Origin of the sequence: Stenotrophomonas forensis, from assembly GCF_028752115.1 — a bacterium.
Lineage (GTDB): Bacteria > Pseudomonadota > Gammaproteobacteria > Xanthomonadales > Xanthomonadaceae > Stenotrophomonas > Stenotrophomonas forensis.
The window spans coordinates 2,489,998-2,547,668 of the sequence record NZ_CP082270.1 but is presented as its reverse complement, the minus strand read 5'-3'; the positions used below and the strand labels follow the sequence as shown (position 1 = coordinate 2,547,668).

General features: G+C 64.5%; 47 protein-coding genes and 1 pseudogene (2 of these 48 only partly in view). 32 read left to right on the top strand and 16 right to left on the bottom strand.

Annotation, left to right across the window (positions count from 1 at the left end; genetic code table 11):
- Together K5L94_RS11970 and K5L94_RS11965 are read right to left on the bottom strand one after the other, a co-directional pair.
- Nucleotides 1-443, bottom strand: the 5' portion of a protein-coding gene (locus tag K5L94_RS11970; protein WP_274510517.1) for an AraC family transcriptional regulator. Its footprint begins 400 nt before the window's first position; only the first 443 of its 843 coding nucleotides appear in the window; its start codon is at nucleotides 441-443; the stop codon falls past the left edge of the window.
- A gap of 45 nt (nucleotides 444-488) precedes the next feature.
- Nucleotides 489-611 carry a hypothetical protein gene (locus tag K5L94_RS11965; RefSeq protein ID WP_274510516.1) on the bottom strand — a complete coding sequence of 41 codons (123 nt, stop codon included), beginning with the start codon at nucleotides 609-611 and terminating at the stop codon, nucleotides 489-491.
- 120 nt (nucleotides 612-731) lie between these two features.
- On the opposite strand from K5L94_RS11965, the gene K5L94_RS11960 reads away from it, so the two are divergent.
- On the top strand, nucleotides 732-1,973 hold the full coding sequence (locus tag K5L94_RS11960; RefSeq protein ID WP_274510515.1) for a serine hydrolase domain-containing protein: 1,242 nt from the start codon (nucleotides 732-734) through the stop codon (nucleotides 1,971-1,973).
- A 12-nt stretch (nucleotides 1,974-1,985) separates the two neighbouring features.
- On the opposite strand, the gene K5L94_RS11955 is transcribed toward K5L94_RS11960, so the two are convergent.
- From K5L94_RS11955 to msuE, 4 genes are all read right to left on the bottom strand, one after another.
- Nucleotides 1,986-3,233, bottom strand: a complete 1,248-nt coding sequence (locus tag K5L94_RS11955) for an arsenic transporter (protein ID WP_274510514.1) — start codon at nucleotides 3,231-3,233, stop codon at nucleotides 1,986-1,988.
- Between the two features lie 132 nt (nucleotides 3,234-3,365).
- Nucleotides 3,366-4,400: a methionine synthase gene (locus K5L94_RS11950; RefSeq protein ID WP_274510513.1), complete on the bottom strand. Its 1,035-nt coding sequence runs from the start codon at nucleotides 4,398-4,400 to the stop codon at nucleotides 3,366-3,368.
- Nucleotides 4,401-4,438: 38 nt separating this feature from the next.
- Entirely contained in the window at nucleotides 4,439-5,416 is a 978-nt protein-coding gene (locus tag K5L94_RS11945) for a DUF1852 domain-containing protein (RefSeq protein WP_053449800.1), read from the bottom strand.
- Nucleotides 5,417-5,473: 57 nt separating this feature from the next.
- Entirely contained in the window at nucleotides 5,474-6,055 is a 582-nt protein-coding gene (gene msuE / locus K5L94_RS11940; protein WP_053449799.1) for an FMN reductase, read from the bottom strand.
- A 175-nt stretch (nucleotides 6,056-6,230) separates the two neighbouring features.
- Here msuE and K5L94_RS11935 point away from each other — a divergent pair, with 175 nt between their 5' ends.
- The 3 genes from K5L94_RS11935 to K5L94_RS11925 all read left to right on the top strand — a co-directional run bounded on the left by K5L94_RS11935 (nucleotide 6,231) and on the right by K5L94_RS11925 (nucleotide 9,603).
- On the top strand, nucleotides 6,231-7,145 hold the full coding sequence (locus tag K5L94_RS11935) for a LysR family transcriptional regulator (protein ID WP_274510512.1): 915 nt from the start codon (nucleotides 6,231-6,233) through the stop codon (nucleotides 7,143-7,145).
- Nucleotides 7,145-8,017 (top strand): methylenetetrahydrofolate reductase, encoded by an 873-nt coding sequence (locus tag K5L94_RS11930; protein WP_274510511.1) that lies wholly within the window; start codon nucleotides 7,145-7,147, stop codon nucleotides 8,015-8,017. Before K5L94_RS11935 ends, K5L94_RS11930 begins: the two co-directional genes overlap by 1 nt.
- An 80-nt stretch (nucleotides 8,018-8,097) precedes the next feature.
- Entirely contained in the window at nucleotides 8,098-9,603 is a 1,506-nt protein-coding gene (locus K5L94_RS11925) for a class A beta-lactamase-related serine hydrolase (protein WP_274510510.1), read from the top strand.
- Between the two features lie 11 nt (nucleotides 9,604-9,614).
- Here the strand turns inward: K5L94_RS11925 and K5L94_RS11920 are convergent, their stop codons facing one another.
- Nucleotides 9,615-9,893: a hypothetical protein gene (locus K5L94_RS11920; protein ID WP_274510509.1), complete on the bottom strand. Its 279-nt coding sequence runs from the start codon at nucleotides 9,891-9,893 to the stop codon at nucleotides 9,615-9,617.
- 190 nt (nucleotides 9,894-10,083) lie between these two features.
- Between K5L94_RS11920 and K5L94_RS11915 the strand changes: the two genes are divergently transcribed.
- Nucleotides 10,084-10,902 carry a S1 family peptidase gene (locus K5L94_RS11915; protein WP_164087494.1) on the top strand — a complete coding sequence of 273 codons (819 nt, stop codon included), beginning with the start codon at nucleotides 10,084-10,086 and terminating at the stop codon, nucleotides 10,900-10,902.
- A gap of 102 nt (nucleotides 10,903-11,004) precedes the next feature.
- Entirely contained in the window at nucleotides 11,005-11,532 is a 528-nt protein-coding gene (locus tag K5L94_RS11910) for a DUF6622 family protein (RefSeq protein WP_053449793.1), read from the top strand.
- A gap of 57 nt (nucleotides 11,533-11,589) precedes the next feature.
- Here K5L94_RS11910 and K5L94_RS11905 read toward each other — a convergent pair whose 3' ends face one another.
- Nucleotides 11,590-12,786 carry an MFS transporter gene (locus K5L94_RS11905; RefSeq protein WP_274510508.1) on the bottom strand — a complete coding sequence of 399 codons (1,197 nt, stop codon included), beginning with the start codon at nucleotides 12,784-12,786 and terminating at the stop codon, nucleotides 11,590-11,592.
- An 89-nt stretch (nucleotides 12,787-12,875) separates the two neighbouring features.
- Here K5L94_RS11905 and K5L94_RS11900 point away from each other — a divergent pair, with 89 nt between their 5' ends.
- The 12 genes from K5L94_RS11900 to K5L94_RS11845 all read left to right on the top strand — a co-directional run bounded on the left by K5L94_RS11900 (nucleotide 12,876) and on the right by K5L94_RS11845 (nucleotide 31,931).
- On the top strand, nucleotides 12,876-13,556 hold the full coding sequence (locus K5L94_RS11900; protein WP_274510507.1) for an ArsR/SmtB family transcription factor: 681 nt from the start codon (nucleotides 12,876-12,878) through the stop codon (nucleotides 13,554-13,556).
- A 188-nt stretch (nucleotides 13,557-13,744) separates the two neighbouring features.
- Nucleotides 13,745-14,236, top strand: coding sequence for an RNA polymerase sigma factor (locus tag K5L94_RS11895; RefSeq protein WP_080374918.1), 492 nt, complete (start codon nucleotides 13,745-13,747; stop codon nucleotides 14,234-14,236).
- A gap of 2 nt (nucleotides 14,237-14,238) precedes the next feature.
- Nucleotides 14,239-15,279 carry a FecR family protein gene (locus tag K5L94_RS11890; protein WP_274510506.1) on the top strand — a complete coding sequence of 347 codons (1,041 nt, stop codon included), beginning with the start codon at nucleotides 14,239-14,241 and terminating at the stop codon, nucleotides 15,277-15,279.
- A gap of 112 nt (nucleotides 15,280-15,391) precedes the next feature.
- On the top strand, nucleotides 15,392-18,460 hold the full coding sequence (locus K5L94_RS11885) for a TonB-dependent receptor (RefSeq protein ID WP_274510505.1): 3,069 nt from the start codon (nucleotides 15,392-15,394) through the stop codon (nucleotides 18,458-18,460).
- A gap of 77 nt (nucleotides 18,461-18,537) precedes the next feature.
- Nucleotides 18,538-19,941 (top strand): CehA/McbA family metallohydrolase domain-containing protein, encoded by a 1,404-nt coding sequence (locus tag K5L94_RS11880; RefSeq protein WP_274510504.1) that lies wholly within the window; start codon nucleotides 18,538-18,540, stop codon nucleotides 19,939-19,941.
- A 151-nt stretch (nucleotides 19,942-20,092) separates the two neighbouring features.
- Nucleotides 20,093-20,812, top strand: coding sequence for an RNA polymerase sigma factor (locus K5L94_RS11875; RefSeq protein ID WP_337999979.1), 720 nt, complete (start codon nucleotides 20,093-20,095; stop codon nucleotides 20,810-20,812).
- Nucleotides 20,809-21,846, top strand: a complete 1,038-nt coding sequence (locus tag K5L94_RS11870; RefSeq protein WP_274510502.1) for a FecR family protein — start codon at nucleotides 20,809-20,811, stop codon at nucleotides 21,844-21,846. Before K5L94_RS11875 ends, K5L94_RS11870 begins: the two co-directional genes overlap by 4 nt.
- A gap of 108 nt (nucleotides 21,847-21,954) precedes the next feature.
- The gene (locus K5L94_RS11865; RefSeq protein ID WP_274510501.1) at nucleotides 21,955-24,411 is read left to right on the top strand and encodes a TonB-dependent siderophore receptor; all 2,457 of its coding nucleotides are present in this window, start codon (nucleotides 21,955-21,957) and stop codon (nucleotides 24,409-24,411) included.
- 46 nt (nucleotides 24,412-24,457) lie between these two features.
- On the top strand, nucleotides 24,458-26,341 hold the full coding sequence (locus tag K5L94_RS11860) for a PepSY-associated TM helix domain-containing protein (protein ID WP_274510500.1): 1,884 nt from the start codon (nucleotides 24,458-24,460) through the stop codon (nucleotides 26,339-26,341).
- A gap of 106 nt (nucleotides 26,342-26,447) precedes the next feature.
- Nucleotides 26,448-29,096 carry an excinuclease ABC subunit UvrA gene (locus K5L94_RS11855; protein WP_274510499.1) on the top strand — a complete coding sequence of 883 codons (2,649 nt, stop codon included), beginning with the start codon at nucleotides 26,448-26,450 and terminating at the stop codon, nucleotides 29,094-29,096.
- Between the two features lie 280 nt (nucleotides 29,097-29,376).
- Nucleotides 29,377-30,417, top strand: coding sequence for an alpha/beta hydrolase (locus K5L94_RS11850; protein ID WP_274510498.1), 1,041 nt, complete (start codon nucleotides 29,377-29,379; stop codon nucleotides 30,415-30,417).
- Between the two features lie 32 nt (nucleotides 30,418-30,449).
- Nucleotides 30,450-31,931: an OprO/OprP family phosphate-selective porin gene (locus K5L94_RS11845; RefSeq protein WP_053449781.1), complete on the top strand. Its 1,482-nt coding sequence runs from the start codon at nucleotides 30,450-30,452 to the stop codon at nucleotides 31,929-31,931.
- A gap of 93 nt (nucleotides 31,932-32,024) precedes the next feature.
- Here the strand turns inward: K5L94_RS11845 and K5L94_RS11840 are convergent.
- Nucleotides 32,025-32,246, bottom strand: a pseudogene (locus K5L94_RS11840) (hypothetical protein); the annotation flags it as partial.
- Between the two features lie 117 nt (nucleotides 32,247-32,363).
- The gene (locus K5L94_RS11835; RefSeq protein WP_187299766.1) at nucleotides 32,364-33,317 is read right to left on the bottom strand and encodes a lipase family protein; all 954 of its coding nucleotides are present in this window, start codon (nucleotides 33,315-33,317) and stop codon (nucleotides 32,364-32,366) included.
- A gap of 381 nt (nucleotides 33,318-33,698) precedes the next feature.
- Here K5L94_RS11835 and K5L94_RS11830 point away from each other — a divergent pair, with 381 nt between their 5' ends.
- The 6 genes from K5L94_RS11830 to K5L94_RS11805 all read left to right on the top strand — a co-directional run bounded on the left by K5L94_RS11830 (nucleotide 33,699) and on the right by K5L94_RS11805 (nucleotide 41,846).
- Nucleotides 33,699-34,817 carry an efflux RND transporter periplasmic adaptor subunit gene (locus tag K5L94_RS11830; protein ID WP_180878404.1) on the top strand — a complete coding sequence of 373 codons (1,119 nt, stop codon included), beginning with the start codon at nucleotides 33,699-33,701 and terminating at the stop codon, nucleotides 34,815-34,817.
- A gap of 41 nt (nucleotides 34,818-34,858) precedes the next feature.
- A complete protein-coding gene (locus K5L94_RS11825; RefSeq protein WP_274510497.1) occupies nucleotides 34,859-37,909 on the top strand; it encodes an efflux RND transporter permease subunit in 3,051 nt (1,016 codons plus the stop codon).
- Nucleotides 37,906-38,895 carry an aspartyl/asparaginyl beta-hydroxylase domain-containing protein gene (locus tag K5L94_RS11820; RefSeq protein WP_274510496.1) on the top strand — a complete coding sequence of 330 codons (990 nt, stop codon included), beginning with the start codon at nucleotides 37,906-37,908 and terminating at the stop codon, nucleotides 38,893-38,895. Before K5L94_RS11825 ends, K5L94_RS11820 begins: the two co-directional genes overlap by 4 nt.
- Nucleotides 38,896-38,906: 11 nt before the next feature.
- Complete coding sequence (locus tag K5L94_RS11815; RefSeq protein WP_053451305.1) at nucleotides 38,907-39,587, top strand: response regulator transcription factor; 681 nt, start codon at nucleotides 38,907-38,909, stop codon at nucleotides 39,585-39,587.
- 109 nt (nucleotides 39,588-39,696) lie between these two features.
- Nucleotides 39,697-40,902, top strand: a complete 1,206-nt coding sequence (locus K5L94_RS11810; protein WP_274510495.1) for a sensor histidine kinase — start codon at nucleotides 39,697-39,699, stop codon at nucleotides 40,900-40,902.
- Between the two features lie 146 nt (nucleotides 40,903-41,048).
- Complete coding sequence (locus K5L94_RS11805; protein WP_274510494.1) at nucleotides 41,049-41,846, top strand: MipA/OmpV family protein; 798 nt, start codon at nucleotides 41,049-41,051, stop codon at nucleotides 41,844-41,846.
- Between the two features lie 250 nt (nucleotides 41,847-42,096).
- Here the strand turns inward: K5L94_RS11805 and K5L94_RS11800 are convergent, their stop codons facing one another.
- A complete protein-coding gene (locus K5L94_RS11800; protein WP_274510493.1) occupies nucleotides 42,097-44,073 on the bottom strand; it encodes a TonB-dependent receptor plug domain-containing protein in 1,977 nt (658 codons plus the stop codon).
- A gap of 72 nt (nucleotides 44,074-44,145) precedes the next feature.
- Nucleotides 44,146-44,556 (bottom strand): MerR family transcriptional regulator, encoded by a 411-nt coding sequence (locus tag K5L94_RS11795; protein WP_274510492.1) that lies wholly within the window; start codon nucleotides 44,554-44,556, stop codon nucleotides 44,146-44,148.
- 160 nt (nucleotides 44,557-44,716) lie between these two features.
- On the opposite strand from K5L94_RS11795, the gene K5L94_RS11790 reads away from it, so the two are divergent.
- Nucleotides 44,717-45,271, top strand: coding sequence for a cation efflux transmembrane domain-containing protein (locus K5L94_RS11790; protein WP_274510491.1), 555 nt, complete (start codon nucleotides 44,717-44,719; stop codon nucleotides 45,269-45,271).
- A gap of 44 nt (nucleotides 45,272-45,315) precedes the next feature.
- Here the strand turns inward: K5L94_RS11790 and K5L94_RS11785 are convergent, their stop codons facing one another.
- Nucleotides 45,316-46,269 carry an alpha/beta fold hydrolase gene (locus K5L94_RS11785; RefSeq protein WP_274510490.1) on the bottom strand — a complete coding sequence of 318 codons (954 nt, stop codon included), beginning with the start codon at nucleotides 46,267-46,269 and terminating at the stop codon, nucleotides 45,316-45,318.
- A gap of 168 nt (nucleotides 46,270-46,437) precedes the next feature.
- On the opposite strand from K5L94_RS11785, the gene K5L94_RS11780 reads away from it, so the two are divergent.
- The 3 genes from K5L94_RS11780 to K5L94_RS11770 all read left to right on the top strand — a co-directional run bounded on the left by K5L94_RS11780 (nucleotide 46,438) and on the right by K5L94_RS11770 (nucleotide 48,783).
- Nucleotides 46,438-47,007, top strand: coding sequence for a TetR/AcrR family transcriptional regulator (locus K5L94_RS11780; protein WP_274510489.1), 570 nt, complete (start codon nucleotides 46,438-46,440; stop codon nucleotides 47,005-47,007).
- A gap of 61 nt (nucleotides 47,008-47,068) precedes the next feature.
- The gene (locus K5L94_RS11775) at nucleotides 47,069-47,545 is read left to right on the top strand and encodes a nuclear transport factor 2 family protein (protein ID WP_274510488.1); all 477 of its coding nucleotides are present in this window, start codon (nucleotides 47,069-47,071) and stop codon (nucleotides 47,543-47,545) included.
- A gap of 140 nt (nucleotides 47,546-47,685) precedes the next feature.
- On the top strand, nucleotides 47,686-48,783 hold the full coding sequence (locus tag K5L94_RS11770) for a hypothetical protein (protein ID WP_274510487.1): 1,098 nt from the start codon (nucleotides 47,686-47,688) through the stop codon (nucleotides 48,781-48,783).
- 52 nt (nucleotides 48,784-48,835) lie between these two features.
- On the opposite strand, the gene K5L94_RS11765 is transcribed toward K5L94_RS11770, so the two are convergent.
- Complete coding sequence (locus K5L94_RS11765; protein WP_274510486.1) at nucleotides 48,836-49,288, bottom strand: hypothetical protein; 453 nt, start codon at nucleotides 49,286-49,288, stop codon at nucleotides 48,836-48,838.
- Nucleotides 49,289-49,306: 18 nt separating this feature from the next.
- Complete coding sequence (locus K5L94_RS11760; protein WP_274510485.1) at nucleotides 49,307-49,663, bottom strand: hypothetical protein; 357 nt, start codon at nucleotides 49,661-49,663, stop codon at nucleotides 49,307-49,309.
- Between the two features lie 578 nt (nucleotides 49,664-50,241).
- Between K5L94_RS11760 and K5L94_RS11755 the strand changes: the two genes are divergently transcribed.
- The 4 genes from K5L94_RS11755 (at nucleotide 50,242) to K5L94_RS11740 (ending at nucleotide 53,785) form a co-directional block, all read left to right on the top strand.
- Nucleotides 50,242-50,958 (top strand): hypothetical protein, encoded by a 717-nt coding sequence (locus K5L94_RS11755; RefSeq protein WP_274510484.1) that lies wholly within the window; start codon nucleotides 50,242-50,244, stop codon nucleotides 50,956-50,958.
- A gap of 132 nt (nucleotides 50,959-51,090) precedes the next feature.
- The gene (locus K5L94_RS11750; RefSeq protein WP_274510483.1) at nucleotides 51,091-51,534 is read left to right on the top strand and encodes a hypothetical protein; all 444 of its coding nucleotides are present in this window, start codon (nucleotides 51,091-51,093) and stop codon (nucleotides 51,532-51,534) included.
- Nucleotides 51,535-51,577: 43 nt separating this feature from the next.
- Entirely contained in the window at nucleotides 51,578-53,173 is a 1,596-nt protein-coding gene (locus K5L94_RS11745; RefSeq protein ID WP_274510482.1) for a hypothetical protein, read from the top strand.
- Nucleotides 53,174-53,275: 102 nt separating this feature from the next.
- The gene (locus tag K5L94_RS11740; RefSeq protein WP_274510481.1) at nucleotides 53,276-53,785 is read left to right on the top strand and encodes a hypothetical protein; all 510 of its coding nucleotides are present in this window, start codon (nucleotides 53,276-53,278) and stop codon (nucleotides 53,783-53,785) included.
- A gap of 425 nt (nucleotides 53,786-54,210) precedes the next feature.
- Here the strand turns inward: K5L94_RS11740 and K5L94_RS11735 are convergent, their stop codons facing one another.
- On the bottom strand, nucleotides 54,211-57,671 hold the 3' portion of the coding sequence (locus K5L94_RS11735) for a hypothetical protein (RefSeq protein ID WP_274510480.1). 355 nt of this gene lie beyond the right edge of the window; 3,461 of the gene's 3,816 nt are visible here — the last part of the coding sequence; its start codon lies off the right edge, out of view — the gene reads right to left on this strand; it ends in the stop codon at nucleotides 54,211-54,213.

Sequence of the window (57,671 nt, the reverse complement as noted above, 5' to 3'; positions counted from 1 at the left end):
ATGAGTTCGTCCAGGAGCACCGCCATCAGCCGCGCTTGTGCGCTGCCGTGCTCGTACTGTTGGGGGTGATCTGCCACGCGTTCGAGCAGGGCGTGCATGAACGGGGTGATCGCCATCGTGCAGCACTGCGTGGGCAAACCCGGTACCGCTCCGGGTTCAACGAACACGACGAATCCATGCGGCCTTCCACTGCTGCTGGCCCGATGGGTCAGCCCGCCCGGAATCCACACCGCCCCCTGCGGTGGGACCACCCATAGGCCGGCATGGGTTTCCAGCGTGATCAACCCACGCGTAGCGACCATGACCTGTGCCTTCCGGTGTTCATGGAAAGGCATTTCCCAGGCATCGGGAATGGGTTCCAGTCCAAGCACCATCACCGGCACGTCGATCCGATCGGGGTAGTCCGGACCGACCTCGTCCTGCCCTGCAAGCGAAATCGTCACTTCGTTACCCGCCCGGTGCGCGTCGGGCCGGCCCTGTAGTGGCGTTCAGGCCTCGTCACGTGCCTGCTCCGGTTCGCGCCTGTGCCAGACGCAGATGAAACCCATCAGGACGTGGACGATGGGCGGGTCAGCACAGGGGGCGGCGACGGCCGCGGTGGTATCGTTCATGTGGGCATCCTCTGTCGTCGAGGATGGGAAGCGTATTCGGCGGCCGGAGCGGGGTCATTCGACAGTTCCGCCAGGTAATTCATCAATCCGGCCAAAGCCGTGCAGGCGCCCGGCGGGTGCATGCGTGCGCGCCAATCCGCTATGTTGGGCGCTCTTTCCGCACCCTTGAAGCGCCAACAACGCATGGAAGCTCCATTGAAGACGATCCGGTACAGGCCCTTGCTGCCGGTCTTGCTGATGTCCAGCGTGCTCCTGCTGGCCGGGTGCGGGGGCCAGAAGCCCGCGGCGGATCTTCAGGCGGATATCGATGAAGTGGCGCAGACCCTGGTCGAGCGGCCCTTGCTGCACTCGGCCTCCATCGCGGTGGTACACAGGGGCAGGAGTTTCATCGGACATCGCGGCCAGATGGTGGCCGGCAGCCCAGGCGCACCGACCGATGCAACGATCTACGAGATCGGCTCGCTGAGCAAGACGCTGGCAGGCACGCTGATGGCCGACGCGGTGCTGGAGGGCAAGCTCAGCCTGGATGACGACGTCCGCACGTTCCTGCAGGGCAACTACCCGAACCTGCAATACCAGGGGGAGCCCATCCGGGTCCGCCACCTGCTGTCGCACACCAGTGGGCTGCCGAACATGCTGCCCGAGCGCGCAAACACGGTGCTGGAAGACTTCACCGATCACCGCACGCCCGCCGAGCTCAATGCGCTGTACGCGCACTACGGAAAGCCGGATTTCCTCAGGGATCTGCACGCCGTACGGATCCCGCGCGCGCCCGGCAAGGAGTACGCATACTCCAGCGCCGGGACCGAACTGACCGCGCACATCCTGGAGGTGATCCACCAGCGTGACTACCAGTCACTGCTGCGTGGCTTCTTCAGCGACGCCGCCGCGATGACCGGCCTCAGGATCAGGCTGGACGATGCCGATGCTTCGCGGCTGGCGGTCGGCTACCACAGTGACAATCCGGTACCGACCACGCCGATGCCGCCGTTGCCGTGGGGTGCTTCCGGCGGTGTGAAGGCAACTGTCCCCGAGATGGTGAAGTACCTTCAGTTCCAGCTGGCCAATGGGCCAGTGGTAAAGGAATCACATCGCGCTCTGGCCCGGTTCGACGATGAGTTCAGCGTCGGCTACTTCTGGAACATCGTCGCTGGCGATCGCCAGAAGGGCGTCTACTACGCCCACCATGGCGGCGTCCCCCGATCGCAATGCTACATCTACATCATGCCGAAGCATGACCTGGGTATCTTCGTCATCACCAACCAGAGCGGCGACCAGACCGCGCGTGCCATGGAAGCGGCGATCGATACGCTTGTCGGAAAAGTGGTCGCACGCGAAGCGTTACCGCCTCGGGCAGGGTGAGGCAGCGCACGGCTACAGCAGCAGCAAGGCGCCGATCAGCGCGGGCGGCATCACCAGCGCACCAACGCGCAGGAAGTCGAGCGCGCTGACATGCTCGCCTTCGCGGCGCAGCGCCACCAGCCACAGCATCGTGGCCAACGAGCCGGTCACCGACAGGTTGGGGCCCAGGTCCACGCCCACCAGCAGCGCGGCCCGGGTCTGTGCCGGCAGATCGGCCATCTGGCCCAGCGAGCCGGCTGCCAACCCCACTGGAAGATTGTTGGCCACGTTGCTCAGCAGCGCGGCGGCGCCCCCGGCCAGCCAGCTGGCCTGCCCGGGCGACGCCTGTGCCAGGGCCTGCAATGCGCTGGCCGTGCTCTGGATGGCGCCGGTCTGTGCGACAGCCTCCACCAGCACGAACAGGCCAGCCACCAGCGGCAGTACGCCCCACGACACGTGGCGCAGCATCGGCAGCGGGCTGCGGCGCTGCCGGATCGCCACCACGGCGACGCTGAGCCCGCCGGCACAGAACGTGGCCAGGCCCAGCGGGCCGTTGAGCGCCGAGGTCACCAGCAGCACGCTGCCGGTGAACAGGACGCCCAGCGCGCTGAGTCGGCCGCCGTCGGTCAGCGGCCGATGCTCTGGTGCCGCCACCAGCGGTTGGGCGATCTCGTGCCGGTGGACCCAGCGCAGCACCAGGTAGGTGGCGCCGATCGCAGCCAGCGAAGGCAGTGCGAACTGCGCCAGCCACTGCAGCAGCGGCGGCATGTGCTGGCCGTACACCACCAGATTGGCCGGATTGGAAATGGGCAGCACGAAGCTGGCCGCATTGGCGATGAACGCGCAGACGAACAGGTAGGGCAGCGGGTTGGCACGCGCCGCCCTGCAGGCGGCGTACACCGCAGGCGTCAGCACCACGGCCGTGGCATCGTTGGAGAGAAACACGGTTACCAGCGTGCCGACCAGGAACACCAGGTCGAACAGGCGCCGCCCCGAGCCGCCGGCATGACGAACGGCATAGAGCGCCAGCCAGTCGAACAGGCCTTCGCGACGGGCAAGCTCGGCCAGCACCATCATCCCGACCAGGAACAGATAGACATCACGGCCCTCGGCCACCGCACCCCAGGTCATGTCCAGCGATACCGCACCCAGCAGCGGCAGCAATGCGGCAGCCCCCAGCGCCCACACGTATTCCGGAATGCGGAACGGACGGAACAGCAGGCCGACCGTGGCCACAGCCACAGCCGCCCAGATCAACAAAGGTGAGTAGGAAGCGGGCATCGGGCGGGGGATCTCGGCTGCGCCGGCACGCTACCAACAGCAGCACGCCCGCTGCACCCACAGCAGTTCGGAGGGAGGCGGCATCATACCCTGCGAACTGTGTTGCAGCGGGCAACCACGCCCGGGCCGGGGTCAGGCCGAGAGTTCCTCGCGCACGATCCTCGCTCCTTCGCTGAGCGCGCGCAGCTTGCCGCGTGCCACGTCGCGCGGTAGCGGTGCCATGCCACAGTTGGTGCTCGGGTACAGCTTGTCGGCATCGACGAACTGCAGCGCCCTGCGCAGGGTGCTGGCCACTTCCTCAGCCGTTTCCACCGTGCTGGAGGCCACGTCGATGGCGCCGACCATCACCTTCTTGCCGCGCACCAGTTCGATCAGGTCGATCGGCACGTGCGAGTTGTGGCATTCCAGCGAGATGATGTCCAGGCTGGACGTCTGCAGCTTCGGGAACGATTCCTCGTACTGGCGCCACTCCGAGCCCAGCGTCTGCTTCCAGTCGGTGTTGGCCTTGATGCCGTAGCCGTAGCAGATGTGCACGGCGGTTTCGCACTTCAGTCCTTCAACCGCCCGTTCCAGCGCGGCCACGCCCCAGTCGTTCACTTCGTCGAAGAACACATTGAAGGCCGGCTCGTCGAACTGGATGATGTCCACGCCGGCAGCCTCCAGCTCCCTCGCTTCCTCATTGAGGAGCTTCGCGAACTCCCACGCCAGCTTCTCGCGGCTCTTGTAGTGCGCGTCGTACAGCGTGTCGATCATGGTCATCGGGCCGGGCAGGGCCCACTTGATCGGCTGCGAGGTCTGCCGCCGCAGGAACTTCGCATCCTCCACGAACACCGGCTTCGGGCGGCTGACCGCGCCGACCACGGTGGGCACGCTGGCATCGTAGCGGTTGCGGATGCGCACGGTCTCGCGCTTCTCGAAATCGACGCCGCTGAGGTGCTCGATGAACGTGGTCACGAAGTGCTGCCGGGTCTGCTCACCGTCGCTGACGATATCGATGCCGGCATGCTGCTGTTCCTGCAGGGACAGGCGCAGCGCGTCCTGCTTGCCTTCGGTCAGGGCGTCGTCCTGCAGCTTCCAGGGCGACCAGAGCTTCTCGGGCTCTGCCAGCCAGGAGGGCTTGGGCAGGCTGCCGGCGGTGGAGGTGGGGAGCAGTTTCTTCGTCGACATTGCGTGTTGTTTCCTGGGGGCGAGTGGAAATCGATGGATCAGCGGGCAGCCCACTGCTCAAGCACGGCGCGGTACGGCTTGATGAAGTGCTCTTCGGTGAACCGGCCCTGCTTGACCGCCAGCTGGCTGCGCTCTTCGCGGTCGTAGACGATGCGGGTGGAGGAATAGTCCTGGTGCTTCAGGCTGGGCTGGTAGACCTTGCCGGCCACCGAGTTGGCGTTGTAGATCTCCGGGCGGTAGATCTTCTGGAACGCTTCCATGGTGCTGATGGTGCCGATCAGCTCCAGGTTCGAGTAGTCGCCCAGCAGGTCGCCGCGGAAGTAGAACGCCAGCGGCGCGACGCTGCCCGGCGGCATGAAGTAGCGCACCTGCAGCCCCATCTTGTCGAAGTACTGGTCGGTGGGGGAGAACTCGCCCTGCCGATACTCCACGCCCAGGATCGGGTGGTGGTTCTCGGTGCGGTGATAGGTCTTGCTGCTGGACACGCTGATGCAGATCACCGGCGCCTTGCTGAAGTTGGCGCGGTAGGCGTCCGACGCCAGGAAGTGCCTGAACAGCTTGCCGTGCAGGTCGCCGAAGCCGTCCGGAATGCCGAAGGTGGCCTTGCCCTCGTTGCTGGCCGGCAGCACCACGCTGAAGTCGTAGTCGCGCACATAGGACGAGAAGTTATTGCCGACGATGCCTTCGGTGCGCATGCCGGTCTGCGTGTCAACGATGGTTGGCCGCAGCACTTCGATCAGCGGGAACGGATCACTGCCATCGCCGCCGTCGATGTGCATCTCCACCGAGATGATGTCCAATTCGACCGCGTAACGGTCGGCATTGGGGTTGTCCCAGTGGGCCAGGTCGTTGAAGCGGTTGTTGATCATGCTGATCGTGTTGCGAAGGTTCTCCTGCCGCGACGCGCCACGGGCCAGGTTGGCGAAATTGGTGGTGATGCGCGTGCCGTCAGCGGGCTGGTAGTCTTCGTTGAAGGGGATGCGCGTGATGCTGAAGGTAAAGCTGTCGGTCGTCATGGGTGGCGTTCCGGGTTGCGGGGTCACATCCGAATGCAGGATTGCGGCATTCGGCATTCAAAGGGCTGCTGCGATCTCGGCGGTGGCCGGTGCGGCGCGGTGGGACAGGGCAAGCAGGGGCATCGCCCGCTGCACCGCCAGCCGCGCCCGCTGGATCAGCGCCTCGTTGTGCACGCGGCCATCGGCGAAATCGCGGTCGGTGGCATAGACACCCAGTGGCAGGGTGCGGGCCTGGAAGAAGCTGAAGAGCGGCCGCAGCTGGTGGTCGATCACCAGCGCGTGGCGTTCGCTGCCGCCAGTGGCGGCCAGCAGGATGGGGGTATCGACCAGCGCGTCCTGGTGGATGAAGTCGAAAAAGTGCTTGAACAGCCCCGTGTAGGAGCCGCGGTAGACCGGCGTGGCCACCACCAGCACGTCGGCCTGCTCGACCGCGGCCAGCTGCCGCTCCACCGCCTCGGGCAGCTGCGATCGCCACAGCGCGCCAGCCAGCTGCGGCGCCAGCTCGCCCAGCTCGATCAGGTGCGGTTCGCAGGCAACGTCTTCGCCGATCAGGTCCAGCAGGTGCTCGGCCAGGGTTGCAGCCCGCGAGGGGCGCTGCAGTCCGCCAGAGACGGCGACGATACGGAGGGGGCGGGTCATCGGTTTGCTTTCAGCTGGGGAGGGGCTGCTTCGGGCGGTCTGCGCGGACGCAGTCCTGCGGGCCGGCGGGGTGACCGGGCGTACAGGCAACCGAAGGCATGAGCCGATGCTAGCCATGCCCTTCCATGACGTAAAATGGTATTACTTCACCAATCCATGAGCGGGATTCATCATCATGCTGGAGCGTATCCACCTCAGCATCGTGCAGCAGGTCGAGCAGCAGGGCTCGTTGACCGCCGCTGCCGGCGTCCTCAACCTGACCCAGTCGGCGCTCAGCCACAGCATGAAGAAGCTGGAGCAGCAGCTCGGCACCGATGTCTGGTTGCGCGAAGGCCGCAGCCTGCGCCTGACCCAGGCCGGGCAGTACCTGCTGGCGGTGGCCAATCGCGTGCTGCCGCAGCTGGACCTGGCCGAGGAGCGATTGGGCCAGTTCGCGCAGGGCGAGCGCGGCGCGCTGCGCATCGGCATGGAATGCCACCCCTGCTACCAGTGGCTGCTGAAGATCGTCTCGCCCTACCTGGCCGCGTGGCCGGACGTGGACGTGGACGTCAAGCAGAAGTTCCAGTTCGGCGGCATCGGCGCGCTGTTCGGCTACGAGATCGACCTGCTGGTCACGCCCGATCCGCTGCTCAAGCCCGGCCTGAAGTTCGTGCCCGTGTTCGACTACGAGCAGGTGCTGGTGGTGGCCAGCAGCCACGCCTTGGCCAAGGTAGACCACGTAAAGCCGCGCCAGCTCGGCCAGGAAGTGCTGATCAGCTACCCGGTGCCGTTCGAGCGGCTGGACATCTACAACCAGTTCCTGCTGCCGGCCGGCATCACGCCGCGTCGCCACAAGACCATTGAAACCACCGACATCATGATGCAGATGGTGGCCAGCGGGCGCGGCGTCGCCGCCATGCCGCGCTGGCTGGTGGAAGAGTACGCCGCGCGCATGGACGTGGTGCCGGTGCGACTGGGCGCGAAGGGCATACCCAAGCAGATCTACCTGGGGGCACGCGAGGCGGACACCGCCATCGACTACCTGCAGGCCTTCGTCGAACTGGCCCGCAACAGCACGCCCATCGCCGGCAACGTGCGCGGGGGCGGGTGATGTCCGCACGTGCGCCTGCCCGGGCAGCGGCTTTCATCAACAGGTATTCACTGGAGGTCAGTGCGAAGGCCCTGCCTGCGTTGCGCGCCGAAGCAGATCGCATCGCGCCGGGCACGACCATTTCCATTCCGTACCTGGCAAGCGAAGACGACAACGCGCGTCTGGCAGCGGCACGCATCGTGCGCCAGCTGGGTTTCGAGCCGATGCCACATCTGTCGGCGCGCCGCATCGAGTCGCGGGCTGCGCTTGAGCGTTTCATGCAGCGTGCCGCCAGTGAGGCCGGGGTGGAACGATGCCTGTTGATCGCCGGCGATCTGGCGGCGCCGGCCGGGCCGTTCGCCGACAGTGCCGCGATCATCGACACCGGCATTCTCGAAGGCGCCGGCATCAAGGTGGTCGCCATCGGCGGGCACCCGGAAGGCCATCCGGTGATGGGCAGTGGCGAACGCTGGCAGGTGCTTGAACGCAAGTGCCAGGCCATCGAAGCACGGCGCATGGCGCCGCTGATCATCACCCAGTTCGCCTTTGATGCCGACATCGTCCTGGCCTGGCTGGATGATCTGCGCTCCCGCGGCATCCGCGTTCCGGTGCTGGTGGGCGTGCCAGGGCCGGCCAGCATCACGCGGCTGGCGCGCTACGCCGCGATGTGTGGCGTGGGAGCCAGTGCCTCGATGCTGGCGCGGTACGGCATCTCGATCGGCCGGTTGCTGGGAACGGCCGGGCCGGAGGTGTTTGTCGACCACCTCGTGCGGGGGCTGACCGACGCCCATGGCGCGGTCAGTCCGCACTTCTTTCCGTTTGGCGGCATCGCACCGTCGCTGGCGTGGATCGAGCGCTATCGGCAGCGCGCACTGGCGTCCAGCCCATCATAGGCCATCAGTCATGGCGGCCGGGACGCGTTCGCGGCAGCCCGGCACCGCTACACTGCGGCATCGACTCGTGAGGTAGGTAGATGCCCAGCGCCATCCTGCAGTTCTCCATGGAGTGGAAGCGGTCAGTGCTGAGGATGGTTTCCGCAGCGGCGGGTTCGCTGGTGTTGCTGGCCGGCATCGCCGGGCAGGCGAGGGCGGCCGCTGGCCCGGCCGAGATCGCGCAGCTGGTGGACAGTTATGCAGCGAATCGTGATTTCAACGGCGTCGTGCTTGTCGCCCAGCACGGGCGCATCCTGTATCGGGGCGCCCATGGACTGGCCAACCGCGAATGGCAGGTGCCGAACGTCGAGGATGGTGTTTTCCGCATCGGCTCGCTGAGCAAGCCGATCACCGCCATCCTGGTGATGCAGCTGGTGCAGGAAAACACATTACGGCTGGACGGCACGCTGGGCGAGTACCTGCCCGCGCTCTATGCCGGCACGCCTGCGGCTGCGGTCACGGTGGCGCAGCTGTTGAATCACACGTCCGGCATTGCCGACCTGCCGCGCAGTTACGAAGACCCGTGGTGGCAGACGCAGGCCCGGCTCTCGCTGGCGCCCGATGACTTCGCCAAAGCGTGGATTCCCGGCACGCTGCAGAGCGCGCCGGGGGCCGAGTGGCGCTACAACAACAATGGCTATTTCCTGCTCGGGCTGATCATCGAGAAGGCAACGGGTGCCAGCTACGAGGCCAACCTGCAGCGCCGGATCCTGGGCAAGGCCGGCATGACCAACAGCGGGCTGTACAGCACCAGCGCACTCATCCCGCGCCTGGCGACCGGCTACCAGACCCGGCCGGACTTCAGCCTGGCCCGCCCGATGCCCATCGATCCGAGCGTCTCGTTCTCGGCCGCCGGCCTGTACTCCACCGTTGACGATCTGCTGCGGCTGGACCAGGCCCTGCAGGATGATTCGCTGCTGAGCGCGCCTTCGCGGCAGGCCATGTGGACCAACCATCGCTCGGGCTATGGCTACGGCTGGGAAGTGGAGAACTGGCCCTTGCCTGCAGGTGGCAGCTACCCGGTGGAATCGCATACAGGCAGCGTTCCGGGCTACCAGACCTACTGGCTCCGCGCCGGGCAGGACCAGTCGGTGGTGATCGTGCTGGACAACTATTGGCAGGGCGAAACCGCAGCGAGTCTCGGCAAGGAACTGATGGGCGTGCTGCACGGCATGCCGGTTACCCTGGCCCGGAAGAATCTGGGCACCCTGCTGGTGCCGGCCGCACTGTCAGCGGGTGTGCCGGGCATGACCCGCGCCTACGAGGCACTGGGGCCTTCGGCCAGCCAGTACGACACCTCCGAGAAGGCGCTGAACTCGCTGGGCTATCGCCTGTTGAGGATGAAGCGCGTGCCGGAATCAGTGGCCGTGTTCCAGTGGAATGCCCGCGCGCACCCGCAATCGGCGAATGTGCATGACAGCCTGGGCGAAGCCTACCGGGCCAATGGCCAGCGCAAGCAGGCGATCAACAGCTACCGCACGGCGGCGGCGCTGGCACCCAATGATGCGCGCCTGCGCGCCGTATTGAAGGAGCTGGAACAGGAGTAGGGCCTGGCCCTTCAGCCCGGCAGTTCGCACTTCATCCGGCCGTCCACATAGTAGGGCTTGGGTACGTTGGGGTTCTCGCTGGTCTTCTCGAACACCACTTCGAACGAGGCGGCATCGGGCGAGCCCTTGCGGTCGGCACACGCATCCTGCAGTTTCTTCTTCACCGCCGTGATGCCGGCTTCGCGGTTGGCGCCGTCGGCGCTGTTGGTCAGGTTCACGGTCTCGGCCGAGGCCAGCGGGCTCAGGGCGAGCAGGCTGCCGGTCAGCAGCAGGGTGTGCAGCTTGGTCATGGGTCGCGCCTCGTGGGTTTGCATGAAGCTCCAGCATAGGGCCGGGCCGTTAACGGCATGTGGCCGGAGCCTCTTCGAAGGCGGTTTTCACTGCGTTCGTCGTTGAACGTGGAGGTCCGGTCGCAGGCACTGACTTTGCGGGAAGTGTTCGGCTAGGCTGCTGCAACTGAACGCAACGACAAAGGTCCACATGATTCGCTGGCTGCTCCTCGCGTTCGCCGCCCTGCCATCCGTTGCCGGGGCCGTCGTGATCCGGCACGATGTGGACGATGCCCGATACCGGATCGATGGATCCGAATTTCCAGCCCTGGCCGACATGCCGGGCGAGGGGCAGGGCGTTCTGATCGCGCCGCGATGGGTGCTGACTGCAGCGCATGCCGCACCGATGGAAGGAATGGGGCAGGCGATCGCCATCAATGGAACCGACTACGGCGTGGAGCGGGTGATACTGCACCCCGGCTACAGGAAGATGCCCGATGCGCTGGGCAAGGAGGCGCTGGCGACGGGCAGCCCCGCGAAGATCCACGCGTTCCTGGCCGGATCGGATGACATTGCGTTGATCCGGCTCGCAGCGCCGGTGAACGATGTGCCACCCGTGGCGCTCTATCGCGGCAATGCCGAGGTCACGCAGGCCGCCACCCTGATAGGCAAGGGCGCCACAGGCAATGGTGCGGTTGGGCTGGTGCCGGGAGGATCGCATCGAACCGCCTTGCGGCGCGCATGCAACGCCATTACCGGCGGCAACGATCGCTATCTCTGGTATCGGTTCGATGCGCCGCCGCAGGGCCTGCCGCTCGAGGGGGTGCTCGGCAACGGCGACAGCGGTGGACCGTTGCTGGTCGAGGATCATGGAACCTGGCAGTTGGTCGGCTTGGGCTCCTGGATCAGCGCCGTTCCCGAGCATGCTCTCGAGGCGGGCTTTTACGGCCAGGTGGTGCACAACGTTCGGGTGTCGCGGTATGTGGATTGGATCGAGAGCGTCCTCGTCTCATTCCGTTCCCCCAAGTAACCCTCGATGGCTGACAGCTGTCACTGGCCGCAACTGGGCTGGAAGCGAATAGTGAGCACCAAGGCGGAGACGCTCCGCCACCATTCAGCCGAGGGACGACCCATGAACATGCTCCAGCACCTTGTGTCGCAGACGCCTACCTGGGTCTGGCTGCTTCTGGCCTTCCTGGTCACGCGCGGTATTGCCGCCATGAAGCCGGGCGAAACGTCCCTGCAGAAGCTGGCCGTGGTGCCTGTGCTGTTCACCGTATGGGGTGCCTGGTCGATCAGCCACCGCTACGGGATGTCCCTGAGTACCTGGGCTGAGTGGCTGGCCGGCATCGGCTCGGGCGCGGCGCTGGGGTGGCTGCTGCTGGGCCACGTGAAGCTGACGTTCGACAGCGCCACCGGGAAGCTCTGGCGCAATGCGGACTACAGCGTGTTGCCGCTGCTGCTGGTCACGTTCCTGGTGAAGTACGGCTTCGAAGTCGCCTTTGCGATCTCGCCCGCATTGACCAACCATGCCGGCGCCAGCGCGGCGTACCTGCTGCTGTCGGGTGGATTCACCGGCCTGTTCATTGGCAAGTACTGCCGCTACCTGGCTTCGTTGCGGCTGGACGCGGCGGGCAAGGGGCTGGGGATCGCGGGCTGAGTTCCGCTCGAGCGTGACGCGTCACAGTAATAGCCCTCTGCCGACGCAACGCCGCATCTACACACCCGATGCCAGGGCGGCGCGCCGCCCTTTGCGCCCAAGCCAGGCCAGTGCCGCCGCCGCGGCCAGCAGCCACGGAATCAGCATCAGGTTCATGCGCTGCCAGCCAAGCGCATCCAACAGGCCTCCTGCACCAAACGAACAGCCCAGACCGACAACGAAGATGGTCATGTCGTTGATCGCCTGTGCCCGGGCGCGCTCGGCCTGCGTGTAGGTCGTGGTGAGCAGTGCCGTGCCTCCCACGTACATGAAGTTCCAGCCCACGCCGAGCATGACCAGTGCCGTCGCAAAGGAGCCGAATCCAGTGCCGGTGGTCGTCATCAGTACATGCCCGACGAAGATCACCGCACCGGCCAGCATGATGCGGACAGCGCCAAAACGAGCGATCAGCGATCCGGTAAGGAACGAGGGCAGGAACATGCCCAGCACATGGAGCTGGATCACCGTTGCGGCACTGCCAAGGGCGTGATGGTGGTGGACCATGGCAATGGGCGTCGCCGTCATCGCCAGGATCATGATTCCATAGCCGGTCGCAGCGCCGAACAGCGCCACCAGGTACGCGGGATGGAACACGATCTGCTGCCATGGGCGCCCGGCGGGCTCACCCGGCTCGGTTTTCGAGGTGGCCGGCATTCGCAATCCCGCCAGCACCCCGGTCGCCACCAGCGAGACCACGGCGAGGATGATGAAGGAGCCTTGATATTCCGCCTGCAACAACGGGCCGCCCAGGCGGGCCAGCGATGGCCCGACCAGCGCCGCAATGATGCCGCCCGCCATCACCAGCGAAATCGCCCGGGGGCGGAATGCTTCGTCTGCCACCTCGCTGGCGGCGAAACGATAGAACTGCGCGAAGGCCTGGTATGCGCCCACCAGCAGCGTGCCGGCAGCCAGCAAGGCCATCGAATGCCGGGCGATTCCCAGCGCAGCAATGCCGCCGCCGGCCAGGCCCAACAGCGAGCCGCAGATGAATCCGACCCGCCGCCCGGCCCTGGCCATCCACATGGCGGCGGGGAAGGTGGTCAATGCCGTTCCCAGGAACATGGTCGCGATGGGGAGGGTGGCCCACTGCGGGGCAGCGGCGAGGTGAGCACCCGCCAGCCCGCCGACGGTCATGACGATCACCGAGACAATCTGCAACAGCGCCTGGGCGCTGGCCAGCAGGAACACCTGCCGATGCATGGGGTTGCCGGGCATGGGGACGGTTCTTGGATAGGATGGGTGCCGTGACGCGGGTTCAGCCAGTGACTGGACTTACATTCAATCAATATGCAGAATGTTTGAGTATGGACAAGGCAAAGTCAATCCCCCAGCCCAGGCAGGCGATCTATCACGCCCTGGCTGACGTCGCCCAGGCGATCGGCCATGTCCACCGGCTGGAGCTGCTGGAGGCGATTTCGCAGGGGCCGCGCAGCGTCGAGGCGCTGGCAGAAGCGACCGGGTTGAGCGTGGCCAATACCTCGCGGCACCTGCAGTTGCTGCGGCGGGCCCGGCTGGTGGAGCCCGATCGCCAAGGCAAGCGTATCTATTACAGCCTGTCCGGCGAGGCCGAGGTCGTTGCGCTGCTGCGGGCGCTGGGCTGCTTCGGCGAGCGCAATGTTGCCGAAGTGCAGGGTGTCATGCGGGATTTCTTCGATCAGCGCGACGCCCTTGAACCCGTATCGCGCGAAGCGCTGCTGGAGCGCCTGGTGACGGATGGAGTGACCCTTCTGGATGTTCGGCCTTCGTCGGAGTACGCCCTGGGCCATCTTCCCGGTGCCTTGAACGTTCCCGCCTCGGAACTGGAGGCGGCATTGATCAACCTGCCCAAGGACAGGGAGATCGTGGCCTACTGCCGAGGCCCGTATTGCGTGATGTCCTTCGAGGTCGTGGAAAAACTGAGGGCGCTGGGCTTCACTGTGCGGCGCCTGGAGGATGGCTTTCCCGAATGGAAAGCGGCCGGTTTCGAAGTGATTACCGGGCCGTAGGATGCCAGTCACGGCGTAGAGGGGCCAGCCTGGATGCCGCCGATACGTAGCCGGGTGGGAGAAGGAGCATCTCCATGGCCAACGTGAAGTCGTCATGAAGGCGTCACACCGCGCCCGTACCTTGCGGCGCACTTCAGGGGGCAGGGGCGACGCAGGTGGCCGAACAGGCAAGACGGCGCCTGGCGCGCATGTTCGAAGAGCACGCGCCGCTATTGCGTGGCTTCTTCGTGCGACGCGGTGCGCGGCAGGACGCCGAAGACCTGGTGCAGGAAACCTATCTGCGCCTGCTGCGTGCGCATGAAGGCAAGGGCGAGCCGATCGCCAACCCCGAAGCGTACCTGTTCACCGTCGCGCAGAATCTGGCGCGCGAGCAGGCCGCGCGCCGGCGCTGGTCGACCCTGTCCATCGAAGAGATCGAAGGCCCGGGCCAAAACCTGGCCAGCGGGGAATGCGTGGAAGACGCCGCCGAACGGGAGCAGCGCCGCCAACGGCTGCAGACGTTGCTGGAGACCCTGCCCGAACACACCCGGGCGGTGCTGGTCATGCAGTACCGCGATGGTCTGAGCTACAAGCAGATCGCCGAACGCATGGGCGTGTCAGCGCATATGGTGAAGAAGCATGTGGTGCGCGGGCTTTCGGTGTGCCGCCGGGCGCTGGCCGAACCGGCAGGGAGGTCGTGAGCGTGGCCACTGAACATCCATCGGCGCTGACCCTGGCCGCCGCGCAGTGGCACGCGCTGCAGCGCGAAGGCGACCTCAGCCCTTCGCAGCAGCACGCCTTCATGCAGTGGCTGCTGGTTTCCCCCGAACACCTGCGCGAGTACATGGCCATCAGCGAGGTGGCCGGTGCACTGGCCGATGCGCTGCGCGACATGCCGGATGACGTCGACGCACTGTTGAAGGCTCCCGCGCCGACGCGCAATGATCACAACGTCGTGCGGTTGTCGCCACGCGCGGTCACTGCATCGAACCAGCGCCGGGCCCGGCCCACACCCGGCTTGCCGCGCATCGCGGCAGCAGCGGCGCTGATGCTCGCTGTAGGCGTAGGCGCCACCGCTGCTTGGCCGCGCACCGGGCACTATGTGGCCGCACATGGCATGCCGCGGCAGGTAACGCTGCCAGACAGCACCGTCGTGCGCCTGGACGCTGAAAGCGAAATTTCGGTGCGCATGACCCTGCTGGGGCGGCGCGTCGAGCTTGAACGTGGCCAAGCCAGCTTTGTCGTAGCCAAGGACCGGCGCCCGTTCGCAGTACATGCTGCTGGCCTGCAGGTGACGGACATCGGCACCACGTTCGATGTTTCCCTGCTGCGCGAGCAGGCCCGCATCGGGGTCAGCGAAGGGCGCGTGCACGTCCGCGGCGATGGTGGCCGCGGACGCATGCTAGCCGACCTGGGCGCCGGGCAGGCCGCACAGGTCGACTACCGTGACCAGCGCGTGCGCATCCGCGAGGAGGATGCCGCCAGCATGACGGCATGGTGGACGGGGCGGGTGCTGTTCCGCGACGAGGCGCTGCGCGACGTGGCCGACCGCTTCAACCGGCGCAACGCGCTGCGCCTGCACGTGAGTGATGACGCTGGTGCGCTGCGCCTGACCGGCAACCTGCGCGCGGATGACGTGGCGTCGCTGCGCGCGTTCCTCGACCAGCAACCGACGCTGGTCACGCAGGTGGCACCGGACGGAATCCATGTACGGTTGCGCGCTGGAGCGCCGCAGGCGCTGTAAGAAAAAATTCATCGAATAAGTGGTGCCCGATCGGCGCGCTGCGCCCTCGTAGATGGGGAATGCAGGAACACACCTGTTCCGCGACCACCGCCATTCCCTACTGGACCCTACGATGCGCCGCACCCTGTTCCTTTCCATTGCCCTTGCACTGCAGATCACCGCCACGGCCGGCGCCAACGCCGCAGAACCGGCACGCGTCGCCAGCGAAGCGATCGCCTCGCAGCCGCTGGATGGGGCGCTCAACGCGCTGTCGCGCCAGACTGGCCTGCAGTTCGTCTACAACGCGCAGAATGCGGGCAATCCGCGCACGCCGGGCGTACCGGCCGGCCTGAGCGCGGACGCAGCGCTGACCCGCCTGCTGGCCGGCACCGGCCTGCGCTACCGCTATCTCAATGCCACCACGGTGACCATCGAAGCACAGGACGCCAGCGCGCCGGCCGCCACCTCCGCGCTGGCAGCACCCGAGGCGGCAGTGGGCGCAGTTGCGGCAACGGCACCGGCCGGCGCTGCGAGTTCCGATGCGCAGGCGGCCAACCTTGAAACCATCCAGGTCACCGGCAGCTACAGCCGCAGCCTGGAGAAGGCCGTGGACATCAAGCGCGCCACGGTGGGCTTTTCGGATTCGATCGTTGCGACCGACGTGGCCGATTTTCCCGAACAGAATCTCGCTGAAGCCCTGCAGCGCATGCCCGGCGTGACCATCGAGCGCAACAAGGGCCTGGGCACCAAGGTCAATGTGCGTGGCCTGCCTTCGGAGTACACCCACGTTTCGATCAACGATCTGGCGACCGCCTCGGGCAGTGGCGGTCGCGATGTAGAGTTCGACATGTTCGCCTCGGAGATCATCCAGCAGGTGACCGTGCAGAAGTCGCCCACCGCCGTCGACGAAGAGGGCGGCATTGCCGGCTCGGTGAAGATTTCCACGGCTCGCCCGTTCGACTACAACGAACGCAAGCTGGTGTTCTCCGCCGAAGGCGCGCACAACAGCATCTCGGAGGAGGTGGACCCGCGTTTTGCCTTCCTTGCCGCCGATACCTGGGGTGACTGGGGCGCGCTGGTCTCGTACTCGCAGTCCAAGCGCACCAACCGCACCGACTCCACCTCGGGCATCAACTTCCGGCCGTCCTCGCGCTTCCTCACCGCCTCGGGCACCCGCGGTACCCAGGCGCAGGCCGTGCTGCTGCGCGATGCGGGCGTCAACATCACCAATCGCAATGATGCCGAGCAGACCAACCGGGTCGTGTTCCAGGACAAGGTGGGTGATCGCGTCTACCTCAACGAACAGGACAAGTGGGGCGCCACAGGGTCGCTGCAGTACAAGCCCAGCAACAACTTCAGCCTGACCTTCGACGCGATGGTCGGCGGCTATGACAGCACCGAAGATGAGTACGACGCTGCCGCCTATTCGGCGTCCAGCCGCAGTACGTTCGACACCATCCATGCCTACGATGCCACTACGCTGTCCGAGTACGGCATGGTGGTGCTGCGTGATGTGTCCTACACCGCCACCCAGCACGAGATGCTGAGCAAGGAGCGGATCAACAAGACCGACTACAGCCAGTACAGCATGGCGATGGACTGGAAGGGCGACCGCTGGTACGTGGATGCGCTGGTGGGCTACTCCGGCGCGGAGAAGACCTCGGATTTCTCCAACCTCAAGCACGTGGCCTATGCGCCGTCGCGCACCCGCTGGACCGGCAGCAGCGGTGAGACCATCCCGACCGCCGCCGCCGGCAGCTTCGACATGTACAACGACCCGAGCCGGTACCTGTTCGAGGCCTACGAGACCACGCTGGAGAAGGTGAAGGATGACAAGTACGCCGCCCAGGTCAATGTCACGCGCCTGCTGGACATGGCCTTCCTGCCCGCGCTGCACACGGTCCGGTTCGGTGCACGCTATACCGACCGCTCCAAGGAGCGCCAGTACGGCGAGCTGAAGATCACCGGGCCGAGCGCGGGCAGCAGCGCCTGGGTCAACACCCGCACGATGGCCGACAGCCCGCTGCAGTACATCGACGACATCGTTCCCGGTGGCAGCTATTCCAACAACGGGCTGGCCTGGCAGCAGATCTCCAACGACTACGCACGCAGCGCGTTCCGCTACACGGGCTTCCAGACCCCGTTCGATCCTGGCCAGTTCTACCAGGTGGACGAGAAGGTGATGAGCTTCTACGCGATGGCCGACTTCGCCTTCGATATCGGCAGCGTGCCGTTCACCGTCAATGCGGGTGCGCGCTACGTGGATACCAAGGTCGATTCGTTCGGCTATCACCCGATCCAGCTGCCCAACGGCAGCACCGGCTACACCGACACCCCGGTGTCGAAGGACGGCAGCTATGACGACCTGCTGCCCAGCTTCAACATGACCGCCGAGCTGTCGCACGGCCTGCTGCTGCGCGCGGCGGCGTCCAAGGTGATGATGCGCCCGGCGCTGGCCGACATCGCCTACAAGCGCACCGCCAGCTGGGGCTCCTACCGTTTCACCGATGGCAATCCTGAGCTGAAGCCCACCTATGCCAAGCAGTGGGAGATCGGCCTGGAGAAGTACCTGGACAACGGCGCGCTGTTCGCCGCCAGCTACTTCCGCAAGAACATCGATGGCGTGGTGATCAACTCCCTGACCGGCGTGGTGCAGGATGTGGCGGTATACAACGCCAACGGCAGCCTCAATGGCATCTACGATTTCGACGTCTACCAGCCGGTGAATGCCAAGGGTTCCTACCAGGTCGATGGCGTTGAACTGGTGGCGCAGCTGCCGCTGAACATGTTCACGCCGTGGCTGGACGGGTTTGGCATCAATGCCAACTACACCATGCTGGACAGCTCGCTGGCCGGCGAATCCAGCCTGGGCATCCGCACCCCGATGCCGGGGCTGTCGGAGAAGACCTGGAACCTCACCGCCTACTATGAGAATTCGCGCTTCGACGCGCGCGTGTCCTACAACCACAAGGGCGCCTACGTCGAATCGATCGGCTACAACCTGTACCCGATCTGGCGCGATGCCTATGGCCAGATGGATGTGTCGATCGGCTACCGCATCACCGACAACATCAAGATCAGCCTGAAGGGCATCAACCTCACCAACGAGCGGACCAGCGGTTACACCATGGACCCGTCCTTCCCGACCATGGATGAGACCTCGGGCCGTCGCATCAGCCTGGGCCTGCGCGCGGACTTCTAAGCAGGCATCCACGCACCGGCAGCGTGCGGACCCGCAAGGGTCCGTGCGTCGTCCGCGCGCTTTTCAGAGGTGAACCCATGAAGAACCTTGTAATGCTGGCGCTGTTCGCAGCGGCGGCCCCGGCATTGTCCGCCCCGGCGGCGGCAAGGCCGGCAGACGACGCTGGCCGCCAATGGCTGGCCGGTGACCACCACGTGCACAGCGAATGGAGCGTGGACTGGGACCGCCGCACCACGCCGCCCACGCCGGTGCGTGGTGGCGACTCGCCGTACAGCCGCAGCCACAACGCGGCACAGGCCAGGGCCTTCGGCCTACGCTGGATGGTCCACACCGACCACGGTGGCCCCGGCCACTCCGCGGTCACCCGCGACCACGCCTATCCGGCGCTGCTGCAGGCGCGTACCGACGTCCCTGAGGTGATCCAGTTCAATGGCATGGAATTCGATGTGCCGGCCGGCGAGCACGCCTCGCTGATCATCGCGCCGGGCCCGCAGGAGCGGGAGCAGCTGGTCATCGCCGAGCGGGACTTCAGCCGCAGCGAGCCACTGCACGGCAGCCGCGATAGCGAACAGCAGATGCAGGCAGCGCTGGCCTACCTGCGCGGGCTGGTCCCTGCGCCGCTGATGTTCATCAACCATCCTTCGCGTACCGCGACCGGCATCGGTGAGTGGGGCGAGGTAACGCCGGACGAGCTGCGCGGCTGGCATGCAGCCGCACCCCAGGTACTGGTGGGCATGGAGGGCGCCCCCGGGCACCAGGCCATCCGCAGCGAACGCGGGCTGTACCGTAACGCGGCCGCGCCGACACTGGGCGGCTACGACCAGATGACCGCGCAGGTCGGTGGCATCTGGGACCAGATGCTGGCTGATGGCATCCGCTTCTGGATTACCGCCAACTCCGACTCGCATGTGAACCTGCGCGATGGCGGACGTGATTACGACCCGGGCGAGTACAGCAAGACGTACGCATGGGCGCGGCCGGAGGCCGAAGACATCCTGGATGCCCTGCGCAACGGCCGCATGTTCACCGTCACCGGCGACCTGATCGACGCCCTGCAGCTGCGGGTAGCCGCGGGCGACTCCAGCGCCGGAATGGGCGGCACGCTGGTGCTGCCGGCAGTGCAGACGATGCAGCTGGAGGTGCGGGCACGGCAGCCGGCGCGCGCCAACGCGAGCGGACAGCACCCGGCGCTGGAGCGCATCGAGCTGATCGTGGGCAGCAGGGATGAGGGCGGTGCGCTGCAGATGCAGCGGCGCGGATTCGACACGGCAACCTGGCAGCGTGACGGCGACTGGATCGTGGCGCGCTGGTCAGTGCCGGTGCCGCCGCGCGGTGGCTTCGTGCGGGTGCGGGGCAACAGCACCGGTGCGGTGGATGCACTGGCGGACGCGCCCGGCGAGGATCCGTGGGCGGATCTGTGGTTCTATTCCAACCCCGTCTTCGTCAGGGTTGCCGAAGGTGCTGGCCCGTCGCGCGAGTGATGTAGCACCGGCGCGCCTTTCGCGAGGGGGCGCGGGCAGGGCGGGGGAGTTCCAATTGCAAATGACTCTCACTACACTTGCAGGTCTCCACCCCTCTGTCGCCTAGTGCGGCCCATCCGCCGGCTATCCAAGTGAATGTCCCGCCCTACCTGTGCAGACCGCAGGCATCTGTCCTGAGGACGCCGTGTCCGCGCTAGGCCGGGGCACGGGCGGGGCCGCGAACCACAGTGCATCAGCAGAGGCCGGCCTGGCCGAGAGCGGCTCATCCACGGGCGGGAGTCTGCTTTCCAAAGCCTATGCCCGTTGGCGGGCGCCCATCCTCCGCGGCCTTGCGCGTGTCAGAGGCGGAGACGCTGAGGACGCCCTGCACGACGGCGCAGTCAAATGGATTGCGGCAAACCCTTCGCTGGCGTCCAGCGATCAGCAGGGGGCCTACCTTCGCCGGACGGTAATGAACACCGTGGCCGATGAGTACCGCGAGCGCAGCGCAGGCCGCCGCGTGCAGACCGTGCCCCTGGCAGATGCCGAGGATGCCGGCCATCCCATGGCCAGCGATGAATCACAGTGCCCGTTGCAGCTCACCGCACAGCGCCAGCGCCTGCAACGTCTGGCAGATGCGATGGCCGAACTGCCCGAGCGCCAACGCGAAGCCTTCGTGCTCTGCCGCTTCGATGGCCTGACCCAGGAAGAGGTGGCCGCCCGCATGCAGATCTCCCGGCGCATGGTGGTCAAGCACCTGTCGCGCGCGGTTGCTTACTGCCAAGTGCGGGTACGCTATGCGTCGCTGGAACAGATGCAGGAACTGCATCGGTCCGGCGGGGCAGGCGAGGAGTTGGCGCCTGCCATTGATGCCGATCTTCCCTGCCGATGACCGATCTCCCTTCTGCCGCAGGTTCTGACCCGTTTGCCCTGCACGAGGCGGCGGCCACGTGGCTGCTGCGACGGCAGGATGTGGACTGGCGCCCGGAGGACGAGGCGGCCCTGCAGCACTGGCTCGCCGAAAGCGAAGCGCACCAGCAGGCGTTCACCGACGTGGCCACGACCTGGCACGACCTCGGCCAGCTGCCGCGCCCCGCATTGGCTTCGGACACTCAGGCCGCGCGTGCGCCAGCGGCACCTGCCGCCCTGCGACCGGACGGCCTGACGCGCCGCGCGCGGTCGCGACGCCTTCCTCGCGTGGCGACCGCTGCGGCGGTGGCGCTCCTGGCCCTGGGTTGCGTCGGCTATGGGTGGTACACCACGCCCAGCTACGTACAGGACGTGAGCACCGCCGCTGGCGAGATCCGTGATCTGCAACTGCCCGACGGCTCACGGATTTCGCTCAACGCGCGCAGCACGCTGGCCGTGCATTTCTATCGCTCTCGCCGCGAAGTAGTGCTCAGCCAGGGCGAGGCGTTCTTCGAGGTCGCCCCGGCGGCCGAGCGGCCCTTCACCGTCGATGCCCAGCGCAGCCGGGTGACCGTGGTCGGCACCGCCTTCAACGTGCGTAACGGGCCGGGCGAAGTGCTGGTCAAGGTGCTGCATGGGCACGTGCGGGTACAGCCGGACCGCACCGAAGGCACCGCGCCGGTCAGCCTGTACGCCGAACAGGGCCTGGCCGTTACCACTGCCACAGCCACGTATCGTCCCATCTCTGCCAGTGCAGACAGCATCGGCGGTTGGCGCAACGGGCGCTTGGTGTTCCGGCGCACCCCGCTGGACGAAGTGGCACAGGAAGTCGCGCAGTATCTGGGCCACCCGGTCACGCTGGGCCAGCCGGGGCTGAGATTCCTGCCGGTTTCCGGCTACGCCGCCACCGACGCCCCGGCCAGCTTCGTGGAGGCGCTGCCGGATCTGTTGCCTGTGCGGGTGACCCGCACGGCGCAGGGCGGCTATCGCATCGACGAGCGGCCTGTGACGCGCTGACGCCGCAGGAAGAAATTGTTCCAGCACGGGTTCCCACTCCATCGCTGTTTTCCGTTTACCCCAGTGAGGCCAGTGGTGGCCAAGCATGATGGAGCGGTAATGGGGTACATGAAGATCAAGCGCGCGCTTGTCGCCCGCGCGTTCTCTACCGGGGTACAGGCCACGCGGCTGCCGCTGCTGGCCGTGTGCATTTCCAGCGCACTGGCCGCGCCGGCCATCGCACAGGCGCAGCCGGCGGCGCGCATGCCGTTCAATATTCCGGCCCAACCGCTGGACGCGGCACTGCGCCGCTTCTCCGAACAGTCGCGGCAGCAGGTGTTGTTCAGTGAATCGGCGGTGGCCGGCCGCCGCGCGCCGGCCGTGACAGGCAGCTACACGCCGCAGGAAGCACTGGCGCGCCTGCTGGAGGGCAGTGGGGTGCGTGTCAACGCCACCCGCCCCGGCGTGTTCACGCTGGCGCAGGACGCAGCATCACCTGCGCGCAGCAAGGATGCCCAGACCACCCTGCAGACGGTGAATGTGACCGCCAATGGCCCAGGCGATGGCTCCTACATGACACGTGAGCTGAGCCTGGGCAAGCTGGGGCAGAGCATCCGCCAGACCCCGCAATCGGTCAGCGTGATCACCCGCCAGCAGCTGGACGACCGCAACCTCACCACACTGGACGAGGCACTGGCGCAGACCACGGGCGTGACCAAGACCGCCCGCAACTTCGGCAACCACAAGTTCTCGATCCGCAGCTTCACCGTGGACGACAGCAACTATCTGGTCGATGGCGTGGCCGGCATCGTCTATGCCCCGGTGGGCTGGCTGCCGATCGACACCGCCGTGCTGGAGCGGGTTGAAGTGCTGCGCGGTGCCGGTGGCATGATGCTCGGCGCGGCCGACCCCAGCGGGGCGATCAACATGGTGCGCAAGCGCCCGCGCGACCAGACCCACCTGGATCTGGCGGCCACGCTGGGCTCGTGGGACAACTATCGCCTCGAGGTCGACGGTGGCGGCCCGCTCAATGCCGCTGGCACGGTACGTGGCCGACTCGTCGCCGCCTACCAGGACCGCGACTACTTCCAGCGCGGCACCTCATCGAAGACGCCGGTGGCCTACGGCGTGATCGATGCCGACCTGGGCCAGGACACCACGCTCACCTTCGGCCTGCGACATCAGGCCAGTGACACCGACGGCTACTGGCTGTTCGGCCTGCCGCGCTACACCGATGGCGGGGCGCTGGACATCAAGCGTTCCACCTCGCTCATCCAGGACTGGAACCGCCAGGAAGGCTCCGTTGACGAAGCCTTCGCCGAAGCGGAACACCGCTTCAACGAGCGCTGGAAGGCGCGCCTGTCGGTGAACCGCACCGAATCGGACCTGGACCAGCGCGTTGCGGTTCCGGTGGGCGGGGTGGACCGGGCCACCGGCATCGGTTCGCGCTTCTATGACATCTACTTCAACCGATCGCGCGTGCGCAGCGATGGTATCGACCTGCACACCACCGGCAGTTTCGACGCCTTCGGCCGCACCCACCAGCTGCTGCTGGGGGCGATGTGGTCGCGCCAGCGTACCCGCCAGAGCTCGGCGGATCTGGCCATCGACGTGCCGATCGATGTCTACGCACCGGACCACAGCGCCATTGCACAGCCACTGCAACCCGCGTGGGACTGGTCGGAAAACGCGCGTGCGCAACAAAGCGGCCTGTACAGCAACCTGCGCCTGCAGCTGGCAGAACCGCTGCACCTCACGCTGGGTGGCCGGCTGAGCTGGGTGAAGTACCAGTCCAACGATGGCTTCACCGGCGCCAAGAGCCGCGACTACGAACAGAAGCACGAATTCACCCCGTACGCCGGCCTCGTCTACGACCTGGGCCCGCAGTGGTCGGTCTACGCCAGCTACGCCGATACCTTCCAGCCGCAGAGCTCCTACGTCACATCATCCGGTGCGGTGCTCGATCCCGCCATCGGCGCCAACTACGAGCTGGGCGTGAAGGGCGAACTGAACGATGGGCGCCTGAACGTCTCCGCTGCGGTGTTTTCCATCCGCAAGACCGGCAACGCCGTGGTGGACGCCTCCGACCCGGGCAGCTGCCCCGGCTCGCTGGCCTCGTCCGATTGCTACCGCAATGGTGGAAAGCTGCGCAGCAAGGGCTTTGAACTCGAAGCCAGCGGCGAACTGGCACCCGGCTGGCAGATGATGGCGGGCTATACCCACGTCACCAGCCGCGACGATGAAGGCGCCACCATCAGCGCCGAAACGCCGCGCCATCTGCTGCGCCTGTCGACGTCGTACCAGCTGCCCGGTCGGTGGAATGCGTTCTCCGTGGGCGGTGGCGTCTCTGCACAGAGCAGCTATTCCTATCCAGCCTACGACGACCCGGACTGGCGCATGGGTGCGGCGGGACGCGCGGTGTGGGACCTGCGTGCCGGCTACCGGATCAATCCGCGCTGGAGCGTGGGCGTCAACGTGGCCAATCTGTTCGACACGCGCTATTACGCGATGATCAGCCAGATCCGCCGCGGCAACTTCTTTGGCGAACCCCGCAACGTGATGCTGACGCTGCGCGGCGCGCTGTGATCCTCCGCAACCGGCGGGACGAGGGCATGCCCGCCACGGGGATGGCATGAAGGCGGGCTTCCGGCAGAGCATGTCGTGGCTGCACACCTGGTGCGGCCTCACCTGCGGCTGGCTGTTGTGCGCGATCTTCCTCACCGGCACGCTCAGCGTGTTCCGCGAGCCGATCACGCGATGGATGGAGGCCGGCCCGGTGCCGGCCTCCCCGCAGGAAATGGATGCAGGTGCGCAGGCAGCGCGAGCGCAGCAGTGGTTGGCTGCAAACGCCGCCGATGCCCGGGCATGGCAGATCCGTTGGCCTGCCCAGCACGGCTGGCCGCTGCAGCTCTCATGGGAGGATGACGGCGGCAGCGCGCACGAACGCTGGGTAGAGGCCGGCACCGGCATGCCCCAACCACCACCTCGCCTTCGGGAAACCGAAGGCGGGCGCCACTTCATGTCCTTCCATTACACCCTGCACGGCGGCATGGCCGGCTACTGGCTGGTCGGCTGGATCACCGCCTGCATGCTGCTGGCGCTGGTGTCCGGCGTGGTGGTGCACAAGCGCATCTTCAAGGACTTCTTCACCTTCCGCCCGGGCAAGGGGCAGCGCAGCTGGCTGGACGCGCACAACCTGAGTGCCGTTCTGACCCTGCCGTTCCTGTTCATGATCGGCTACACCGGGTTGACCTTCTTCTACAGCAGCTATCTGCCGTGGCCGGTGCAGGCAGCCTATGGCGATGCCGATGACGCCTATGCGCGCTATGAAGCCGAACTGGCACCTGCGCGACCTGTCCCGGCCGGCATCCTGGTTGCGGGCGCGCAGCTGCCGAACCTGCCGGACCTGCTTGCGCGGGCGCAGGCCATCAGCGGTCAGCCGCCGGCACTGGTGATGATCCAGGCGCCCGGCACCGTGCACAGCGTGGTGGAAGTGGAGGGCCGCAAGACAGCGGGGGACGCCGGCAGGCACCTGTTGAGCGAGGCCAGCCGGGTGACCTTCGATGCGGCCAGCGGCAGGATCCTGCAGCAGCATGCAGCGCATCCGCAGCAACTGGGTGCCGTGCAGGTACACGAAACCATCGAAGCACTGCACAAGGCCGATTTCGGTGGCTGGCCGATGAAGTGGCTGTACTTCATCAGCGGCCTGCTGGGCACGGCGATGATCGCCATCGGCACGCTGCTGTTCTCCATCAAGCGGCGCAAGCGCAGCGAGCAGGAGTTCGGCGCCGCCACGGCAGGCATCTACCGTTGCGTGGAGGCGTTCAACGTGGCATCGCTGGCCGGGGTGGCACTGGCAAGCATCGTCTACCTGCACGGCAATCGGTTGCTGCCACTGGAAATGAGCGATCGCAGCGCGTGGGAGATACGCATTTTCCTTTTAACCTGCGCGGCCTCGGTGCTGCATGCACTGTGGCGTCCACCGCGCCTGGCCTGGATCGAGCAGTTGTGGCTGGCCGCCGCGCTGTGCCTGGCACTGCCGCTGGTGAATCTGGCAACCACCGGGCAGGGGCTGCTGATGTACCTGCAGCGCGGCGCATGGCAGCAGGCCGGCGTGGAGCTGGTCGCCCTGGCCTTCGGGTTGATGCTGGCAAGAATGGCCCTGATGCTGCAGCGCCGCTGGCCACAGACGCACGAGGCCGCGCGCAGTGGCAAGCCCGCACCCGGGCAGGGCGCGGCCCATCGCTGGCAGGTAGCGAGCCGGGTGCTGGCTGCCTCGGTGGGGGGCTACGTGTTCACCGCGCTTACCGCCACGGCACTGGCGCTGTTGCTGCCCTCGCTGGTGAATGTACGCACGTCCGTTTCGGTCCTGACCAGTTCGCTGCTGGGGTTCGTGCTGTTGATCGCCGTCGCCGTGGGCATCTTCAATACCCGTAGTGTGGGGAAGGCGTGGCTGGTCGTGGCGGCAGGGAGCGCCCTGATGGGGGCGTTGGTAGCGATGCTGCGGCCGGGGTGAGGGGGGGGCACGGCTCGCCCATCACCCACATTCACCCCGCAGCAGCGAAAATGCATCCCTGGGCGCGCCCTGAAGCGCGCCACTCACTGCCTGCAGGATCGTAACGATGTCCAACACCCCCTTTGGCGAGTCGTCATGCGCTGCCGCCGCCAGCGGTTGCGTCGAGGTGCGTGGTGCACGCGAGCACAACCTCAAGAACGTCGACGTCTCCATTCCGCGCAATGCACTGGTGGTGTTCTCCGGGGTCTCGGGCTCGGGCAAGTCATCGCTGGCCTTCGGCACCGTGTTCGCTGAAGCGCAGCGGCGCTACTTCGAGTCGGTGGCGCCGTATGCACGGCGCCTGATCGACCAGGTGGGCGTGCCCGATGTGGATGCCATCGACGGCCTGCCGCCGGCAGTGGCCCTGCAGCAGCAACGCGGTGCCAGCAATGCGCGTTCATCGGTGGGCAGCGTGACCACGCTGTCCAGCCTGGTGCGCATGATGTACTCGCGCGCCGGGGCCTACCCGGCCCATCAGCCCATGCTGTACGCCGAAGACTTCTCGCCCAACATGCCGCAGGGCGCCTGCAGCACCTGCCACGGCCTGGGGCATGTCTACGAAGTGACCGAAGCGCTGATGGTGCCGGACCCGTCGCTGACGATCCGTGAGCGCGCCATCGCATCCTGGCCGCCGGCCTGGCATGGCCAGAACCTGCGCGACATCCTGGTCACGCTGGGCTACGACATCGACGTGCCGTGGAAGAAGCTGCCGAAGAAGGCCCGCGACTGGATCCTGTTCACCGAGGAAACGCCCAGCGTGCCGGTCTACGCCGGGTTCACCCCTGCAGAGACCCGCGCCGCGCTCAAGCGCAAGCTCGAACCCAGCTACATGGGCACCTATACCGGCGCGCGCCGCTACGTGCTGCACACCTTTGCCAACACCCAGAGCGCGCTGATGCGCAAACGCGTGTCGCGCTACATGGAAGGCAAGCTGTGCCCGGCCTGCCACGGAAAGCGCCTGAAGCCGGAGGCGCTGTCGGTCACCTTTGCCGGTGTGGATATCGGCGAGTTCATGCGGCTGCCACTGGATCAATTGGCCGACCTGCTGGAGCCGGTGGCGCAAGGCGACTTCAGCGCGCACAGCAAGGGCGCTCGCACCCGCAGGAGTGCGACACCCCGCGATCGCGCGCGTCGGGCCGCGAGTGGCCAAGCGACCCATGAGGGCGCCCCCGACGTGCGGCTGACTTCGGCTCTGTCCGAAGAGAAGCGCCTGGCCGCACAACGGCTGGCAGGCGGAGTCATGGCGCGGGTACGCCAGCTGCGTGAACTGGGCTTGGGCTATCTCTCGCTGGATCGCGCCACGCCCACGCTGTCGGCCGGCGAACTGCAACGCCTGCGGTTGGCCACGCAGCTCAGCTCGTTGCTGTTCGGCGTGCTGTACGTGCTTGATGAGCCCTCGGCGGGCCTGCATCCCGCCGACAGCCAGGCGCTGTACGACGCGCTGGACCGGCTGCGCGACGGCGGCAACTCGGTGTTCGTGGTTGAACACGATCTGGAGCTGATGCGCCGCGCGCAGTGGCTGGTGGATGTGGGCCCGGAGGCCGGCGAGCACGGCGGACGGGTCCTTTACAGTGGCGAGCCCGACGGCCTGCGCCACGTCCAGGACTCGCGCACGGCCCGGTATCTTTTCGACCAGGTGCCTGCGCCCGCCAGCCGTCAGCGCAGCGCCGGCAACTGGCTGCAGCTGCAAGGCATCCATCGGCACAACCTGCAGGGTGTGGACGCACAAGTGCCCCTGGGGTTGCTGACCGCCGTCACCGGCATTTCCGGCTCGGGCAAGTCCAGCCTGATGGCCCAGGCGCTGCCGGAGCTGATGCTGTTGCACCTGGGGCACGAGCCGGCGGACGAGGGCGTGGACGCCGAGCCCACCGACGGGCCGAGCGTGATTGAAGCAACGCGAGGCCGACTGGCCGGCGATGTGGATGCCATCCAACGCGTCGTGCAGGTCGACCAGAAGCCCATCGGGCGCACGCCGCGCTCCAATCTGGCCACCTATACCGGCCTGTTCGATCACGTGCGCAAGCTGTTCGCCGCAACACCGGCCGCGCGCCGCCGCCGTTTCGACGCCGGCCGTTTCTCGTTCAACGTGGCCAAGGGCCGATGCGAAACCTGCGAAGGCGAAGGGTTTGTCAGCGTCGAACTGCTGTTCATGCCCAGCGTCTATGCGCCGTGCCCGACCTGCCATGGCGCCCGCTACAACGAAGCCACGCTGAAGGTGCAGTGGAATGACCGCAACATCGCCGAAGTCCTGCAGATGACGGTGGACCAGGCGCGTGCGTTCTTCAGCGAAGAGGATGCCATTGCCCGCCCACTGCAGTTGCTGCAGGAAATCGGCCTGGGCTACCTGAGGCTTGGCCAGCCGGCCACCGAGCTTTCAGGTGGCGAAGCCCAGCGCATCAAGCTGGCCACAGAGCTGCAGCGCAGCCAGCGCGGGCGCACACTGTACGTACTGGATGAACCCACCACCGGCCTGCATGCCTCCGACGCGGACCGGCTGCTGGTGCAGCTGCAACGGCTGGTGGATGCCGGCAATACCGTGGTGATGATCGAGCACGACATGCGCGCGGTCGCGCAGGCGGACTGGGTGATTGATGTAGGCCCCGGCGCTGGCGGGGCAGGGGGCACCATCGTGGCGAAGGGAACACCGCAGCAGGTGGCGCGGGCCAAAGGCAGCAGGACGGCGCCATTCCTTGCGCGCGAGCTGGCTCTTCTGTAGAGCCGAGCCATGCTCGGCTGACCCTCGAGCCAGTCGCTTCCCATGGAAGCAGCGCCTCCTGCAGCAAAGCCGGTTGCTGGAGCGGGGAGGGGCGGGAAAACAAGAACGCCTGGCGAAGCGTGTAATGGCGAATCCTCTGGTGACGCTCCAGCCAGAAGCATCCACTTTGATGTTGCAGCGCACACAGAAAAGCACGGCCCAGCTAGTCCCATCCGGCTATAGGACGCCAGCGCGACTCGACGCACACTTCGCCCCGTAAAGGCCGACGGGAGGGCGTGATATGAGTCTGCATGTGGGGAAGCTGCGTGGGTTGGCGGTGCTTCTGTTCCTGCTGAATCCCTTGCTTGCCGGTGCGGTGCCGGCAGCGCCGCCTGCCTCGGCACCCGAGGTGATTCCGCTCTGGCCGCAGGACCACTGGCAGCAACGCGCGCGTGGCCCGGAACGGATCGGCGCCGAAGGCAGCGCGAAGGGCGCGGTCTCGGGAGTCAGTAACGCGCGCATGGAGATCTACCGACCGCTGAAACCGAACGGAACAGCCGTGGTGATTTTCGGCGGTGGCGGCTACTTCCGCATCCAGATTGGCAGCGCCGCCAAGCCGACGGCGCAGTGGCTGCAATCGCTGGGCGTCACGGCCGCCGTGGTGTACTACCGGCTGCCTGCCGATGGGTGGGCGCCGGTTTCGCCCTTCCAGGATGGCCAGCGCGCCATGCGGCTGCTGCGCGCGCAGGCCGCAAGCCTGGGGGTCGATCCGGAGCGCATCGGCGCATTGGGCTTTTCCGCCGGCGGCAATCTGGCCGGTATCGTCGCCACGCGCTTCGATGCCCCGTTGTATCCGCCGGTGGATGCAGCCGACCAGCTGTCAGCGCGCCCGGACTTCCTTGGCATGATCTATCCGGTCGTCTCAATGCGCCCGCCGCTGGACCACACCCGGTCGAAGCGGGAACTGGCCAGCCAGGATGACGCACAGCAGGCCTATTCGGTCGAACAACACGTCCGCAAGGACATGCCGCCGGTGTTCCTGGCCCAGGCCGTGGACGATCGTACCGTGGATGTCGGCCACAGCGTGGCGATGTACCAGGCCACGCATGCGGCGGGCATTCCGGTGGAGCTGCATCTGTTCGAAGCCGGAGGCCACAGCTGGGGGTTGGGCAAGCCCGGGACATTGGTGGCGCAGTGGCCGCGGCTTTTCGCCAACTGGGCACGCAGCCACGGCTACCTCGGGCCGCCGCCTGTGCGGCTGCCGCCGCACGATGCCAGCGCGATACCCGCCGCTGCTGCTCAGCCACCTCGCTCGCTGGACGATGATGGCGCGGGCGACTGAGCCGCACACTGTATTTCATTCGGGAGAACTGCATGAACTCACTGAAGCGTGCCGCGCTTGGCGCGGCTGCCGGCGGCTGCCTGTTGCTGGCTTCCCCCTCTGTGCTGGCCGCGGCTGGCGATACCGAAGCCGGATTGCGTGCGCAGGTGCAGCAGCAGGCAAAGCAACTGCGCGATCAGGCATCCCTGCTGGAGCAGCTGAGCGCACGACTGGCTGCACTGGAGGGGGCCTCTCAAAGTACCGGCGTGGCACCCGGCAGCGATGCGGGCCTCGATGCACAGGTGGCTGCGGCCATCGCTGACACCCGCCAGGACGACATGGCCATTCTGCAGGCGCAGGTGGCACAGCTCGCCGCAACCGGTGGAGGCGGTGACGGCAATGTGCGCTGGCGCAAGGGTGGACCTGAGTTCCGCAGCAGTGATGGCCAGTTCACCTTCCACCCGCGCGGCCGGGTGATGGTCGATTTCAGCAGTACCCACGGTTCCGCATTCGACGCACGCAACATCAACGGCACCGATCTGGCCAGCGGCCGCCTCGGTGCCGAAGGTCGGATGGGACCACTGGGTTACAAGATCGATGCGGACTTTGCGGGCAACGATGTCTCGCTGAAGGACACCTATCTGTCCTGGGACACGCGGCTGGGTGGCCTGCCAACGGAAATCTACGTGGGCAACAAGCTCAAGGACCGTGGGATCGATGGTGGCACCAGCGGCGTCAATACACCATTCATGCAGCGCAATGCGGTGGCGTCGGTCGGTGCCCAGCAGAGCGGGTACTACGGGCTGGGCGTCACCACCAAGGTGATCGGTGATGGCTGGCACGCCAGCGCGGCGGTGACCGGTGACGATATCGGCAATGACAGCACGGCCAGCGACACCATTGCGTATTTGCTGCGCGCGCACTGGAACCCATTGCGTGGCCAGGCAGGCTTCGTGCATCTGGGAGGCTGGTACTGGTACGAGGATCTCGGCCAGGATGTCGGCAGCATCAACAAGACCTCTCCGATCGCGCTGGGCTGGAACGGCAACGTGCGCGTGTCGGCCAGCTCCATCGCCAACGTCACCGACAACCGCGCCTGGGGGCTTGAGCTGGGCGGAGTGTACGGCCCGGTGTGGGCCTTCGCCGAGCACACCACCCGCACCATCGCGTCACGCACGGTCGACTCGGTCGACCAGCGGGCGACATCGGTCTACGCAGGCTGGCTGATCACCGGCGAGCGCCCCGGGTTCAGCAGCCGCTCTGGGGTCTGGGGTACCACGCGCGTATTGCGTCCGGTACAGGAGGGTGGCGTTGGCGCCTTCGAGCTGGCCGCGCGCTATGACCGCTACGACTTTCTCGATGCGGCCCGGGGCGGCGAGGGCACGGCATGGACGCTCGGGGTGAACTGGTACCTCAACAACTGGTCGCGCCTGATGTTGAACTACGTTCACTGGAAGACCGACAACAAGGTTGGCAACGCCCAGGGGCCTGACTCCGGCAATACCGTGGGCGTGCGAGCGCAGGTTTCGTTCTGACCCGGGGTGGCGCTGGTGCATCCAGCGCATCTGTAGAGTCGAGCCATGCTCGACTAACGCATGCCACATCGCGTACCTGCGCCAGGCGAGGAAACCGGCCAGCGAGCAGTGGGTGTCAGCCAGGGCGATGCGTCGGCCGGACATCAGGTGGCGCTCTGGCCAAGGTTGGCCATCGGAGGTGGCGCCCGACCCGATGCTGCGCAGCAGGGCAGTGCGGGCGTTCCGGTCCAGAGCGGGGCCGTTCGCGGGCACTTCCAGGATCGGTTGCGGGGCAGGGGAGTAGCGCTTGGTCGTGGCGGCGCTGCTTGCGGGCAGGCAGAAGCCGCCACCGATAAAGGTCGCGGGCGGTGCAAGGCTCGAAATCCGGTGTGCAATCATCCCGGCGCGGCGGTTTACAAGTAGAGAACCACCGCGTGAAGGCCCAGAAAGAAATCAAGGAGCTGACTTCGACTTCCTCACATGAGCATTGGTTAGTCGTGGGTGCCACGTCAGATCCGACTCAGCCTTAGCCGCACCTGCCGCGCGTCCCATTTCCTTGCGATAGCTTTCCACGCTATGAGACTTGGCCCCAGACACGAGAAAAGCCGCCCAACGAACGAAACCGCCAAACAAACCACTAAAGTGATCTGGTTCTGAATATGCGCTGCCGTCGGTACTGATCTGCCGGAGATGGTCCGCGTAGCCGAGAAACTTTGGCGGTACGGTAGGCACTCCATCGCCAGCACGACGAACCTGCATCGGCAGTTGCCGATAGCCTGAAGCAAGCGCAGACAGATTGCAGTACCGCGGCGCTCCCATGAGACAGACCGCCGATCTTGGCCATTCAAGGATCAAAGCGCTGATAGCGGCGACAGCACCACCTAGCGAGTGACCACTAAAGACGACATTGTCAAACGAACCTCTCCCCATTTCGAAGAGCTTCCCATCAATCTGTTGGGATATCCGGATGGCTTCCATCGCAAAGCCTTCATGAAACCGATCACTCCGCCCGGCCCATCGAGATAGACTGATCCTGGATGAGCGCAGGTTGATTGACCAATCGAACAGAAATTGTGTACCGCGAAAGCCCAAGAACAGCGTTCGATGAACGCGCACTCCGACTACGATGACCCCGGGGCTGGTCACGATGAACGTATCCGACTCGGGGATTTCTACTTGGTTGACCAACTTCAGCACGTTCGGTCGGCTTCCCGACTGCACCAGATCCTGGTAACTCTCGCAAGGGATCAGAAGGGCGCGCTTGCTGTCATCGAGCTCCGCTTCCGGAACGTGGTAGTACGCGAGTTCGGCAAAGAGCGCGCCCAGGTAGCGTACGACTGGATCCTCAACTCGAACTTGACCCTGCAGTCTTGATAGCAGGGCACTGACCTCACTGAGTGCACACATCGCAGCTCCCGATTGAATCATTCAATGGCGCAGAGAGAATTTTTACTGTTCAAGCGCCGCGCTAGCGGAAGCCCACATCAACCACAACGGTAGCGGGCGATGGAATATTACCCCGCAACCGTCAGCGCGTAGAAGCAGGAGGAGATCTGGACCGCCCATCGGGGTTGGGCGAGCAATCACGATGATCTTCGCAAGTGATCTCACAGGCTTGGTGCCCCGCTGATCGCTCGCGGCACCGTTGCGCCCAATCTCGCTGTCCTGCATCCACGACATTTGAACGACACGCGCCGGCCATCCTCGTCGCTGACGCTTCACCATGCCGGTGAGGAGCGCCCGGTGTCGGCCTGACCGCTCAACGGGCAGGCTCGAGGACGCCCAGCCATGAAACGCAACCGATTCGCCCTCGCAACGGGGCTGTGTTTGGCCGCAGCAACTGTTGCCACCGCCTGGGTGCGCATTGCCGAGGACGATGCAGCGCCCGTCCCTGCGCCTGCCCCCGTAATCTCCGTGCATCTGGTGCGGCCGCTGCACACTCCGCTGCAAGTACACGCGCCAGCTACTGGCAGCGTTGCTGCGTGGGAAGAAGCCAGCATTGGTGCAGAGGCTAACGGGTTGCGCCTTACCGATGTGAAGGTGAATGTCGGCGACACAGTACAACGCGGCCAGCTACTGGCGAGCTTCAATCCTGGCCTGATTGAGGCCGAGCTGGGCGAGGCGGCTGCAGCGGTAGCACTGGCTGCTGCAGAGTCGAGCCAGGCTGCCGCCAACCTGCAGCGGGCTCAAGTGCTGGATGCCTCCGGCGCTATTGCCCGGCAGCAGCTTAATCAGTACCAGGCCACGGCGCTCACTACACGCGCGCGCCTGGATTCAGCGCGGGCGGTAGTGCAGAGGGCCCGCCTACGGCTACTGCAGACTCGGGTACTGGCACCCAGCGACGGGATCATCAGTGCCCGCACAGCCACCGTGGGCGCGGTGGTGCCAGCAGGCCAGGAACTGTTCCGCTTGATCCGGGATGGGCGCCTGGAGTGGCGTGCAGTGGTGGCATCGGAAGATCTGCTCGCCATGCGGCCCGGCCAGACGGTGAACATCAGCATACCGGGAGCCGGATCTCTGGAAGGGCGCGTACGTGCGCTCGGGCCGGTGATTGACGTCGCCACGCGCAGCGGGCTGGTCTACGTGGATCTTCCTGCCGGCGCGCCATTGCGTGCGGGCGCATTCGTGCAGGGATACATCGCGGTCGGCGAGGAGGGCATGTTCACACTTCCCCAAGCTGCGGTGCTGCTCCGCGATGGCTTCAATTACGTAATGCAGGTAGGGCAGGACGGCAGGGTACTCACTCGCCGTGTTGAGGTGGGCCGCCGCAGCGCGGACCGGGTGGAAGTTGTATCAGGCCTTGAACCGTCTGATGCGGTGGTGGCCTCTGGTCTTGGTTTCCTCAATGACGGCGACTTCGTGCGGGTTATCAGCGTACCTGCTTCAGGTAAGGCCTCGCACTCATGAACCTCAACGTGTCTGGCTGGTCGATCCGCAATCCGGTGGCAGTGACGCTGCTGTTCGTTGCGCTTGCGTTGGTCGGTGCCTTCGGCTTTGCGGCGATGAAGGTACAGAATTTCCCGGATATCGACTTTCCCATCATCACCATCACCGCAACGCTACCTGGCGCCTCACCAGCACAACTGGAAAACGACGTTGCACGCAGGATCGAGGATGCTCTGGCCAATCGGCAGGGCATAAAGCACATCAAGACGACGCTGGCCGACAGCGTGGCCACCATCAGCGCTGAGTTCCACATCGGCAAACCTGTACAAGAGGCAATGGATGACGTACGCGACGCGGTGGCCGGTGTCCGCGCGGATCTGCCCGCCGAACTTCGAGACCCGGTTATCCAGAAGGCGGAACTGGCCAGCCAGCCGGTGGTGACCTATGCGCTGAGCTCGACCACATTGGACATGCAGGCGCTGTCCTGGTTCGTGGACAACCAGGTAAGCAAGCGGCTGCTAGGCAAGGCGGGCGTAGGTGCAGTATCGCGCGTTGGCGGCGTGGACCGCGAAGTTCGGGTGGCGTTGAGCCCCGGCCGACTGCTGGCGTTGAATGCCACCGCTGCCGATGTTTCCCATCAGTTGCGTCAGCTGCAGCTGGAGGCCTCCGGTGGGCGGGTGGCTCTCGGGCGTGCAGAGATGTCAGTTCGCACTGTCGCCACCGTGGATTCCGCCGAGCGCATCGCCGACATGAATCTCACCCTGACCGACGGCCGCCGCATACGGCTGGGCGAGGTGGCGGAGGTAAGCGATACCGTGGCCGAGCCTCGTACGGCTGCGTTGATGGATGGCCGCCCGGCAGTTTCGTTCAATGTGCTGCGCTCGCGCGGCGCGAGCGAGCTGGAGGTGGCCAGAGCAGCGCAGTCCGTTATTGCCGACCTGCAGGAGAGCTACCCGCAGATTCACTTCGAACAGGCGGTGGACTACGCCGGGCCCGTGGCGGAGAACTACCGCGGCTCGATGATGCTGCTGCTGGAAGGTGCGGTGCTGGCGGTGGTGGTGGTGCTCAGCTTCCTGCGCAACTGGCGTGCGACCTTCATTGCCGCGATTGCCTTGCCACTATCGGCCGTTCCGACGTTCGCGGTGATGCATCTGATGGGCTTCTCGCTCAACACGGTGTCATTGCTGTCGCTGTCACTTGTCGTCGGCGTGCTGGTCGATGATGCGATCGTGGAGATCGAGAACATCGAGCGCCACCTCCTGATGGGCAAGACGCCCCTGCGCGCAGCCGGCGAAGCCGCCAACGAGATCGGCATGGCGGTGATCGCCACCACCCTCACGCTGGTGGCGGTCTTCCTGCCTACCTCGTTGATGGGGGGCGTCGTCGGCCAGTACTTCCTGCAGTTTGGATGGACCGCAGCGGTAGCGGTCCTGTTCTCCCTGCTGGTGGCGCGGATGCTCACCCCGACCATGGCCGCCTTCCTGCTCAGGGCGTCGGCGAAGCGGCACAAGGAGCCGCGCTGGGTACTGCGCTATCTGCAGTGGGTACGAGCCTGCATGCATCGGCCGGTGTTGACCCTGGCCAGTGCGGTGGCGATGGTTGCGCTGGGCATGCTGGTGGCCGCGCAGCTGCCGGGCGAGTTCATGCCGCCAGATGACGGCAACCAGGTACAGATCAGCCTGGCCCTACCCCCGGGAAGCGCCCTGGCAGACACCCTTGGGCTGGCCGAGAGCGCCCGCGAGATCGCCGTGCGCAGCCCGATGGTGGCCTCGGTGCACACCTCAATAGGCGGGGGTAGCGGCGGCTCCGGAGACCCGGGCGAAACTGCACCCACGGCAAGCGTAGCCACGGCCGTACTCACCGCCAACCTGGTGGCGCGCAGTGAGCGCAATGGCCTTACCCGTTCAATCATCGAAGGGCAGCTACGCACGGAACTGCAGCAACTGGCGGGCGCGCGCGTCAGCGTGGGCAGCGACAGCGAAGGACTCGAACTGGTTCTGAGCGCCGACGACGGCGATCGGTTGGCCGATCATGCGCGCCTCGTTGAGCGGGAACTGCGAGGCATACCCGGCATCGGTGCCGTGGTGTCTTCCGCTGCACTGGTGCGGCCGGAACTGGTGGTGCGTCCCGACTTCGCACGCGCTGCCGACCTGGGAGTCACCTCCCGCGCGATCGCCGATACCCTGCGCGTGGCCACGCTGGGTGACTATGTCCAGGACCTGGCCAAACTGAACCTGAGCGAGCGGCAGGTTCCGGTGCTAGTGAGGCTGGCCGACAGCGGCCGCAACGACCTGGAAACGCTGCGCCGATTGCCTGTCCCCGGGGTCCGCGGTCCGGTGCCCTTGGAGAGCGTGGCAGACCTGGCGCTGCTGTCCGGCCCCGCCGAGCTGACCCGTTACGACCGGCAGAGAAACATCAGCCTGAAGGTCGCGCTCAATGGACTGCCACTGGGCGATGTCGAACGTGCGGCAATGGCATTGCCGAGCCTGTCGCGGCTGCCGCACGGCATCACCATGGCGCCCGCGGGTGATGCCGAAGCCATGAGCGAACTGCTGGCGGGCTTCGGAATGGCAATGGCTGCCGGGGTAATGTGCGTTTACATGGTGCTGGTACTGCTGCTGAAGGACTTTGCGCAGCCGCTGACGGTACTTGTAGCGCTGTGCCTGTCAATACCAGGGGCGTTCGTGGCGCTGCTGCTGACTGGGCAGAGCCTGTCGATGCCTTCGATGATCGGCTTGATCATGCTGATGGGCATCACCACCAAGAACGCGATCCTGCTGGTGGACTACATCGTGATCGCGCGCCGCGAGTTGGGCATGAATCGCCGCCGCGCAGTGGTGGATGCCTGCCGCAAGCGCGTGCGACCGATCGTGATGACCACCATTGCGATGGGCGCGGGCATGTTGCCGGTGGCGCTGGGCCTGGGGGCTGATCCGAGTTTCCGCGCACCGATGGCGATTGTGGTGATCGGCGGCCTGCTGACATCGACGGTGCTGTGCCTGTTGATCATCCCGGTGGCCTACTGCGCGATGGACGACCTGGTCGGAGGTCTGCGCAGGCGAACGCGTCCTGTCGCCGCTGGTACAGCTGGTTCGTTGGGAGTATCAGCATGATTGTCATGATGATCGTGATGGCCGGAATGTTGATCTACATCTCGGCGTGCATCCTGTATCTCTACCGCTTCCGTGGACAGCAGCGATACCAGGGGTTTTCGCAGTACCTGCGCAAAAGCTGGCCAGTGTTCGCACCGCTCAACTGCCTGCTGTACATGGCCACGGCACGCGAGGCGCGGCAACCGGTACTGAAACCGCATTACATTGAGGGCATCGAGCGGCTGCGCCGCAACTGGCGAAGGATCCGCGACGAAGCAATGGAACTGCATGCGTCCGGCGCGTTCGAAGCGGCGTCGGCACCGGGGTCGGCCGGGCATCATGATCTTGGTTTCCGTACGTTCTACAAGCGCGGCTGGCGCAAGTTCTATCTCAAGTGGTACGCCGATCCACACCGCTCGGCAGAGCGCCTGTGCCCGGCCACGGTGCGGCTGCTGGAGGGCATACCAGGGATTCGTGCCGCGATGTTCTCGGTGCTGCCTGCGGGCGCGGAGCTGAGCATGCATTCCGATCCACTTGCCTGCTCCCTGCGTTATCACCTGGGACTGGATACGCCAGGCACGGCGGACTGCTACATCTGCGTGGACGGCCACTTCATAACCTGGCGCAATGGCGGAGACTTTGTTTTCGACGAGACCTACCCGCACTTCGCACGCAACGACAGCACCACGAATCGGGTGATCCTGATGTGTGATGTGGAGCGTCCGATGAACCTGCTGGGGCGTGCCTTCAACCGCCTCTATGCCAGACTCGCCTGGGCGATGACGGTGCCCAATACACCCGAAGACCGGCAGGGGCCGATCAGCTGGCTGTTCGCCCGTCTGGCGCCCCTCCGCGAGGTCGGGGTGGCGCTCAAGCATCGGCATCGCCTGGTGTATACGCTATTGAAGTACCTGCTCAACGCCAGCCTGCTGCTGTTTCTCTTCGCAGCGATCATTGGCGTGATAGGGTTTCTCTTGAGGCTGTTCGGCCTACTGGGGATGTCATGAACAGGGAATCGCTGTCCATCCTGATAATCGAAGACAACGCGCAGCTTGCGGCGAACCTTTACGATTTCCTGGAAGCCTGCGGACACACCCTGGACGCCGCACCCGACGGTCTTTCTGGCCTGCACCTGGCCTCGTCCAAGGACTATGACGCGATTGTCCTGGACTGGAATCTGCCCCGCCTGGACGGGCTGACCGTGTTGCGGCGCCTGCGCGGCGAGGCAAAGAAACACGTACCGGTGATCATGCTGACCGCCCGCGACCAGGTGGCTGACAAGATTGATGGATTCGAGGCAGGGCTGGACGACTACCTTGTGAAACCGGTGGCGCTACCGGAGATCGAGGTCCGGCTGCGTTCGCTGGTGGCGCGCCGCCGCCATGCCGGCGCCACCGACAACGTGCTGCGGGTGGGCGACCTGGCCTTCGACCTTGGCACCCTGCAGGCGCACCGGGCCGGCAGGAAAATCAGCCTGACCCGTACCGGCCGCCGCCTTCTGGAGCTGTTGATGCGCGAGAGCCCGCAGGTGGTAACCCGGGCAAAGCTGGAGCGCGTGGCCTGGGGCGAGGTGGCGCCAGGGACCGATCTGCTGCGCTCACATATGTACGTGTTGCGCCGCGCCCTTGAACAGAATGAAGAAGCGCCGTTGCTGCATACCGTAGCCGGGTCGGGCTACAGGTTGAGCCCAGGTGAATAGTCCTCCGCGCCTGCGTGGGGTTCACTGGTGGACCAGCGTTGCCCTGATCCTGCTCGGTCTACTGGTATTGCTAGCCATCGCAGTACAGAGCTTCAGCGGCCAACTGTTGATGGAAGATCGCTACTGGGAAGATCTGACCCGCGCGATCTCCGACGACCATGCAGAACGGGTCCGCAGCGGCCACGAAGACGCACTGCCCAGCGAAGGACTGGTGCGCTCCTGGTACCTGCGCGAAGGCGTCGTTCCGTCCGGCTTGCCGCGCCAGCTGGCCCACCTTCCGCCGGGCATCTACACGTCCGAAGCGTCGCTCTTTGGCGATGCGGTGAACCTGGATAGTGGGGAGACCTACCATGCCGTGGTGGCTGGCCTGCCACATGGCAGGCTGGTAACCGTAGTGAACATCGAGCCGCTTGAGCAGCAGCAGAATCATTACGCGCGCCTCAGCCTGCTTTGGATCCTGTGCTTTGCTGCGGTCATTGGTGGCTTCATCGTCTGGCTGCATGCCAACCTCGTGCGCCCGGTGCGCGACCTCGCTGCCCGCATGCAGGCCATCGATCCAAGCGATGCCAGCGCACGCCTGCCCACAGACTATCCGCGAGAAGAAATACAGGTGATCGCGCAGGCCAGCAATGCCCACCTGGAACGCGTGGCTCAATTCATACAACGTGAGCGCAGCCTGTTGGACCAGGCCAGTCACGAATTCCGCACTCCCATTGCGGTGATTGCCGGGGCGGCTGATGTCCTGCGGCAGCTTCCACTGCCAGCTGCCTCGCAGCCAGCGCTGGCACGCATCGAGTACGCGGTGGAGGACCTGTCTGAAACGATGGTCGCGTTGCTCTACCTGGCCCGTGAGGCCGGACCGGGCGTTGAAGACGCGGAGATAACCGCACTGCATGACTTCCTGCCACGCCTGGTGCTCGATCATGAATACCTGCTTCGCGGCAAGGACGCCCAGCTCCGCCTTGGCGCGCTGGAGCCAACCTTCGTCGCGGCGCCAGAGGCGATGGTGCGCATTGCGGTAAGCAACCTGATCCGCAACGCGATCGAGAACACCGATGTGGGATTCGTAGAGATCGTGCTTTCGCAGGGCAGGGTGGCTGTGATCGATTCGGGCAGTGGCTTCGACCCGGTGGAAGCCGCGCGACGCTACCGGGACAGCCTTCGTCAACCGGCTCCGATACGGGGCCAGGGACTGGGACTGTTCCTGATTGGGCGCATCTGCGAGCGCTTCCGCTGGACACTGGGGATCGACTCAGGCACCCGCGGCACCCGCGCTACCCTGGATGTGTCAGCCAGCGTAGTCGAGGTGCCCTGATCGTACAGCGGCTAGTAATGCGCTGAGCTCCACCCACGACATTGCGGCGACATCGCCACTTCATTCTCACCTGGAACCGGCCGCGTGCATTCAGCGCGGCCTCTCCCGCAACAGCGGGCTCTCTTCCTGGTGAGGTCTGGCGTCCCATGATCAAGTTTCTCTGTCCCGTATTGGCCTGCAGTCTGTCGTTCACGGCGTTGGCGCAGGAGGGCCCCGGTGGCGGTCCCGATGACCAAGGCCCCCCACGCTGGGGGCTGGGCCTGGCAGCCGTGGTAACAGACAGCCCCTATGCCGGTGAAGGCACCCGCGTGATGCCGATCCCGCTGGTGAGCTACCACGGCGAGCGGTTCTACTTCGAAGGGCTGGGCGCCGGCTGGGTGTTCCTCAAGAACGATTCTTTTGAACTGGCCGCTGTAGCCAAAGGGCGCATGGATGGGTTTGATGTAAAGGACCTGGGCCGCAGCGAGCTGGCACGCAACGGGGTGGACTACCGCTTGCTGGACGATCGCGACATGGGCCTGGACCTGGGTGCCAAGGTCAAGTGGTCCGGCCGTGGCGGCGAACTTGAGGCCGAACTGCTGGCCGATGCCACCGACACCAGCGGCGGTCAGGAGTTCTCGCTGCAGTACGGCTACGGCTTTGATGTGGGCAAGGCCCGGCTCACCCCGAATGCGGGCGTTACGTGGCAGTCCAAGGACATGGCCAACTATTACTACGGCACATTGAAGGAAGAGGTGGCGCGCGGCGTGGTCGACTACAAGCCCGGCGCGGTAACCATCCCGCACGTGGGCGTGAGCTACTTCAGGCCGCTGGGCGAGAAATGGATGCTGATGGGCTTTGCGCAGTACAAATTCCTGCCGGACAAGATCACCGACAGCCCCTTGATCGAACGCGATACCAGCGGGAGTGCAACGCTGTTCATCGGGTTCTCCCGCGGGTTCTGAGCGCCGAGCGTGCCATGCTGGCAGGGGCGTCGCGATGGCATTCGCAAGTCCGTAGCCGTCGGATTCTGGACCTCGGCCTTGGGATGTCTATCGGCCCAGGGCGGATCCGATCTGGGCCGATATCGGACATTGGCAGGCGAATGGGGCAGGGAAGCAGTCCAGCTCTAGGATCAGGGATGTTTATCGAGGGTAGGGCGAGTGTCCGCTTCTGCCCGGAGGCGGACATCGCCCTTCCGCGTTGGACCACGCCCTAGAACTTCATCCTCACACCGCCGTTCACCACAAACCCTTCCAGCGGCGCCCATGCGTCCACGGTCCACTGGCCATCGTCGGCGCGACGAGGCCGCAGCATCGGGTTGTAACCGCTCTGGCGGACGTTGAGGATGTTTTCCAGGTTGAGGAACAGGCTGACTCTGCCAAGCACCATTTCACCCAGCGCACCCACTTCCAGGTACGGCCGGCTGCGTCGACGCCAGGGGCTGTCATCCAGCGCCTGGATGCCGGTGTAGTAGGCTTCGAGCCCCACGCGGCCACGATCATGCTGCTCCCACATGGCAACCAGTCCTGCGCTGTGCCGGGGCGTGAGCGAGACCGGGCGGCGGCCAGCGCCTTCCGCACCGGGTTCGCGCGCGTCGGTGTAGACATAGCTGCCGGTCACCGTGACGTCCTGCCAGCGGTAGCGCAGCAGCAGTTCACTGCCACGCGTGCGGGTGACACCCGCCACATTGATCAGCTGCACACGTTCACCCGGGGCGGTCGCAGACTCCACCAGGCGTACCGCATGGTCGATGCCGGATGCGAACACGCTGAGATTCAATTCCCACGGGCCCTGCACGTAGCCTGCATCGATGGACCCGGTGGTAGCGATCTCCGCGCGAAGGCCACTCAGCGGCTCCAGCCGTGACAGGCCAGCGGCCTCGATCTGCTCGACAAAGGGGGTAGGCGCGTAGAAGCCTCTGCCGATCGAGGCGCGCAGAGTCCACGCATCAGGGCGGAACAACAGTGATACGCGGGGGCTGAAGTGCCCGCCATAGGCGCTATGCTGATCCCAGCGCGCACTGCCCGAAAGCGTAAGGTCATCGCGCAACGCCTGCTCGGCCTGAACGAACAGGGCGGGCACCGTGTAGCGGTAATCAATCTGCGGGTATCGCGCGGAACGGAACCGGTCCTGTTGCGCGGCAATGCCCGCCAGCCAGCTGGTGGCGCCAGCGCCGGACGCGTAGCTCACTTCGGCAAATCCGGTCTGATGGGTGTCGTTGTCCTGTTCAGGGCCATACCCGTGGTCGTGATCGGTGGACATGGCCGATGCACGTAGCTGCAGGCGGTCGCTCTCGCGCACCGGAACATCGAGCACGACGCCAGCGTCAACGCGCTCCGTGCGCTGTGTCAGAGCGAAGGGCTGCCCATCGGGCGCCCGTTGACCGGGCAGCGTCCCGCCCAGCCGACTCTCGCGCATTGCGCCTGCCGTCAGCAGCGCACGCGCTCCATCGTCCGATTCCCAGAACAGACGCGGCCGGACCGTGGCTCGCTCGTAGCCGGGGATGTCAGCCCAGCCGTCTCCGTCCAGGTCCTGGCGGTCCTGGCGATGGTAGCCACCCACCACCGACAGGCCCCAGCGCTCGGCCAGCGGCCCGGCTGCGTAGCCAGTCACGTCCTGGCCGCCGCGGCTGGTGGCATTGAGCAGCATTTCAGCCTCGGCGGTCTCCTTGGGCCGACGCGATATCAGGTTCACCACGCCGCCCAACGCTGCCGGGCCGTACAACGCCGATGTGCTGCCCTTGATGATCTCGACACTGCCCAGGTCCGTCGGGGGAATCTGCAGCAGACCGATGGACGATGACTGACCGCCGTACAGCTGCAGGCCATCGGCCAGCAGCTGGGTATACCGGCCGCGCATGCCCTGGATGCGGATATTCGACGCCCCCATGCCCGGCGAGGTGTTCTGCACCCGCACGCCCGCCGTCTCGGCCACAAGCATGGAGACGTTGCCCGGCGACATCAGCAGCTTCTCTTCGATCTCCTCCTGCGATACGACGTCCACCCGGATCGGTTCGTCGGAAACGCGACGCCCTGAGCGGGTGGACTGCACCACCACCGCATCCAGCTCCACGGCCTCATCGTGGTGGTCGTCGTGCGCGGCGGGTGGTTCATGCGCACTGGCGGGGGCAGCGGCGGACAGCAGGGCGGCGCTCAACGCCAGGGCAAGCGGATGGGCAAACAGGGTCATGGGTCGTCAGGGCGGCATGGCCGCGCGGTGGCGAAGTAGCCCGGCGTTGTAAACCTTGATGCAGCTACAAGGTCAAGCGGCGGCCTTCGGCTGAAGTGCTTCCAGCACCCTGCAATCGGCTACGCGCCCGCCCGGGCAATTGCCGATCATCCGCTGCAGTTCGCCCTGCAGCGCCTGCAGGTCGCGGATCCGGCGCGCGATGTCGGCGATATGCGCCTTCACCACGTCGTCCACCGAGCTGCATTCGTGCTCGCGCTGCTCACCCAAGGCGATCAGCTCGCGGATCTGCTCGATGGAAAAGCCCAGCTCCCGGGCCCGGCGCACGAATGACAGCCGCCGCTGGTCCTGTGCGCTGTAGTAGCGGTAGTTGCCGTCCGACCGCAGCGGTGGCTGGAGCAGGCCGATCTTTTCGTAATAGCGGATGGTCTCGGCCTTGGTGCCGGTCTGGCGGGCCAGCTGGCCGATGGTGAGGTGAGCGGACATGGGCTTGACCTTGTAGGGGCTACAGGGTTGATAACGGCTGCCCCACCTCTTTTCAAGCCCAGGCCAGGCCTGGCCGGAGATACCCATGGATCACTGCTGCGGCCACAAGCGCCGGGACCTGGAAGCGCTGGCACTCCACAGTGCGCAACGGCGCGTGCTGGTGGCGGTACTGATCATCAACCTGGCGATGTTCCTCATCGAGTTCGGCGCAGGCGTCGTGGCGCGCTCAAGCGCGCTACAGGCCGACGCTGTCGACATGCTGGGCGACGCCATCGTGTACGGCCTGAGCCTGTGGGCAGTGAACCGGGGGGCGCGCTGGGAAGCCGGTGCAGCCCTGGCCAAGGGGGCGCTGATCCTGGGCTTCTTTGTGTTCATCGTGCTGGAGGTCATCGCCAAGCTGGCAAAGGGCGTGCCCCCTTCCAGCGGCGTGATGCTCGGCTTCGGCGCCATCGCGCTGGCGGCCAATCTGGTGTGCCTGGCGTTGCTGTGGCGGTTCCGCACGCTCAACATCAACATGAAAAGCACCTTTGCGTGCTCGCGCAACGATGTCGCCGCCAATATCGGCGTACTGGTGGCTGCCGGTGGCGTCGCGCTCACCGGTCGTGGCTGGCCGGATATCGTGGTGGGTGTCGTCATCGCGCTGCTGTTCCTGAAGTCCGCGGTGGGCGTCATCCGCGAAGCATGGCCCGCATGGCGCGCGGCTGCGAAAGCGTGAGGTGAGGCAAGGGGCTCCGGCGAGACGCCAGAGCCCCAAGAGGCTTACTTTTCCTGCAGGAACGTCAGCAGGTCCTGGTTGACGCGATCCTTGTGCGTGTCGGTCAGGCCATGCGGCGCGCCCGGGTACACGATCAGCCGGGCGTTCCTGATCAGCTTTGCCGACTGGCGGCCGGAGATGTCGATCGGCACGATCTGGTCGTCGTCGCCATGGATGACCAGCGTCGGCACATCGAACTTCTTCAGGTCGGCGCGGAAATCGGTTGCCGAGAACGCAGCGATCGAATCGTAGGTGTTCTTGTGGCCGCCCTGCATGCCCTGCGCCCACCACGCATCGATCAAGCCCTGAGACACCTTCGCGCCCGGGCGGTTGAAGCCGTAGAACGGGCCCGACGGGATGTCCTTGTACAGCTGCGCGCGGTTGTCCATCTGCGCCTTGCGGATGCCGTCGAACACTTCAATCGGCAGGCCATTGGGGTTGTCGGCGGTCTTCAGCATGAACGGCGGCACCGAGCTGATCAGCACCGCCTTCTTCACCCGGCCGGTGCCATGGCGGCCGATGTAGCGGGCCACTTCGCCGCCGCCGGTAGAGAAGCCCACCAACGTCACGTCATGCAGGTCGAGCGTGTTGATCACCGTGGCCAGGTCATCGGCGTAGTGATCCATGTCGTTGCCGTCCCACGGCTGGCTGGAGCGGCCGTGGCCACGACGGTCATGCGCAATGACGCGGTAGCCGTGGTTGGCCAGGAAGATCATCTGCGATTCCCAGCTGTCCGAGTTCAGCGGCCAGCCGTGGCTGAAGGTGACGACCGGGCCGTCCTTCGGGCCCCAGTCCTTGTAGTAGAGCTGCACGCCATCGGCGGTGGTGATGTAGCTGGCGGTACGCGCGACGCTGGAGATCGGCGCCGGCTTGGCCGGTTCGGCGGCCTGCGCGGACAGGCCGGCCTGGACCGAGAGGGCGAGGGTGGCAACGGCCAGGGTGCGGGCGAAAGTGTTCATGCGGGAACTCTCATGGGTGGGTGGTGAGGCGTACTTTGCGCCCTGAATCAGGCGCCTGGGTGATGCAATGTCCGGATTTCTTGATAGATCGTCTTGCATGGATGTGTGCACCCGAAACGCCGCCAATCGCGCGTTGACAAGGTAGAACGTTCGTTCTACCTTGCAGCCATGCACAAGACCGGCACCGACACCGCGCAGAAGATCCTCGCCACCGCCGAGGCACTGATCTACCAGAACGGAATCCACGCCACCGGCATGGACCTGCTGGTGAAGACCTCCGGCGTGGCAAGGAAAAGCATCTACCGGCACTTTGAAAACAAGGACCAGGTGGCCGCTGCGGCATTGAACGCGCGCGACGTGCGCTGGCTGGACTGGTTCCAGCAGGAGTGCGACAAGGCCGACAGCCCCGAAGCGCGCATCCTCGGCATGTTCACTGTGCTCAAGGGCTGGTTCGAGTCCGAGGGCTATCGCGGCTGCGCCTTCATCAATACCGCGGGCGAAGTGGGCGACCCCGACGATCCGATTCGCCACATCGCAAAAAGCCACAAGCAGAAGCTGCTGGATTACACGCTGGAACTCACCACGCAACTGGATATCCAGCAGCCGGACGCGCTGGCGCGCCAGCTGCTGGTTCTCATGGAAGGCGCCATCACCGTCTCGCGCGTGATGGGCGACTACAACGCCGCAGACACTGCCAGGGATGTTGCAGAAGTGTTGTTGGAGCAGGCCAGGCGCTGACGCCTGAGCCATCAAAACCTGTCGAAGCACCCCGTTCATCCACTTGATTGGAGGCCCCACCGTGTCCACTGAAGCACCCCGCCCGCCGCTGCCGCCGTTCACCCTTGCATCGGCCATCGAGAAGGTTCGTCTTGCCGAGGATGGCTGGAACTCCCGCGATGCCGACAAGGTCGCGCTGGCCTATTCGCTCGACACCCGCTGGCGCAACCGCGCCGAGTTCACCCACGGCCGCGAGGAAGCGCGGCAGTTCCTGGCCCGCAAATGGAAGAAGGAACTGGACTACCGCTTGATCAAGGAACTGTGGGCCTTCAGCGGCAACCGTATCGCCGTGCGCTACGCCTATGAGTGGCACGACGACTCCGGCAACTGGTTCCGTTCCTATGGAAACGAGAACTGGGAATTCGGAGCGGATGGATTGATGGAGCATCGGTTCTCGAGCATCAACGACATGCCCATCAAGGAGAGCGAGCGCAAGTTCCATTGGCCGCTGGGGCGTCGCCCGGATGATCACCCGGGGCTGTCTGACCTGGGCATGTGAGCGCGGCTGGCCGACGTTCGCTTCACCCTCCATTGCGTAACCTGCACGCCACAGCACGTCATGCCTCACGTTGAGGCATGACGCGCGCCGAGGCTGGAATCGAGTGCTTTCACTCGCAGAACAGGAGGCAGGACGCGACCGTGAAGGCAGTTCCCATCATCATCGCAGCAGCACTGGCCGCCCCCTCGCTTGATGCGCGCGCGGCCAGCGAAGACCGCAACACAGCGCCTCATTTCGATCTCGGTGGCGCCGTTCGATTCAACTATGGCTGGCTCGATTACGGGCCCACCAGCCGCCTGCAGCTGGAGCTGCTTCGCGCCGACATCGATGCCGGCAGCGGACCTTTCTCCTTCTCCGCGCAGTACCGCTGGTACGACGGCTTCGATGCCATCCATCACGCCTATGCGGGCTGGCAGTTCACCGACGCCACGCAGCTGAAGGCCGGTATCCAGCAGGTGCCCTTTGGGCTGCTGCCCACGGTCTCGCAGAGTTTCTGGTTCGGGTCCGGGTACTACCTGGGCATCGAGGACGACTACGACCCGGGCGTGGTGCTGATCCACCAGGCCGGCAATACCACCTGGCACCTCGGCTGGTTCTCGGGTGACGAGTACGGAACCGGGGCCCGCTACGACCGCTATTCCTTCGATGTGGCACAGACCGATGCGTTGCCGTATCGCGAACGGCAGCGGTTCAATGTGCGCGTCGAGCAATCGCGCGACTGGGCCGGCGGGGAGCTGCTGGTCGGCGCATCGGCCTTCGCGGGCAAGGTGCAGAACACCCGCAGCCGACGTCATCACGACCATCAGGCCGCGGCCGTGCATGCGCAGTGGAAGCGCGACGGCTGGACCACCCAGCTGCAATGGGCGCGCTACCGCTACAGCGTGCCCGGCGAACGCATCGCACTGTCGGCGTTCCAGGCCCCGTTTGAAATCGCGGCCGAGGCCGATGTGCCCAGTGCCAACGTTGCCTATTCCTTTGGCCCGCGCGGCCGGCTGGACGATGTGACCTGCTACAACAATCTCAGCATGACGCGCCCGGTGGGGCACAGCAGCGGGGTGCGCGACTCCTGGCAGAACGTCACCGGCTGCAGCCTGCAGAAGGGCGTGATGCTCACCTATGTCGACTGGATTGCCGGCCGCAACATGTGGTTTGCCGGCGGCGATGGCATCGGCATCAACAACGGCGGACCTTCGCGCTGGCATTCACGGCTGAACCTCAATATCGGGTTCTATTTCTGAAAGCTGCCGCGCGTCGGCAGCCAGTGCCACTGTAGAGTCGAGCCATGCTCGACTACGGCATTCCACATCGCACACCATCAGGCACATCGCCCGCGAGCATCAGCAACGCCCGATCCATCAGAACAGGCTCCGGCACGCCCGCCAGCACCTGCTCCAGATAGTCCACGGGTTGCAACTGCCATTGAAGCACCGCACGCAACGACAGAACGGCGGGCGCCCGCTGATTCGCATCCAGTGAGACCTGCAGCAGCACATGCTGCCGCCGCTTCTCCAGCCACAATACCGGAACGCCTTTGCAGTGAACCTGGAAAGTGGCGCCTTCATGCCGCTCCACGAACTGAAAGCCGTGCCCTGGCCGAACCTCCACGAACCGGATCGCTTGCCGGCGAAGCTGTGAGAATCGATCGTTGGAGATGCGCTGGAACGCGATAGGCGAGGGGACGGGGGGCTCAAACCACCGCGCCTGTGCCGCAATCACGCCCCCAACGCACAGGGCCGCGGCCACCCAACTGCACCAGGCCACTCAACCCTCCGGGCGCACTCGCGTACTGGCGTGCGCGGTGAGTCCCAGCCCGGCCATGATCAGCCCCTCCATAATCCGCGGGCCGACATCCTGCTCCAGCTCGCCGTTCTCGCGGGCGCGCTGCGCGGCCAGCAGGATCTCCATCACCACCCGAAGGCCCGCCAGCGAGCAGTCGGTGTCGGCCAGGGCAATGCGTCGGCCCGGCATCAGATGGCGCTCTGGCCAGGGCTGGCCATCGGATGTGGCACCCGAGCCGATGCTGTGCAGCAGGGCAATGAGGGTGTTCCGGTCCAGTGCGGGGCCGTTCGCGGGCTCTTCCTGGATCGGTTGCGGGGCAGGGGAGTAGCGCTTGGTCATGGCAGGGCTCCTTGCGGGCAGGCGGAAGCCGCCACCGATAAAGGTGGCGGACGGTGCGAGGTTCGAAACCCGGTCTACGCTAAACCGGCAGGCACGAGGCCTCCACGCACCGCCCGCCATAGCCGGCCGACGGATTGCCAGCCGGCACCACCTGACGGGTGATGCCGGCTGGCAAGCGTTTACTTCAGCGTAGAACCGGGGTTTCGAAGCCCGACCACCGGTACTCGGTGGCACGGAGAGGAATACGCCCAGTTGTGCGCGATGCCAATGCAGTAAGGCCGATCCCGTCACCACATTCAACATTTTCAGAATCGTTGTATATGGCGCAACGCGACTGAAGCCTTGGGCTGCAAGGCTATCGCCGGCATGCGTGACACGGGTCTGCTTTCTGTTGCCGCTCGGCTGGTGGCGCCAAGGACAGGGCGGATGCGACAAGCCCATGCTTTGTATGAAGATGCCTCTGGCCGTGTCAGTGGCCGCCGCGCGACCGTGACGCGTCACGTTAATTGGATTGAGTCCTGCTGCATCCGGCGCCACATGTCACTATGTGGCGGGGCTGCATTGAAGGAAGGGGAAACATGGATCGTACGCAGAAGAAGCTGACGATGGCCGACGTCGCAGGCTGGGGTTCGGCGCTGGTTACGTTCGGCTTGGTTCAAGGGGCCCTCTACCTTAAGGCGTATTGGGGGCACTTCGGCCTTGATCCCTTTCAGTTTGTTGCGGTAAGCGAGCTTGCGCTGGCAGGCCTTGCGGGCATCGGCGCGGTGTTGTTCTTCATGCTTGTTACAGCATTGCTTGGTGGCTGGATTGAGGGGAGGGTGACGGCCAACACAACGGTCCCCAGCCCCGTGATGTGGCTGATCATGGTGCTGTGCCTGGCAGGATTGGGAACAATTATCTGGTGGTCGAATGGATGGCCGCTTCTGATAGGCGGAGCATTGGTGGGCGTATGTGCCGTAGCCGTACGCCTGTCACCGGTACTGCCTGCTGCGGTAAAGGACTCACCATGGCTGATCTATGCACTGATAATGCTTGTCTATGTCTCGATTTCTTCAATCTGGATTGGATCTGACCGCGCCAGGGCGATCACCACCGGCGGAAGCAGTTACACCGTGAGTGTGACGGTTGATGGCAAGACGCAAGGCGGCGTGAGCCTGGTTGGCCGGCTGGGTGATAGCTACGTGCTGTGGGATCCGGCACAGAGGCTCGCGGTTCTTGTGCCTGTGGACGATGTGGGGAGGTTGGAAATTGGGAGAAAGGCAGCTCCGCCTGCTAAGGCGAATTATTCGCGATAAGGGTCTGTTATCAACGGCAGGATGGGAGGCCGCTTCTGGCCGAAGGACGCCATGGGCCCCAATCGGACATTGCGTGCAGTGTCGGGCTTTCTGTAAGTTGGAGAGACTGACGCCAGGGATAGGGGGACGAAGATGGGAGAGTTTACGAAGCGGGTCCGCAGTGATGCTATCGCCGGGCCGTTGAGGCGCGCTTTCACCCCCGACAGATGGAACCGTGCATTCGGGGACCTGCCGACACCTGATGCCGAAGATCAAGACATGCATGCCGCCGGGCTGGTGCTATACGAAAAGCTAGGAGCGATACGTAGCGTCCTGAAGCTTTCTTCGTCTGACAAGATCTCCGCGACGACCAAACTGCGCGCCTTTCTGGCACTCGCAAACTACGATTTCTTCGTAACAGGCGACAAGACCGGTCTTGCGATTGAGAAATTCAAGGCTGAGAGAGATGCCGTATCGCAGGAAGTCTACGACATGGAGGAAATGGCTTCGGTTAAGCTCAGCTTGCGTGGGGGGGGGCGCCTGGCTGCCCAACGAGGTTGTGGAAAGCATTGTCGATGGGATAGAGCTACCGATTAGGGTTGTTCTGCAAGCCAAACCCAATCTGGCCGGCAATCCTCGAATGAATCAGATCGAGTGGGTCGAAGTTATCCGCGAACTGAATCTGGGCGTCCTGTACCGCTTCGCTGTGGACTTGTGGGGAGAGTGCCTTTGGAACGGCTACAGGATGATCGTCACGGGACCAGTCAAGGTTTTCCTGCCGCAAGAACTCGATGTACTCCGTGGCTATCGGATAGGTTTGGCGCGCCGAGCTTCGCTCTCGATGGGCTTCAACATACAGGCGACGCAGTTCCAACGCGATGCGCTCGCTCAAGGAATGCGGCTGAAACTTCGTGATGTCCGCAGTGTCGAACGTCGTGGCAAACGCCAAGTGATCAAGGTTGCAAAACAAGGAGTCTCGACCGGCATGCTAGAGCAACTCAGCATTCTGCGCACCCATGCTGCCGAGCCGTACTACGGAGAGTTGCTGGAGGAGCGTCTCGAGTCTCTCCACGGATTGACTCTGTCCACGCTCATGGACGCCTGGACCTTCATTTCGCGTGCCGCGCACATGCTGGCTAAACCCATCAGCGAGAAGCATACCCAGAATGCTGGGGATGATCGTGTCCATGCCTGGATGCCCGAGTATGCTCCCACGCTGCAGGTTGGGGCTCTGGAGGATGCTTTGGCGGTCGCGGCGGGGATCAATAGGGCGGAAGCCCGGAGAATCGTGGAATTTTTCACGTTTCGTGGCATGGCCGAACAGGAGATCTGGGCGCAGCCACTCGTGCCAGTTGGGCCAGAGACCGTTGTGCCCGTCTTCGCAGCGGTCGCATCGCCTAATCTGCGTCGGCTGGTTGATGTGTGGATGCGACAGGCCGGCGTGGACTTAGCCAGGCGAGGGCCTGCGTTCGAAACCTACATCCAAGAGCTTGTCATAGATGCCATTCAAAGCTCGAAGCTGCTGTCACCTGTGGCCGCTTGCATCACTGGTGACTATACATTCAGACCCGCCCGCAGCCGCGACGAGCAGATCGATCTAATCTTCTCCATCGGCAACACGGTGTTCGTTGCCGAGGCCAAGTGCATCCTTGAGCCCACCGATGCTAAGGGCCTCGCTATGCACCGCAAGACTGTGCTTGGCGCTGCCGAGCAGGTATTGCGCAAGGCTAAAGCGGTTGAGGACAACCCCATAGAGTTCATTGGGGATGCTCGTCGGTTCGGAATGGCCTTAAGTGAAGGCTTCAAGGTTGAACCCTTGGTCATAGTGAGCACCAGCACTCATGTGGGCATTGCCGCGCTGACAGTGCCTGTCATCGACGAATACATTCTTGGCCGCTTTTTAAACGGTGAACTAGAGGACATCGCCTATCAGCCGGGCGATCCGGCTTCCTCAAAGCGCTTCAGGACCCGGCTCTACTCAAATGCCGTCGAGGCTGAAGAGCGAGCTCCGGGCTACTTTGCATCTCCACCGCAGATGAAGCGATTCATTGATGGTGTGCGCGCACGTGTCGTACCTCTCTACGCCGCGGACGAGGGTGATTGGGCAGGCCAAGTTGTGACAATGGAGTGCGTGGCGGGCGGGGTCCCACTCTCGCTTCAAGAGCAGGCGAGCTCGGCAATCAAAGGCGATCCAGCCACATCCGTCGTTCACGAGAACCACGTCGACGTGCCATAGCTAGCGCTGCCTATGGTCGAAGAACGCTTAAAGCTGCGTCGCCGCTCATGAAGCATTGTCGAACTCGATTGCAACAGACGCTGAGTACGCTAGGGAGAGGAAGTGACAAACAGATCCGTTCTCGCATCGTTGGTAGATCGCATCTTCGGAAGTGGGTCAGCCACCTTCGATACATTCGCTGCGCAGTCCAACGATATTACCGGTGCGCTGGCGCATCCATCCGAGTTCACCGACTTCAAGAACAACTTCGAGGCGCGATTGCACCGACTTAACAATGCTGTTGAAGCAGATGCTAGTCTGCGCGCAGAAATCCTAGCGGCCGTGAATCGAATTGTGGACGCCGGCTGGGACGGCGCGTACGCAGAGTTGTCGGCCCTCGACTACTTCCTGGCCGACCCGGCGACCGGACCAGGACAGGCCCTACTAGACCGCACTGTGCCCGCGAGCGAAACCCTAGCGTCTGAGATGGGCATGCAGAACGCCAATCAAGACCTGAGCTTTCCGGCTCTCGGCGTTTCCCTTGACACCAAGTTGCTTTCAAATAAAACAGGCGAGATCTTTGCGGGCATCTTCAAGGAGTATCGATCGGCCACGGGGCTAAGGACCTGCTGATACCAATCTAGGTCTTTTGAACGTCAACGCGAGCCACCTCTGGAATCCGAATGCCTTGCGGCCATGGTCGGGAAGTGCATTTGAGATCCGGCTGCAGGGCCGAGGTGCATACGATTTAAGCGCGCTTGATCAGGCTGTTCCTGTTTAGTTACTTTGCTCGCTAGCTAGCAATTGGTGCGCCACATGTGAGCTTGGTGGCGGAGCGCAGTCACTTTGTGCGCGACACCTAGGAATCTGGAGAATGGAACGTCCGCTTCTGGCCGAAAGCGGATGCCGGGCATGAGGAATGCGCGGCAGGGGATTAGGAAGATTCATCGGGGGTAGGGGAGGCGGCTTGCGACCCGCCAGCGGACCACAATTTGGCTAGCGTGCCGTTATCGGTGAATTTGATGGATTGGCGTCAGGGATACGGGAGGCCATCAACGCTACTCAAAGGCTTCATCACGTCCGCGGCTATTCTCGGCAAGCATCTTCTCCCAACTATCAATCCGTGAATTAATTCGCCTGACTTCGTTCTCTTGAGTCTGACGATCGGGCGTTCCAGGCTGGGTAGGGAAGGACGCGAGGACAGTAGTCAGTTGGCGCAAGATGGGCAGCAGCCAGTCAGAGCTACCGGAAGTCAAGCTGCGCTGAGTAAGTTCAGCCATGAACGCGCTCTTATCAGGCGCAAGCTCATATAGGCTTTGCGTAACTTGCGGGCCGTTGCCGTTCTTTCCATGGAGCTGGCAGAGCCGCGCAGCCAACAAGACTCGATGTGATGGGTCAGCGGCGCACCATTGAACAAGCGCGTCCTCCGAAATCGGAGAGGTCATCCTCCCGTTTGAATCTACCGAAGACTCCTCCATGGCCAAGTCATTCAACACGTGACGTTGTTGAGTCTCGTCTACGTTAAGGAGGTAGTTCAGCACCTCAGGAGCGTATCTGCGCAGGATGGGAGATACGAAATTTCCTGTTGTGCTAGGCGTATAGCGAGGGTGGAGGGTGCGTGCCCTGACCGCTTGCAGCAGAACTCCCTGCACTTCATTGAATGACCTAGAGTGCTTCGTGCCGAACTTGATTAGCTGTTCAACTTCATAGTCCAGACGCTCCCCTTCATGATCCAGATTAGGCCATTCTTCTCGAGTTAGAAAATTCCGGCAGTAGTGGCCAAGCTCTTCTTGCTCGGCTGGCGTTCGCTCTTCGGCACTGAATACGACCATGTGGAGCACATCTAGTGCAGCATGCATGCCGTCGGGGCCTTTCGAAGCGAGGTCGTTCAGAATATCTCGGATGTCTGCGACCGAAACCGATGCGAGACGTGAACCGTACCCGAGCTCTCGGTATCTCCACAGGGGAGCAAGTCCCAGCGCCAAAGCCTGCCGGATTCGCTGCGCGCCTTCCTTTGTCAGTGGAGTGGCGAACTGGAGTGTCGGCAGCCAGGAGCCTAGAGCGGCATCATTCACTAAAGTTTCCAGCAACTTGCTAGTCATTTCAGTGTCGCGCTCATTCCACCCTGATATCAGTCCAAAGACAAAGGCCGGATTGAGCCGAGTGATATCGCCGCTTGCAAGGATGACATCCTTAATTTGGCTCATCAGGGAGGATGGGTCTGTCGTTGCCAGTGCAACCCCTCGGCCAACCGAAACGGTGTAAGGCATGGCGTCCTTATCAAGCAACATTGGAAGCATTCCCCGCAACAGAACTTCGTCTGACGCCAACTGTTGGCCTAAGCGCTCGCTCTTGACGGTTGCCCGATCATCGGCGCCGAGATAGTCTTCCTCATCTTCCTCATATCCCTCATCTTTCCAAGCGTCGCGCATAGAGATGACGGCATGAATCTTGGCGCGAAGATCTTTGGGGCCAATCAGTTGCTTGAATGCCATCGCTCTCTCACGTGTTTCATTCTTGAGATCTTTATGTCTAAGGAGATCATTGAGGCTCTTGATGGCGGGCAACCAGTCATCGCATGCAATCAGGCGAGGAGCAAGCTTCGTAACTCGATCAAAGAGCACTTCATCCTTGACTAAGCCGAATACCGCCTTTCCCAGGATATTTCGAACTTCTCGCCCCACATCGTCATCGCGGAAGGCATATTCCTCAGCGATTTCAATGAAAACTGAATACCACGTCCGCTGTTCGTCCGAACTTTCTGGCCACCATCCGTATGAGCGTGTGCGTGCTCCAAAGTGAAAGTGAGATGCGGGACGGAAATTGCGAACTTTGAGGGATTCACCCAGCAGCGTGAGCCCGATCTTCACTTCATCGGAATCGCGGGCTGCTAGAAGGCGCCTCACATGCGGGGCGCGCTGCGCGGTTAGTGTCAGGGTGCCGGAGTAATACAACTGAAAGAGTGGGGCTAGCTGTTGATGCTTCTGCGCTCCAGTCCGATGATCTTTCGAAAGTAGGGGAGTGAGGTCAAGTAGGACCCGCACGCACCGGTCAAACAGACTGGGATCGTAGGCAATAGAGCTTGCAAGCTGAGCAAGCTTTTCTACGTCATACTCATTTCGGATGCCGAGATCGCGCTTCGTAGCGAAGTCTCCAATCGCATCAAGTGCAAGCGATGGGGACACAGCGGCAAAGCGCAGGAAAATTAAGAGGTCTTTGTCGGAAATGCTGCCAAGGTCAGAGAAGTGGCCTCCAGTTGCCAAGAGGTCGGATACCAGCTTTACGGCGCTCGTGGAGTTGTGAAGAAAGCTCACCCGATGTGCGAAGGATGCTCTTACCCGGTCTGTAGCTAGAGTGAACAGCTGATCCATCAAGACAGGCTGTGAAAGCTCCTCTAGAGCAAGCGCCGCGAGGCGGTTGGAGACTGCATGGGGCAATAAGGCACGCCACTTGCCACGCTCCTGAAGAAGGCCGCGTCGACGAAGATCGATCATGTTCCGTCGGAAGTCTGCGGGCGTGGTGCCCGCGAAGCCCGCCAAAATCGCGATCTCGGAGGTGGGAGATAGGTCTTCGCCGTCAAACGAATAGAGCAGGCTTGCTGCCTTGGCACAGCGCAGCAGTTCATCCCCAGCGCCCTGGGTTTGCTCGAATAAACGCCGAAATAGTTCGGTGTCTTTCAGCGAAGAAAGATCGTCGGTGCGCTTGGAGGTGGAAGCCAGGGCGAAGGCAAGACGAGAGTTGCCGTCACTGGCGTCGATGACCTTACGGATGTCATTGTACGAAAGGTGTATATATCGGGCCTGTAAGAGTGTTGACATCGTCTCTTCAGAAGCACCCTCAAGACGGTAGAGGGTGGTTTCTTCAGGCAAGTCGTCTTGGATGTCATATTCGATCGTCAGAAGGCCAAGTTGGTTGCCACTTTTAGCCTTACGTTCAACGAGCGCGGCATGCGTCTTCTGACCGCAGTTATCGACAATCAGCACAGTTTGCGCATTGGAACTCGCTAGCGCGTCGATCATGGCTTCAGGCGATGGGTCCGGTCTGTTCGAGATGTCGGTGTAGATTGCCCAATCTGGGGATAGAGCGGGAGCGCTGGTTTTGACGCGGGTGTCAAAAAGGGCTTGCGCTAGCCGCGTCTTTCCAACGCCAGACAGACCAACTAGGCGAACTGTTCCACTTGCCGCCAAATCGCGCCGTATCGCCTCAATGGCTTGAAGATCGGTCATCCCGTCGGTTGAAGTTGAGGAAAAGACACGCGGCTCGCTTCCAACTACGAACTCGGCATCCTGATCCGTCTCCTTGTAGGCCCAAGGGCCGTAAGCTGACCACCCTTGGATTGACCTACCGACGGCCTTACGCACCCAAACGGCTAGAGACGGGAAGTTCTCTACCCAATTGGCTATCTCTCGTGCGCCAAGAAAGTCGACTTTGATCATCCCAGTCAACCCGTGTTTTCCAACCACCTCTTCCATGGCGGCTACCCGGGCGCGCCGTCTAGGGTCGGCGGGATCGTCTCGGG

Coding starts and splice junctions, on each gene's coding strand:
- K5L94_RS11965 (WP_274510516.1), bottom strand. CDS start 611: ATGAACGATACCACCGCGGCCGTCGCCGCCCCCTGTGCTGACCCGCCC.
- K5L94_RS11960 (WP_274510515.1), top strand. CDS start 732: ATGCGTGCGCGCCAATCCGCTATGTTGGGCGCTCTTTCCGCACCCTTG.
- K5L94_RS11955 (WP_274510514.1), bottom strand. CDS start 3,233: ATGCCCGCTTCCTACTCACCTTTGTTGATCTGGGCGGCTGTGGCTGTG.
- K5L94_RS11950 (WP_274510513.1), bottom strand. CDS start 4,400: ATGTCGACGAAGAAACTGCTCCCCACCTCCACCGCCGGCAGCCTGCCC.
- K5L94_RS11945 (WP_053449800.1), bottom strand. CDS start 5,416: ATGACGACCGACAGCTTTACCTTCAGCATCACGCGCATCCCCTTCAAC.
- msuE (WP_053449799.1), bottom strand. CDS start 6,055: ATGACCCGCCCCCTCCGTATCGTCGCCGTCTCTGGCGGACTGCAGCGC.
- K5L94_RS11935 (WP_274510512.1), top strand. CDS start 6,231: ATGCTGGAGCGTATCCACCTCAGCATCGTGCAGCAGGTCGAGCAGCAG.
- K5L94_RS11930 (WP_274510511.1), top strand. CDS start 7,145: ATGTCCGCACGTGCGCCTGCCCGGGCAGCGGCTTTCATCAACAGGTAT.
- K5L94_RS11925 (WP_274510510.1), top strand. CDS start 8,098: ATGCCCAGCGCCATCCTGCAGTTCTCCATGGAGTGGAAGCGGTCAGTG.
- K5L94_RS11920 (WP_274510509.1), bottom strand. CDS start 9,893: ATGACCAAGCTGCACACCCTGCTGCTGACCGGCAGCCTGCTCGCCCTG.
- K5L94_RS11915 (WP_164087494.1), top strand. CDS start 10,084: ATGATTCGCTGGCTGCTCCTCGCGTTCGCCGCCCTGCCATCCGTTGCC.
- K5L94_RS11910 (WP_053449793.1), top strand. CDS start 11,005: ATGAACATGCTCCAGCACCTTGTGTCGCAGACGCCTACCTGGGTCTGG.
- K5L94_RS11905 (WP_274510508.1), bottom strand. CDS start 12,786: ATGCCCGGCAACCCCATGCATCGGCAGGTGTTCCTGCTGGCCAGCGCC.
- K5L94_RS11900 (WP_274510507.1), top strand. CDS start 12,876: ATGGACAAGGCAAAGTCAATCCCCCAGCCCAGGCAGGCGATCTATCAC.
- K5L94_RS11895 (WP_080374918.1), top strand. CDS start 13,745: ATGTTCGAAGAGCACGCGCCGCTATTGCGTGGCTTCTTCGTGCGACGC.
- K5L94_RS11885 (WP_274510505.1), top strand. CDS start 15,392: ATGCGCCGCACCCTGTTCCTTTCCATTGCCCTTGCACTGCAGATCACC.
- K5L94_RS11880 (WP_274510504.1), top strand. CDS start 18,538: ATGAAGAACCTTGTAATGCTGGCGCTGTTCGCAGCGGCGGCCCCGGCA.
- K5L94_RS11870 (WP_274510502.1), top strand. CDS start 20,809: ATGACCGATCTCCCTTCTGCCGCAGGTTCTGACCCGTTTGCCCTGCAC.
- K5L94_RS11865 (WP_274510501.1), top strand. CDS start 21,955: ATGAAGATCAAGCGCGCGCTTGTCGCCCGCGCGTTCTCTACCGGGGTA.
- K5L94_RS11860 (WP_274510500.1), top strand. CDS start 24,458: ATGAAGGCGGGCTTCCGGCAGAGCATGTCGTGGCTGCACACCTGGTGC.
- K5L94_RS11855 (WP_274510499.1), top strand. CDS start 26,448: ATGTCCAACACCCCCTTTGGCGAGTCGTCATGCGCTGCCGCCGCCAGC.
- K5L94_RS11850 (WP_274510498.1), top strand. CDS start 29,377: ATGAGTCTGCATGTGGGGAAGCTGCGTGGGTTGGCGGTGCTTCTGTTC.
- K5L94_RS11845 (WP_053449781.1), top strand. CDS start 30,450: ATGAACTCACTGAAGCGTGCCGCGCTTGGCGCGGCTGCCGGCGGCTGC.
- K5L94_RS11835 (WP_187299766.1), bottom strand. CDS start 33,317: ATGTGTGCACTCAGTGAGGTCAGTGCCCTGCTATCAAGACTGCAGGGT.
- K5L94_RS11830 (WP_180878404.1), top strand. CDS start 33,699: ATGAAACGCAACCGATTCGCCCTCGCAACGGGGCTGTGTTTGGCCGCA.
- K5L94_RS11820 (WP_274510496.1), top strand. CDS start 37,906: ATGATTGTCATGATGATCGTGATGGCCGGAATGTTGATCTACATCTCG.
- K5L94_RS11810 (WP_274510495.1), top strand. CDS start 39,697: ATGGAAGATCGCTACTGGGAAGATCTGACCCGCGCGATCTCCGACGAC.
- K5L94_RS11805 (WP_274510494.1), top strand. CDS start 41,049: ATGATCAAGTTTCTCTGTCCCGTATTGGCCTGCAGTCTGTCGTTCACG.
- K5L94_RS11800 (WP_274510493.1), bottom strand. CDS start 44,073: ATGACCCTGTTTGCCCATCCGCTTGCCCTGGCGTTGAGCGCCGCCCTG.
- K5L94_RS11795 (WP_274510492.1), bottom strand. CDS start 44,556: ATGTCCGCTCACCTCACCATCGGCCAGCTGGCCCGCCAGACCGGCACC.
- K5L94_RS11785 (WP_274510490.1), bottom strand. CDS start 46,269: ATGAACACTTTCGCCCGCACCCTGGCCGTTGCCACCCTCGCCCTCTCG.
- K5L94_RS11780 (WP_274510489.1), top strand. CDS start 46,438: ATGCACAAGACCGGCACCGACACCGCGCAGAAGATCCTCGCCACCGCC.
- K5L94_RS11760 (WP_274510485.1), bottom strand. CDS start 49,663: ATGACCAAGCGCTACTCCCCTGCCCCGCAACCGATCCAGGAAGAGCCC.
- K5L94_RS11755 (WP_274510484.1), top strand. CDS start 50,242: ATGGATCGTACGCAGAAGAAGCTGACGATGGCCGACGTCGCAGGCTGG.
- K5L94_RS11750 (WP_274510483.1), top strand. CDS start 51,091: ATGGGAGAGTTTACGAAGCGGGTCCGCAGTGATGCTATCGCCGGGCCG.
- K5L94_RS11745 (WP_274510482.1), top strand. CDS start 51,578: ATGAATCAGATCGAGTGGGTCGAAGTTATCCGCGAACTGAATCTGGGC.